We start from the raw sequence: 42,578 nt of genomic DNA on the forward strand, positions 1-42,578 counted from the left end.
ATCCAATCTTACTTAAGCCGACCAACGATGTTGGATCTCAGGTAATTGTAAATGGTGAAGTTTTGGGAAATATGAGTGCCCGTGATTATTTTAAATACAAAAAAGAATTGATTCCAGATGTGATGAAGGCTTTTCATAAACTGGAAGAAAATTATGACATCATTGTAATTGAAGGTGCGGGAAGTCCGGCGGAGATTAATTTGAAAGAAAATGATATTGTCAATATGGGGCTTGCAAAGATGGTAGATGCTCCGGTTCTCCTTGTCGGAGATATTGACCGGGGAGGAGTATTTGCACAGCTTCTTGGCACATTGCTTCTATTAGAGGAGGATGAAAAAGAACGTGTAAAAGGGCTGATCATCAATAAATTTCGCGGGGATAAGACTATTCTGGATCCCGGAATCGAGATGCTGGAGGAAAAAGGGAATGTTCCGGTTATAGGAGTAACGCCGTATCTTCATGTGGAGATTGAAGATGAGGACAGTCTGACAGAGCGTTTCACTTCAAAGAAAAGTGGCGGGCTTCTGGATATCGCAGTCATACGTACGCCAAGAATTTCTAATTTTACGGATTTTATGGCAGTGGAAAATATTCCGGAAGTATCCCTTCGCTATGTGAAAAATGTGTCTGAATTCGGAACCCCGGATATGATTATTCTTCCGGGAACTAAAAATACAATGGGCGATTTAAAATGGATCCGTGAAAGTGGCTTGGAAGCATGTATTTTAAAAGCATCAGCGAGCGGAACTCCGGTTTGGGGAATCTGTGGTGGATACCAGATGTTGGGAGAAGTTTTATGTGACCTGGATCAGGTTGAGGACGGCGGAACGATGCAGGGCATGGGACTGCTGCCTTCGGAGACTGTATTTACCGGACGGAAAACACGGACAAGAGTAAATGGAACATTTGCACATGTAGAAGGAATCTTTTCGGAGCTTTCTAATGTAGCATTTGAAGGATATGAAATTCATATGGGTGAGACAACATACGTGGAAGAAGTTATTTCCAAGGAGCATATGAGCCGGATTCAGGATACAGTTAGCGGTAAGATCAGTGAGGATGGTATCTCAGATGGAAATGTATATGGTACTTATATCCATGGCATTTTTGATATGGAAGGTGTTACCGATGTAATTGTTAAAGCACTGGCAAAGAAAAAAGGGATTACACTGGAAAAAGCATCCGGTATGGATCTGAAGTCATTTAAGGAAGAACAATATGATAAACTTGCTGATGGTATTCGTTCACATCTGGACATGGAGCGGATTTATGAGATTATGAAGGAAAATGTGGAGGAAAAGTAATGGCGATCGAATTGGAAAAAGTACTTCCTTCTGAGATTGAGAAGAGGAGTTTTGAGATTATAACCGAAGAACTTACACAGAGTGGGATTGTATTGGATCCGGAAAAAGCACCGGTTATCAAGCGCTGTATCCATACTAGTGCAGATTTTGATTATGCGCAGAACCTTGTATTTTCGGAAAATGCAATTGCACGTGCAAAAGAAGCAATCCGTAATGGAGCATCCATTGTAACAGATACCCAGATGGGACGTTCCGGAATTAATAAAAAAAGACTGGCTCAGTACGGGGGACAGGTGTACTGCTTTATGTCTGATGAAGATGTGGCAGAAAAAGCAAAGCGCGACGGTACAACTCGTGCGGTAGCAAGCATGGAAAAAGCTTGTGAATTAGACGAAAAATTAATTTTTGCAATCGGAAATGCACCGACAGCACTCATTCATCTGTATGAGCTGATACGTGCCGGAAAAATCCGACCAGAGCTGGTAATCGGAGTGCCGGTAGGATTTGTTAATGTCATTCAGTCAAAAGAATTGATTTTGGAATTGCCGGATACACCTTATATCGTAGCGCGGGGAAGAAAAGGTGGAAGTAATATTGCAGCATGTATCTGCAATGCATTGTTGTACAGTTTGTAAAATACTGTCATAATTGCACCGAAAGTCTCTATTTTGTAGAACTAAATTCTGAATTAGGATTTGTTGCAAAGTTTAAAATAGATTTTTAATTAGTATTGGAAGAAAGTATAAAATTAGTATAGTGTGCAAGGAGTGTGTGATATGGAAATTAAATCAGCGGCTTTGATTGGTGTTGGTGCGGTAGGCTCATATTTTGCGTATGGGCTTCCAGCTAAGTTAGGAGACCGCTTTTGTGTAATTGCTTCTGGAAAGCGGAAAGAACGTCTGGAAAAAGAAGGAATCTATATTAACGGTGCGAGATGTCCACTGAATCTGAAAACAGCGCAGGAAGCGGGAAAAGTAGATCTGGTATTGGTTGCGACGAAGCAGACTGCACTTCCTGAGATTATGGATGATATCTGCGCACTTGTGGGTGAGAATACGATTGTCTTAAGTCTTTTAAATGGCGTGACCAGCGAGGAGATTATTGGAAATGAAATTGGTATGGAGCATATGTTATATTCTCTGATGAGGATTGATGCTGTCCGTGACGGCAATCATATGGAACTCCATTTTGACCGGATTGCCGGAGTATTCTTTGGAGAGAAGGATCATACGGAGCCGACAGAACGTGTACAGGCAGTGTTAGATCTTTTTGAAGGAACTTCAGTGAGAGCCAATTTTGTGTCGGATATTATGACAGATCTGTGGCTGAAATATGTGAGTAACGTTTCCCAGAATCTTCCACAGGCGATTCTTGGCGTAGGTTTTGGCGCATATAAAGATAGCGAACACGTGCGGGCTGTTGCAACTGGACTATGGCAGGAAGTGGTTCAGGTGGCAGCAAAAAAAGGTGTGCGGCTTCCAGAACGTTTACTTCTCTTTCACGGAACCGTGAAAGAGGCGAGGTTCTCAACTTTGCAGGATCTGGATGCAGGAAGACACACAGAGATTGATATTTTCGCAGGTGAGATGATGCGTATGGGAAAAGAGTATGAAATTCCTGTTCCATATTGTGAATATACTTATCATATGATCAAAGCCTTAGAAGAAAAAAATGACGGGAAATTTAACTATTAAAATTTGCTACTGATAAAACGAAAAAACAACCGTTTAAGCATAATAAACCACACTTGAAACAGAATCTATTGACTTGTTCTGTGAAAAATATAGAATATAGTCAAACATATGGCACGGCCGTCCCATTGAATAAAGTCACATTTTAATAATTAACAGAGAAAAAGGTATATTCAGTGCAGATGAAATCTAAGAAGCACCGGATAATCTAAGAATGAGAAAGTGGGTTTCACAAATGGAAAATAAAAAGCGTTTTTCAATATCTCTGACAACTCAGATACTGATTGCTACAGCAGGTGGTATCGTGTTTGGAGCACTGGTCGGCGAGTGGGCTTCTAACCTGAAATTTATCGGAGATATCTTTATCAGACTGATCCAGATGTCAGTGGTATTGCTTGTTATGTCTGCTGTTGCTTCCGCAGTTGGTGGCGGCGATGGACAAGATGTTGGTAAGATGGGATTCCATACATTCAAATGGATCATTATCTTCACAGTTATTTCCGCTGGTTTAGGCGTAGCATTGTCTATGTTGTTACAGCCAGGTATCGGAGTTGAGATTGCAAGTGCAGCAGATGTAGCAAATTCATCTGTTGAGACAGGATCTATTCAGGATACGATTCTTGGATTTGTTCCAACAAACATCATTAATTCCATGGCTGAAGGTTCCATGGTTCCATGTATCGTATTCTCTCTTTTCTTTGGAGTTGCTATGGGCGCTTACGCAAAAGAGAGTGGTAACCGTAACATTATCGAGTGGGTACAGGGAATTAACGGTGTTATTACAAACATCATCAAAATTGTTATGAACGTTGCTCCAATTGGTATCTTCTGTCTGTTAGCTAACGTTGCCGGAACTACAGGATTTAAGGTAATCATTCCGATGCTCAAGTTCTTACTTGTACTTCTGATTGGTGATGCTATTCAGTTCCTGTTATTTGGACCATTTACAGCAGCAGTAACAAAGGTAAATATTTTCAAGATGCCTAAGAAGTTTGCTAAAATGTCTATGATGGCAGTTACAACAACTTCCGGAGCTATCTGCCTTCCAACTAAGATGGAAGATGAAGTTACAAAATTCGGTATCAGCCGTAAAGTCGCTGATTTCACAGGACCGATTACAATGTCCATGAACAGTTGTGGTGCAGCTCAGTGTTATGTAGCAGCAATCTTCTTCATGGCTCAGTCCACGGGAATTCAGATGACACCATATCAGATGGGAATGGCAATCCTTCTTTCCTGCCTGATGTGTCTTGGTACGATTTCTGTACCAGGCGGATCCGTTATCGTATATACATTCCTTGCAACATCACTTGGTCTGCCACTTGAAAGTATTGCAGTACTGATTGGTATTGACTGGTTCGCCGGAATGTTCCGTACACTGATGAACGTAGACATAGACGTTATGATCGGTCTGCTTGTAGCAAGCAAGCTTGGTGAGCTTGACCGTGATGTATACGATGAAAAGAAGACTGTTACTTATTAAGAGGCAGTCGTATAATTAGCCGTTTCGCTAAAAACATCATTCATAAATAACAAAGACCTCCGGCATACTTCGATATGTCGGGGGTTTTTGTTTCTAAAGTTTCATGATATAATTTGTGAAAAGTATTGTAAAGGACAGATAGGAGGAAGGATACGTGTCAATCAAAGATATCGTATATGCATTGATTGTAAATATCGCATTGCTTGCGATTATAGCGAATCTTTTATCCAGGATCCAGACAGTGCAAAAATTGATTCTGCAGGAAAAAAGAGGGTTGAAAGGAGATCTGATATTATCAATGATTTTCGCAGGCCTGATTATTTTATCGACCTGCATCGGAGTGAAGATTACATCTTACAGTTTGAATACAAGAGTCATTGGTGCAATGTCTGCAGGACTTCTTGGAGGACCGTTAGTGGGATTATATTCTTCAGCCATAGGAGCAATATATGTACTTATCTTCTCGACACCGAGAGCATTTGCAAGAGGGTCTGCTTTTGCTACAATTTTGTTCGGACTTTTGGGAGCAGGATTCTACCCTTATTTTCAAAGAGGCAAGTGGAAATATACGGATTTGTTCCTGCTGGCATGTTTTGCAGAAATCTGTGACATGGCATCTCTGCTTCGCATGACAGTATCACTGGAAGTAGCAGTAGATACAATTGTAGATGCTGCACTTCCAATGATTATTATGAATGCGATCGGGATGATTGTATTTATTTCCAATTTTAACGGGGTATTTATTTTTCAGGATCTGGAAAGCTCCAGACAGATTCAGAAGATGTCTGTACTTTCCCAAAAATGTCTTCCGCTTTTGCAAGATGGCGGGTTGAATAAAGCAGAAAATATGAAGATACTATCCGATATCATCTTGAAGGAGACACAGTGGTCCGGCATTTTGTTTACAGATCGGGAAAAGGTTATACAGTGGCAGTGCAAAGCGAAAGATGAACAGGCAATTTTCTATCAGGCAAAGTATGGAGATCCAATTCCGGAAATCTGCAGACAGGCAATGGAAGAAGGAAAACTTGTCAAATACGAAGCACAGACTGGAGAGAAAAAATGGATCCATACAGCACAGGATTACTCAATCAGTTCGGTGCCATTTCGGGTGAAGAATCAGTCAGTCGGAAGTCTGACGGTATGGATGAAACGTCAGTGGATGGACAGACAAAGTGAAATAGAGTTGTTACAGCATCTGATGACGCTTGGATCTTCGCAGCTTGCGGTATTAGAACTGGAACAGCAGAAGAATTTGCTTGCACAAGCCGAATTTAAGGCATTGCAGTTTCAGGTGAATCCACATTTTTTATTTAATGCATTGAATACCATATCGTGGGTATGCAGGGAAAATCCGGAGGAAGCGAGGAAACTTCTGCTTACACTGGCAGATTATTTTCGTTATAATTTAAATTATGATGCATATATGGTTCCGCTAAGAGAAGAATTGGAACATGTCAAAGATTATCTTCAGATTGAGAAGGCAAGATTTGAGGAGAAGATGCAGGTGACTTATGAGGTGCCAGAGAAAATGGAAATTCTGGTTCCAACGTTGATTTTACAGCCGCTTGTAGAAAATGCAGTGCGATATGGAATTGACCGGACCGGATGCCGTTATGTCTATATTGGAATTACTGAGGAAGCAGATGCATACCGGGTAGAAATTTCAGATCATGGGAAAGATTTCCAGAAGAAGTACTGGAAAAAATAGCAAAAGATGAACCGGTAGGAAGCAGCATCGGGATTCAGAATGTACATAAGCGTATGAAGAGTGTATATGGAGAGGAATGTGGACTTCAGATTCAGAGTACGCCTAAGGGAAGTACTGTGAAGTTATACTTTTATAAAGGGGTGAAGGAAGCATGAGAATAGCGATCGTAGATGATGAAAGACCGGCAAGAAGTGAACTGAGGCATCAGATTCAGGAATTACTGAAAGAGGCAGAAATAGTAGAAGGAGACAGCGGTGCAGCAGCATTACAGCTTGCAGGAGACGGAAAGTATGAACTGTTCTTTCTCGATATTAACCTGGGAGATATATCAGGCACTGTACTTGTAAATGCAATTCACAATATGCAGCCACAGGCAAAAATCATATTTGTGACAGCTTATTCCGAATATGCAGTTGAGGCATTTGAATTGGGGGTAGAGGATTATGTGATGAAGCCCTTTGACCAGAAGCGGATTCAAAAAGTGCTGGATAGATGTAAAGTTGGCAGGAAAGAAGAAAATGCACAGCATGCAGATTCACAAAGCCAGGAAAAACAGGCGACGATCCGCCGCCTGGCAATTAACAGTGACGGAAGAACTATTATTGAAAATGTGGAAGATATTGTTTACATTGAGACATATAACCGAGGCTGTAAGATTTACACAACAGAAGGGGAATACTGCGAAAACAAATCTATCGGGGAATATGAAAAGAAGCTGGATCCAGAACAGTTTTTCAGGATTCACAAAAGCATTATTATAAATCTTGATAAAGTACGGGAAGTATTCCCATGGGGAAGTAACAGCTTCAGTTTGCGCATGCGGGGATATGAAGATCAGATCCTGCCAATTGCCAGAGATAAGACCAGGATATTAAAACAGCATTTAATGGGTCTGTAGATCAGCTGAATTAATTTGACACGTAGTGAAATGCAAAAGCACTACGTGTCAAATTGCGTTTTACGATGCCGCTTTTATTGGCATCCGTCCAGAATCTCGAAAAATTCAGGGTAAGATACATCAACGCACTGGCTGTCGTGTATGATGGTATCTCCATCGGCGCTAAGTGCTGCAATTGCAAAGGCCATGGCAATCCGGTGATCCAGATAACTGTTGATCTTTGCACCGTGAAGAGCATGTCCACCTTGAATGATCATTCCATCGTCAGTCGGGGTTATGTCAGCGCCCATGGATCTTAAAGCCTCTGTTGTCGTGTCGATTCGATTTGTTTCTTTCACTTTTAATTCGGCCGCATCTTTGATGATAGTGGTACCTTCGGCGCAGGCTGCCATGACGGCAATCATTGGAATTTCGTCAATGAGCGTCGGAATCAATGCACCTTCTATCGTTGTGCCATGCAGTTTACTTGTACGGACAAGAATATCCGCGCGAGGCTCACCTCCCTCAAGTGATTCGTTGACCAGAGTAATGTCAGCGCTCATATTTCTGCACACTTCCAAAAAGCCTGCGCGGGTTTTGTTAATTCCTACATTTTTTACAAGCAGCTCAGAATCCAAAGTTAAAAGTCCGGCTGCAATAAAGTAAGCAGCGGAGGAGATGTCTCCCGGTACGCAGATAGACTGACCGTATAGTTCCTGACATGGTTTTACATGTGCTGTGGCAGTACCGTCAGGGTTGACTGTGGAAGTGATATCAGCACCAAAGCTTTTCAGCATCAGTTCTGTGTGATTTCTGGACAAAGCCGGTTCTGTAACAGAAGTTTCGCCATCTGCATAAAGTCCTGCAAGAAGTATGGCAGATTTGACCTGTGCGGAAGCTACCGGTGAAGTGTAATCGATTCCATGCAGCATGCCTGGCTCGATTTTTAACGGAGCACACAGATCACCGTTTACACTTGTGATATGTGCCCCCATCTGAGTGAGAGGTGTAATAACACGACCCATCGGCCGGGAGTTCAAAGATGCATCACCGGACATCACACTTGTAAAGTCCTGGGCAGACAAAATACCAGACATCAGGCGAGTTGTTGTGCCGCTGTTTCCTACATTTAAAATATCTTTTGGTGCGGCCAGACCGTGCATGCCTTTTCCGTGAACAATTATTTTCTCTGGAGTACGGTCAATTTGAATCCCCATAGACTGGAAACAGCCGATAGTAGACAGGCAGTCAGCACCTTCTAAAAAGTTAGTGATTTCTGTTGTGCCAAGTGCAAGTGCACCTAACATAATGGAACGGTGAGAGATGGACTTGTCTCCCGGAATCATAATTTCGCCATGCAATCCTTTGCATGGGCAGATAATTCTATCGCTCATATACAATATACCTGAATTTCTGCAGTAACTCTGCGGCCTTCTTAGAGGAAGACTCATCGTAGAATTCTATACGCAGAACCCCTTCTTCAAATTCTCTGTTGTGCACAATTCCTATATTCTTGATACTGAGACCATTCGAAGCGAGAATTGTTGCAATGGCTGCGATTCCACCAGCTTCATCAATAATATCACAGTATACTTCAAATGCCTTTTTAATCGGACCAGACGATGCTCCCGGAAGTGAATTCCGGTATATTCTGGAGGAATCAAACCAGTCATAGATTGCCTGCCCATCTCCGGAATCAATCATGCTCTTTACTTCTTCCAGATATTTAATATAAGAAGCAAGAATCTGTGAAATGTTGTCTTTATTCTTTAGACAAATGTGTTGCCACATGGTCGGTGAGGAGGAGGCAATACGCGTGATATCTTTAAATCCTCCGGCAGCCAGACGTTTCATCAACTCGTTTTTTGTATCGCTGTCCTTTACGTAATTGACCAGCGTTGCAGCAATGATATGCGGCAGATGACTGATAGTGCCTGTAATATAGTCATGTTCTTTGTAGTCCAGAATAATTGGAAGTGCATGGATTGTAGAGACAAGCTGCTCATATTTATCTATTTTTTCCTGAGATACTTCTTTTGAAGGAGTCAGAACAAAATAAGCATTTTCCAGAATCATTGCTTTGGAATTGGCATAACCGCTTTTTTCAGAGCCAGCCATCGGGTGTCCTCCGATGAAATATTTCTCAATGCCAAGCTTAATAACTTCCTCATGGATATTAGTTTTTACACTGCCTACATCGGTCAGAATACAAGCGTCGTTCAGATATTCTGTCAACTGCTTCAGATATGCTACATTAAAAGCAACCGGCGCGCATAAAAATATGTAGGAACAGTTGCGAAAATTATCATCAATAGTAGTTGCCGCAACATCAATGACGGATTCCTGGGTAGCGAGTGCCAGAGCTTCTTTATTTTTATCAAAGGCTACGATTTCGTAATCCGGAAAGTAGGTTCGAATTGCTTTTGCAAGAGAACCGCCGATGAGTCCGAGACCGATAAAGCCGACCTTTTCTTTCATAGTAAAACCTCCTGATGTTTCATAAGACAAAAAATATGTCTGTCAATTATTGTAACTTGCTTACTTATGATTTGTCAATGCTTTGTTGCTTTAAAGCAACAAAGCGAAAACTGAATTTTAAGGCAAAAATGTTTGTACATCGCAAAAGTTAGAAAATTAATCAATATTTCATATAATATTTGCACAAAATAGTTGTAATAATTCGATTTGTTTAGTACAATATACACATGGGATATCAGGAAGAAGTATTATAAAGAATTCTTGAGAATTACTACATAATATAAGGAGGCAACCAATATGAAAGTTTACAGAACGGACGAGATCAGAAATGTTGTCCTGTTAGGGCACGGGGGCAGTGGTAAGACAAGTCTTGTTGAGGCCATGGCGTATGTATCAGGCGCAACGAATCGTATGGGAAAAGTAGCGGACAAGAATACGATCAGTGATTTTGATAAGGAAGAACAGAAACGTGGATTTTCTCTTAGCACTACCCTGACACCAATCGAATGGGAAAAGGCAAAGATCAATGTGTTAGATACTCCGGGATATTTTGATTTTGTAGGAGAAGTGGAAGAGGCAGTCAGTGCAGCAGATGCGGCAGTTATTGTCGTATCCGGTAAAGCAGGTGTAGAGGTCGGAACAGAAAAAGCCTGGGCACTTTGTGACAAGTACAATCTTCCGAGAATGGTATATGTAACAGAGATGGATGTGGATGATGCCAGCTTCAGACAGGTCGTTCAGGATCTGACAGATAAGTTTGGTAAAGTCATTGCACCACATTTCCAGCCAATCCGTGAGAATGAGAAACTGGTCGGATATGTCAATGTCATCAAGAATGCAGGACGCCGTTATACAGGTCTTGGACAGAGAGAGGAATGTGAGATTCCAGATTACTGTAAACCGAACCTGGAGATGTACCGTGAGAAGCTTCTGGAAGCAGTCGCAGAGATTAGTGACGAATATATGGAGCGCTATTTTGCAGGAGACGAGTTCTCAGTAGAAGAAATCCGTTCTGCCATGAGAACAGAGGTTATGGAAGGAAGTATTGTCCCAGTGGCTATGGGATCTAATATCCAGGCACAGGGTGTCGCCAATCTTCTGTCCGATATTGTAAGATTCTTCCCAAGTCCGGACTGGAGAGAATGTGCAGGTATCAATCGCAAGACAAATGAGATTTATGAAGCAAATTATGATTTTGCAAGAGCCAAATCAGCTTATGTATTTAAGACAATGGTTGATCCGTTTATTGGAAAATATTCATTTATTAAAGTTTGCTCCGGTGTATTAAAAGGTGACGATACACTTTATAATGCAGACACAGATACAGATGAGAAGCTTGGTAAGATTTACACGATGTTCGGTAACAAACCAGTGGAAGTCAGTGAGCTGTTTGCAGGAGATATCGGTGCTATCGCAAAACTGACCGCAACAAGAACAGGGGATACATTGTCCACAAAGACAACACCGGTTCTTTATGGTAAGACAGAATATTCAAAACCTTATACATATATGAAATATGTAACAAAGAATAAAGGCGATGAAGATAAAGTATCTCAGGCACTTCAGAAAATGATGGCAGAAGATGTAACACTTAAGGTAGTCAATGACAGCGAGAATCGTCAGGCACTTCTTTATGGTATTGGAGATCAGCATCTGGAGATTGCAGTCAGCAAGTTATTAGACCGTTACAAATGCGAAGTAACACTGGAGACTCCGAAGGTTGCATTCCGTGAGACAATCCGCAAACAGTCTGATGTAGACAGCAAATATAAAAAACAATCCGGTGGACATGGACAGTACGGACATGTGAAGATGCGCTTTGCTCCGTCAGGAGACCTGGAAATACCTTATGAATTTGATGAAGAAGTTGTAGGAGGAGCAGTTCCGAAGAATTATTTCCCGGCAGTAGAAAAAGGACTTCAGGAATCTGTAGTGAAAGGTCCTCTTGCAGGATACCCGGTTGTTGGTGTCAAAGCTACACTGTACGATGGATCTTACCACCCGGTAGACTCTTCTGAGATGGCATTTAAGACTGCTACGATCCAGGCATTTAAGAAAGGATTTATGGAGGCATCTCCAGTACTTCTTGAGCCAATCGTATCTGTGAAAGTAACAGTTCCGGATGAGTACACCGGAGATGTAATGGGAGATCTTAACAAGAGACGTGGCCGTGTGCTTGGTATGACGCCGGTTGGCGCGGGAAATCAGATCGTAGAAGCAGATGTCCCGATGACAGGATTATTCGGATACTGCACGACATTACGCTCTATGACAGGTGGACGAGGAACTTATGAATATACATTTGCACGTTATGAACAGGCACCTTCAGAAGTACAAGAAGCAGAAATCGCAAAAAGGGCCGCTGAAGAATAGAAAGATAAGAAAAAGTTAATTAAAGTTTTAACAGGAGAAAAGCCCGTTTAGGGCTTTTTTTCTGTGATTAAAAGTGCTATAATCTCTATACCTATATGCAGTTTTATAAATAGTAATTTTCAGGCATTCAGTGAAAATATAAAGAAGAATATAACGAGGGATAAGAAATGAAAATAGTGATTATCGGCGATGGAAAGGTAGGTCATAAGCTGACAACACAGTTGTCAGAAGAAGATTATGACATTACCCTGATTGACCAAAATGCCGGGAAGCTGAAAGCAGCTTTGAACAATCTGGACATTTTCTGTATTAATGGAAATGGTGCGGATGCAGAAGTTTTAAAACAGGCGGATGTGCCGCATGCAGACATTGTGATTGCATGTACATCTACAGATGAGATGAATATGATCAGTTGTCTTCTGGCAAAGCGACTTGGTGCCAAGCATACCATCGCAAGGGTGAGAAATCCTCTTTATTATCGCCAGATGGAATTGTTGAAGGAAGACCTGCATCTTAGTATGGCGGTCAATCCAGAGCTGGCAGCAGCTAATGAGATATCAAGAATGTTGCTTTTCCCAGAGGCGAATAAAGTCGAATCATTCATGAAAGGAAGAGTGGAACTGGTAGAGTTCCCGATTTCTGAGACAAGCCCGATCGTGGGATTATCACTGGCAGAGATTAACAAGAAATATGAATTCCAGATTCTTGTATGCGCCATCAAGCGTGGTGAGCAGGTCTATATTCCGGATGGTAATTTTGTAATTGAAAAGGGAGACCGTATGCATGTGGTCGCATCACATCAGAATCTGAAATCGTTCTTCCGTGCACTTGGACATAAGGAAGAGAAAGTGAAGAAGGTTATGATCTGTGGTGGCGGTCATGTATGTTTTTATCTTGCAGTTCAGTTGCAACAGGCTGGCATGCAGGTGAAGATCATCGAGCAGAATCAGGCAAGATGTGAGGAATTGTGTGAATTACTTCCGAAGGCAACGATTATTCATGGAGATGCGACGGATCAGGAGCTTTTGATTGAAGAAGGCCTTGAGAATGCCAATGCCATTGTTGCCCTGACCGGCATGGATGAAGAGAATATTATGATGGCACTTTTTGCAAAGACAAGAGGGATCAAGAAAATTGTTGCGAAGGTCAATGCAGATACAAGAGCACAGATGGTAGAGAGTCTTGGAATTGAGAGTACGGTTTCTGCCAAGAGCGCGACAGCAGATGCAATCCTTGCTTACGTTAAGGCAAGAATGAATTCTTACAGCAGTGCCAATATTGAGACGATGTACCGACTGCTGAATGGCAAGATTGTAGCACAGGAATACATCATTAACAAAGAATGTGATTTCACAAATACTCCGTTAAAAGATCTGCCTACTAAGCCGAATAACCTGATTGCATGTATCGGACGCCACAGAAGAATTATCATTCCGAATGGTGACGATCATCTGGAAGTCGGTGATAGTGTCATTGTGATCGCGAAAGAGCACACGATCAATGATTTCAAAGATATACTTGCGTAGGGAGTCATAAGATATGAATGGGAAAATGGTACGTTATATCCTTGGCAGAATGTTGGGGGTAGAAGCATTGCTCTTGCTTCTTCCGGCATTTGTAGGAATATTATATGGGGAAGAAAAAGAAGCCCTGACATTTGTGATACCGGCAGTGATTCTGACATGCATTTTTGTAGTAGCCGGAAGAAAGAGACCGGAGGGACAGGTGATTTATGGAAAGGAAGGTATGGTTGTTGTTGCCAGTGCCTGGATCACATGGTCCTTATTTGGAGCACTTCCATTTACATTGTCCGGAAGTATTCCGAATTTTGTAGATGCATTTTTTGAGACTGTATCTGGATTTACAACAACTGGATCGTCCATCTTAAGAGATGTAGAAGCATTACCACAGTGTATGCTGTTCTGGCGAAGTTTCACTCACTGGATTGGAGGTATGGGAGTGCTTGTCTTTGTTCTGATGCTGACGAATCTGGACAAGAAGAATTCCATGTATCTGATGCGTGCAGAAGTTCCGGGACCGGAGAAAGATAAGCTTGTTCCAAAGACCAAAACGACAGCAAGAATTCTGTATGGAATTTATTTTGGACTGACACTGATCCTGGTCATTCTTCTTATGTTTGGAGGAATGAATCTGTTCGACAGTCTGATTCATGCGTTTGGCTCTGCAGGAACCGGAGGATTTTCTAATTATGCAGATAGTGTAGGATATTTTAACAGTGCATATATTGACTACGTTATTTCAATTTTTATGATTCTGTTTGGAATCAACTTTAACCTGTATTATTTTATGCTCCTGGGAGACTTTAAAGCATTCTGGAAAAATGAAGAACTTCGAGTGTATCTTGGAATTATTGCGACAGCAACAATTCTGATCACTTTGAATACAAATCAGATGTATGGCAGTATCATGAAAGCATTCCGGTACGCCTTGTTCCAGGTATCAACGATCATTACGACAACGGGTTATGCGACGACAGATTTCAATCTTTGGCCGACATTCTCCCAGTGTATTGTAGTGCTGCTGATGATCATTGGAGCCTGTGCATCTTCCACCGGAGGCGGTATTAAAGTGTCACGTCTCATGATTGTATTCAAAGGAGTAAAACGAGAAATCAAGCAGCTTGTGCATCCGAAATCTGTGAATCTGATCCGGATCAATAGAAAGAAGATTAGCGATGAGACTTTACGAGGGGTCTATGTATATCTGATGGCATATGCACTGCTGGCAATTGTATCTGTGTTGATCATTTCTTTGGATAATCAGGACTTTACTACGACATTTACATCTGTAATGGCAACACTTAATAATATTGGACCGGGACTTTCGGCAGTCGGACCGACCGGAAATTTTGCAGATTTTTCAATCTTGTCAAAGATTGTATTCTGTATAGATATGCTTGCAGGACGTCTGGAAATCTTCCCGTTCCTTACTTTCCTTACTATGTTTGCATGGAAGAGAAAGTTTTAAAAGGAGAAAGTTATGAAAACAAAGACAAAAGGTTTAATAGCCCTGATTGTAGTATTCGTTGCAGCAATTTATTATTATGTGACTATACCGGCAATCAACATTCACTCTACAGATACGTGGGGAGCAGTATTATTTCTAATCGTAATAGCTTTAATTGTGAAACTCTTTTTTTATGGATTCAGAAATCCTGCGAAAATTCGTATCAGCGATTTGAAAGAGAGCAAAATACTCCGGGCAGGCGTGATACTTTTGCTTGTGCTTGGTGCAGTTTATTTGATTGGAAGTATTTTATCTTCCCCGATTGTTAATGCGAAGAAATATCAGAAGCTGATGAAGGTAGAGCAGGGAAATTTTACAGAAGATGTAGAAGAACTTTCCTTTGATAAGATTCCGCTTTTGGACAGAGATACTGCCGCACTTTTGGGAGACCGTAAGATGGGAAGTATGGTAGATATGGTTTCGCAGTTTGAGGCAGACGACATTTATTCCCAGATTAATTATAAGGATAATCCGGTGCGTGTAACGCCGCTTCGCTATGCCAGCGTTATTAAGTGGTTTACGAACCGCTCAGAAGGAATACCGGCATATATTCGTATTAATATGGCAAATCAGAATACGGAGCTTGTAAAGCTGGATAAAGGCATGAAATATGTGAACAGTGAGTACTTTAACCGGAATATTTACCGGCATCTGCGATTTGCACATCCGACATACATTTACGGGGATTTGAGCTTTGAAATCGATGATGATGGTGTGCCATACTGGATCGCACCGGTGAAAAAATATAACATTGGTCTGTTTGGCGGTGAGACGATCGGTAAGGTTGTGATCTGTAATGCTATTACTGGTGAAACAACGACTTATAAGACAACGGATGTTCCGGAATGGGTAGACAGAGTCTATTCTGCGGATCTTCTTGTCAATTTGTTTGATTATTATGGAACATTGAAACATGGATTTTTTAACAGTGTGCTGAGTCAGAAAGACTGCTTGAAGACAACAGATGGTTACAATTATCTTGCACTGGACGATGACGTATGGATGTACACAGGCGTGACTTCGGTTAACGGGGATCAGTCTAATGTTGGATTTGTATTATCCAATCAGAGAACAATGGAAACAAAGTATTATGAATGTGAGGGAGCAACAGAAGCTTCCGCTATGTCTTCAGCAGAAGGACAGGTGCAGAATCTGAAGTATACCGCAACATTTCCACTGCTTCTTAATATATCCGGAGAACCGACGTATTTTATCGCATTAAAGGATGATGCAGGACTGGTTAAGAAATATGCCATGGTAAATGTGCAGAAATATCAGATCGTTGCTATCGGAGACAGTGTGAGTCAGTGTGAGGACAATTATCTGGATCTGCTCTTAAGCAATGGTGTGAAAGAAGAAGCGAAGGACGACAGAGAAATCAAGACAATCACCGGAGAGATTACCAAGATTGCCCAGGCGGTCATTGATGGAACTTCTCATTATTACCTGATGATTGATGGTTCCGCGGATATTTTTGATGTGTCTGTAGTTGATTACATTGATGTAGTCCGGTGTGAAGCAGGGCAGACTGTGACGATGGAATATAAGAAAGGTGAGAAGACAGATACAGTTGTAAGCCTTAAAATTAAGTAACATTTGTGAATAAAATGAAAATGAAAAATACAGCGGAAGGATTAGAGCCCTTCGCTGTATTTTTCTATCTTTTGTCTGACGCGTTCTGCCTCATCACCTTCAAGAGGTGTCGGACAGTAATCGTTTTTATTACTGGAAGAAGACAGAGAACAAGGAATGATGTTAATGTTATCGTCATCTGCAACTTTACCGTCTGCGTCGATGGTAAAAGTCTGTTGGAAGATCATCGTATCCTTATCAGAAGGATTTTTATTTCCTCCAAAACAGAAGTTTCCAAGACTGTAGGCGATATATTTTCCATTATACTTTTCAATGCCTTCCAGTACATGTGGGTGATGACCAATGACAAGGTCGGCTCCTTCATCGATGGCCAGATGTGCAAGTTTTTTCTGGGTAGCATTTGGGGTGTATTCTTTTTCAATTCCCCAGTGGAAATTGACGATAATAATCTGTGCTCCTGCATTTTTTAATGCCTGGATATTTTCTTTGACTTGCGTTGCTTTCTGCTCATGCTCGGCAAGTTCATAGATGCCGGTAAGTCCAACTTTGATACCTTTTACATCAACCACAACGACATTTTCATAGCCAAATGTAGCAATGCCTGCATTTGACAGATTTTCGATGGTATCTTCCTGGCTTTTTGTGCCGTAGTCTTTGCTGTGGTTGTTTGCAATATTGGCGGCTTCCACGGAACTTCCGGTCAAAATGTCGGTGTATTTGGCAGGTCCTTTAAATGCAAAGGTTTTATCAGCCCGGCTCGTCTCTTCGGTTAGTGTTCCTTCAAAGTTCACAACAGACAAATCATCAGCTTCTAAGATAGAACGAACATTTTTTAAGAAATAGTCTGCGCCATATTCGTTGTAGTAAGCATTAAAGCTGGTGGACTGATCAAAACCTTCATCAGTTCCAAGTGTGCAGTCCCCCATAGAACTTATAGTGATGGTGGTAGGTCCCTTTGAGGAGCTGCCTTTCTTTTTCTTGCCAGAGTTATTGTCTGTGTTAATGACAAGTTCTTGCGTTTTTACAGCAGAAGTGTCAATTTTTTCTTTGGAAGAGGAAGTGTCCTTGCTTTTGGCTGTCTGCTTCTGGGAAGTCTTAGCGACTTCTTTCGTGTCAGTATGTTTATGCAACAGATGACTGATGCCATATATTGTGCCAAATAGAATCAGACAGACTGTACATAACATGCCTCCGAGCAGCATGGCGCGTTTCCTTTTTCTGCGTCTGAGGCGTCTGCGCCTGGCTTCCATCTGGCGTCTTTTTGATGCTTTGATTCCTGAATTGTTATCGCTCATAGTATTTTGTTACCTTCTCATTCGTTGTAGAAAATATGCATAAAAACGGACAGCCTATTTTAAGATAGACTGTCCGCTTGTTTCATTATTTGATCCATTTAATTTAAAAGAGTGCAGCCATCCAAATTAATGTCCTTTAATTCTGCTTTTTCTGCGCTGATACTTACATAAAACTTGATACCGCATTCCTCGGAGAGTTTTTTCAGACGGTCAATAAATCCTGGAATATTCTCAATGGAAATATCTGCGTGTTTTAAAATACCATCGATAAAGATGCACTCAATATCGTGGTTGGAGCTATACATTCCATATAAGAAACCAATGTACTCATCGGTATTCGTAATAGATGGAAAATCATCCATACAAATTGTACGGATATCAAATGCAACACTTGCGGTATCGCGATGCGTCTTTTTGATAAAAACGACATTACCTTTACATTCTTTCGCCTGCTTATTTGCCTGCTCGATCATTTGTTGTGTTTTTCCGCTGCCTTTAGGGCCAGTTAATAAATTTACCATGGCAAACTCTCCTTTATGTATAATATTATACCGGGCATATCCGGTATCGAATAGTTGATGTTTATATTATACACTAAAGTGCAGACAGTAACAACCTGAAAAAAGAAGTTTTTAGACGATTTCGCGAGAATTTTAGAATAATCTTAGAATAAGCGTAAAAGTTAAAGATGGCATTGGAAAAATGCAAACCGGTCTTCACACTTGTAAAAAATAAAAATCAATACAAACCACAGAAATGTGGGATTTTTCATGTCATAATTTAATTATTTTTAGGTTGTGATTATAATAGCAGATAGAAAATGAAATAGATAAATATCAATAATCTTGATAAATAAAAGAAAATCTATTGGAAACGTTAATAAAGTATAGAAAAATTCAATAAAACTATGAAAACTATCAATTCGACATTTGAGACGAGGAGATTTAAAATATATATTAGCTGGGAGTCAATCCCCCAGCTGATATAGCCTCCGGCAGGGCGCACATTGTCCGGTGGACAATGGTTTTGCGCCGACCGAAACGGAGTGTAGACTTGCAGAGGTGCGCAGCAAGAATGCCGAGGCATTCTTGAAATTAAAAAGACATTTTTTAGAAAGACATGGGGAAAAGAGGAAAAAGAGAATAATGAGATTGGATTACATAAGAAGTTTTATTAATGTTGTCAACTGTAAAAGCTTTTCTGTTGCTGCAAAAAAAGCATTCGTCTCACAGCCGACAATCAGTACTCATATCAAGCAATTGGAAGTGGAATTGGGAGTCCAGCTTTTGGTTAGATCAACAAAAGATGTGATATTGTCAGAAGAGGGAGTTCTGTTTTATCCATATGCAGTCAGGCTTCTGGAGACGGAAAATGAGGCACTGGCACATTTGAATAAGACGGAAGCAAAAGTAAAAGGAACTGTAACGATTGCTGCTTCATCAGTTCCGGGGAATTATATTCTTCCGAGGATTTTGAAACAGACCAGACTTAAATATCCTGAGATCGATTATCGTATGTTGGAAGGAGACAGCAGTCAGGTAATCCAGTCGGTCTTAAGATTTGAAGCAGATCTTGGAATAGGGAGTATCCGTACCAATCATGAGAAATGTATGTGTATGCCGCTTCTAAAAGATCAGATTGTACTTGCGACACCGAATACAGAAGAATATCGGAGTCTGAATGGGGTATTTCCGCTTGATAAGCTGAAGAAAGAGACATTTGTTATACGGGAATCAGGCAGTGGAACAAAGATTGCATATGAAAGCATTGAGAAAGCGCTGGATCTGCATGCAAAGCCGTTGAAGATTGCCATGCAGGCAGAATCTTCCGATCTGGTCCGGAGAAGTGTAGAAGAAGGAATGGGAGTTGCATTTGTAAGTAGTCTGGCAATTCAGGATTCTTTGGCATTGGGGAAATTATTGAAGTTTGAATTCCCGAATGTAAATACAGAGAGACAGATTTATCTTTTGTATCATAAAGACCGGATTATGACGCTTCCTATTACTAGTGCGATTAAGTCTATCAGACAGCAATGTCAGAAGATTTCAGGTTAATACTTGAACAGTATTATTTCCTATAGAAATCCTGCTCCCCCTGCAGGGTTTGCCATAATTAAGAATGTGCAAAAAAGAAAGAAGCGTGTTTCAGTTAATAGAAATACGCTTCTTTCTTCCTATAACAAGTGTAAAAAACATTCAAGAATTCATGTTGGAACTTATACGTTAGATGTACAGGTGGAAAATCAGAATCCAAATTACAGATATAATTTGGATCCAGGAAACAATAGAAAACATTGAAAACTTCGGATTGAGTCTTGACTTATATTATCATTCTCCTTATAATAATGAAGAATATGAAAGAGACATGGAAGAGGAGTATTAAGAGCCTATCGTTTTCAGAGAGTTGCCGGCAGGTGCAAGGCAATGACGTAATCTCCCAACTCGCCTCGGAGTTCTTCTGCTGAACAGGTCAGACATTTATCGTAAGGGCAACATAGGCAGGAGCGGGACTTCCCGTTACAGAAGCAATGAGTGCATATGAGAATTCATATGAAGAAGAGTGGTACCACGGAATCAAGCCTTTTCGTCTCTTTGGAGATGAGAAGGCTTTCATTTTATTTTAGATGCAGTATTGCAGAAAGAGAGGAAATCAATATGTCTAAGATACCTTACAATCATAAGGCGATCGAGAAAAAGTGGCGTGACAAATGGGAAGAGAATCCGGTCAATGTCCAGTTTGATGAGAATGGAAAGAAAAAAGAAAAATATTACTGCCTGGATATGTTTCCATATCCTTCAGGTAACGGACTTCATGTAGGTCATTGGAGAGGATATGTAATCTCTGATGTATGGAGCAGATATAAATTACAGCAGGGCTATTATATCATTCATCCAATGGGCTGGGACGCATTCGGACTTCCGGCAGAGAACTACGCAATTAAGATGGGAGTTCACCCGGAGATTTCAACAGCAGCTAATATTAAAAATATTAAGCGTCAGATCAATGAAATCGCAGCTCTTTATGACTGGGATCGTGAGGTCAACACAACAGACCCGAACTTCTACAAGTGGACACAGTGGATTTTTGTAAAGATGTTCAAAGAAGGACTTGCTTATGAGAAAGAGTTCCCAATCAACTGGTGCCCATCATGTAAGACAGGTCTTGCCAATGAAGAGGTCGTAGGCGGAAAATGTGAGCGTTGTGGAGCTGAAGTTACAAAGAAGAATCTTCGTCAGTGGATGCTTCGTATCACAAAATATGCAGACAGACTTCTAAATGATCTGGACAAGCTTGACTGGCCTGAGAAAGTTAAGAAGATGCAGGCTGACTGGATTGGAAAATCATACGGTGCAGAGGTAGATTTTCCAGTAGAAGGAAGAGATGAGAAAATCACAGTTTATACAACAAGACCAGATACACTTCACGGAGCAACATTTATGGTACTGGCTCCGGAGCATGAACTTGCTAAGAGCCTTGCAACAGACGAGACAAGAGATGCAGTAGAAAAATACATTTACGATGCATCTATGAAATCTAATGTTGACCGTATGCAGGATAAAGAAAAGACAGGCGTATTTACAGGAACATATGCGATCAACCCGTTAAATGGAGCAAAAGTTCCAATTTGGTTATCTGATTATGTACTGGCTGATTACGGTACAGGAGCTATTATGTGTGTACCTGCTCATGACGATCGTGACTTCGAGTTTGCAACAAAATTCAATATCCCAATCATTCAGGTTATTGCAAAAGATGGTAAAGAGATTGAGAATATGACAGAGGCTTATACTGAAGCTGTCGGAACAATGATCAATTCCGGTGAGTGGAATGGTATGGAGTCTGCCGTACTGAAAAAAGAGGCACCACATATTATCGAGGAGAGAGGAATCGGACGCGCAACCGTAAACTACAAGCTGCGTGACTGGGTATTCTCACGTCAGAGATACTGGGGAGAGCCAATTCCGATCGTTCATTGTCCGAAGTGTGGAAATGTTCCGGTACCGGAAGAAGAATTGCCACTTCGTCTGCCAGAGGTAGAATCCTATGAGCCGACAGGAACTGGTGAATCACCGCTTGCTGCAATCGATGAGTGGGTAAACTGCAAGTGTCCACAGTGTGGCGCTGACGCTAAGAGAGAGACAAATACAATGCCACAGTGGGCAGGATCATCATGGTATTTCCTTCGTTATGTGGATAACCATAATGATAAAGAACTGGTTTCCAGAGAGAAAGCAGACGAGATGCTTCCGGTAGATATGTACATCGGTGGAGTAGAGCATGCAGTTCTTCACCTTCTGTATTCCAGATTCTATACAAAATTCCTGAACGATATCGGAGTTGTTGATTTTGATGAGCCATTCCATAAGCTGTTCAATCAGGGAATGATCACAGGAAAGAACGGAATCAAGATGAGTAAATCTAAGGGAAATGTTGTATCACCGGATGATCTTGTAAGAGATTATGGATGTGATTCCCTGAGAATGTATGAGCTTTTCGTAGGACCACCGGAGTTAGACGCAGAGTGGGATGACCGTGGAATCGACGGAGTAAACCGTTTCCTGAAACGTCTGTGGAATCTTGTTATGGACAGCAAAGATTCAGATGTAAAAGCTTCGAAAGAGATGATCAAAGAGCGTCATAAACTTGTCTATGATGTAACAACACGTCTGGAGAGCTTCAGCTTGAATACAGTCATCTCTGCATTCATGGAACACAATAATAAGCTCATCGAGATTGCTAAGAAAGAAGGCGGAATTGACAAAGAGACACTGTCAACAGCTGCAGTACTGCTTTCCCCATTTGCACCTCATGTAGCAGAGGAACTCTGGGAGCAGTTAGGACACGAAGGCAGCGTATTCAAAGCCGGATGGCCGACATATGATGAGAATGAGATGAAAGATGACGAAATCCAGGTACCTGTACAGATCAACGGTAAGACAAAAGCTGTCATCTCAGTACCAACAGACATTTCCAAAGACGATGCAATTGCAGCAGGAAAAGAAGCAATCGCAGATAAACTGACAGGAAATATCGTAAAAGAAATCTACGTTCCGAAGAAGATTATCAATATTGTAATGAAATAAGTTAAGTAATGATTAGTTAGAAATAGCATCTTAAGCTTTGCAGGAGCTTAAGGTGCTATTTTCTATATGTACAATTCAGAATTGCGATGAGTAAACTGCAAGCTGTTAATATAATCATAAATTCTTCATATGTACTGATATCTCCTGATAGACAATAAAAACTTAATACAGTATATATGGATTGTAAATCATATAGGAAAATGATAAAATTATTTATTATGAAGTAAACATTAGATAAAGGAAAGAGTTATGGTTTTTTTTCAAAGCCGGAAATTATAATTTTAAAGGAGTCAAACAGTGCAGAGGAGCATTTGGCAAAACTGGAAGAGTTACTTCCAAGAGCGACTGGGAAAGTAAAAGAGAATATTCAGAAAGAAATAATTCTCACAAAAGCAGGAATTGATGGAGAGAAGAAAGTTCTTTATGAATTAAAAAATAGTAATATGGATTTGGTGAAAAAATGTTGGAGAGAGATACGGGCGAAAGAAAAGATTACGCTGCCAGATGGTTCGATACGTTGTATATGACAAAGCAACTGGGTGAACCAACAAGGAATAAAAAACCAATCCGGTCATTCGAAGAAGTAAGAAAATATATGAACGGAATTAAAAAGAAAGCGGAAGGTGAAAAATATGGAATTGATGGAATTATTAAAGCTAAGAAGAACTTACCGGAGATTTAAGCAGGAGCCAATATCAGATGAGATCATTGATGAAATGCTGACTGCAGCCCGCTATGCGTCAAGTGCGGCAAATTTACAGCCATTAAGCTATGTTGTTGTGAAGTCGCAGGAGAAGGTAAAAGAAGTATTCGGACATACGAGATGGGCAGGTTATCTTCCGAAAGAGGAAGGGCAGCCGAAAGCCGGGGAAGAACCGGTCTTATTCATAGGAATTATAGAAAATGAAAATATCAATCGGGGGCAGTATTGTGATACAGATGCCGGACTGGCAATCAGCAATATGACATTGGCTGCATGGAGCCATGGAGTGGGAAGCTGTATTATTGGTGCGTGCGATAAAGCAGAACTTTCTAAGATGTTTGGCCTTAAAGAAGAACAGAAACTTCATACAGTTGTAGCATTTGGTTATCCGAGTCATACAAGCAAAATGGAAGACGCAAAAGACGGAAATATCAAATATTATCTTGATGAGAATAAAGATTATGTAGTACCGAAGCGAAAACTGGAAGATATCGTGAAATATTTGTAGGAGCTGACGCAGAATAGATACAAAATATCAGGATTTGGAGGAGCTATATTTTGATTCTTTATTTTTCAGGAACAGGAAACAGTAAATATATTGCAAAACGGATTGCCGAGGCAATACGGGAAAATACAGTAGATTTAAACATGAAAATAAAAGAAAATGATACATCGCCATTGCAGACTGGCAGAGATGTGATTATTGTGACACCGACTTATGCCTGGCGCATTCCAAAGATTGTATCAGAGTGGATTGATAAAACGGAATTCATTGATGGAAAACGTATCTGGTTTGTTATGAATTGTGGCAGTGAGATAGGAAATGCAGCAAAATACAATCGGAAGCTTTCAGAACAAAAGAAACTTCAATATATGGGAACAGCACGGATTCTCATGCCCGAGAATTATATTGCCATGTTTGATGCACCAAAAGCAGAAGAAGCACGGAAAATTGTAGCAAAAGCCAAACCTGATATTGAAAAAGTCATTGCATATATCAGAAATGGAAAAGAATTTTGCTTGCCACGTAATAATCTATATGACCGTTTTATGAGTGGACCGGTAAATCCTATTTTCTATAAATTTTTTGTGAAAGCCAACGCATTTCAGGCAAATGATTCTTGTATCGGTTGCGGACAATGCGTAAAAAAGTGTCCGCTTAATAATATTCACCTGGAACAGGAGAGACCTGTCTGGAGTAAAAATTGTACGCATTGCATGGCATGCATCTGTTATTGTCCGACTGAGGCGATTGAATACGGAAAGAAGAGCGTCGGAAAACCAAGATATCATTTTGAAGCTTTGTAAGAAAAATTAAAAAGTACTATTAATTAAAATGCAATTATTGAAAAGAGGGAGGAAGAGATATTATGAAAATCGTGATTATTAATGGAAGTGCCAGAAAAGGAAATACATTGACAGCAATCAATGCATTTATAAAAGGAGCGGCTGAAAAGAATGAAATCGAGGTGATTGCTCCGGATAAGTTACATATCAGCCCATGTAAAGGCTGTGGTGCCTGTCAATGTCATAAAGGCTGTGTGGATCAGGACGATACGAATCCAACGATTGATAAACTGGTGGAAGCAGATATGATTCTTTTTGCAACACCTGTATACTGGTGGGGAATGACAGCGCAGTTGAAACAGGTCATCGATAAATGCTATTGCCGCGGACTGCAGTTGAAAGAGAAAAAGATTGGGTTGATTGTAGTAGGCGGCTCACCGTTAGATAATATACAATACGAATTGATTTGTAAGCAGTTTGATTGCATGGCAAGTTATTTGTCATGGGATATGCTGTTCCAGAAATGTTATTATGCAAATGCAAGAGATGAACTTGCAAAAGATGTAGATGCAATTCAGAAGCTGGAGAATCTGGGAAAAAATGTATAATACAAAGAAAAGTATAGCATACTACCATCTTCCGGGGCTGTTCGAATTTTATGAATTGTACCGTGAATTTTTGCCTTTATTTCGCAAACATCGAGAATATTTTTATGACTGGTGTGAGATTGGCTCAATTTACGGAGCCCCGGCGGACTGTATCTGGGGTGGCGGCCGTGCCGGATTTGGAGAGCAGGAGCCGGAAGAGGTTCTGGAATTGATGCAGGAATATGGGATTTCATCCCGTCTGACATTTAGCAATTCATTACTTAGAGAGGAACATTTGTCAGATAAAAGGTGTAATGAACTTTGTGCATTATTTGAAAAGAATGTGGAAAATAAAGAGACTAAAGTAAAGAAAAACGGGGTAATTGTTTATTCAGATTTGTTGCTGGAATATTTGAAAAAGAATTATCCTGGGCTGTATTTTGTCTCGTCAACAACGAAAGTGTTGACAGATTTTGAACAGTTCTTGAATGAAGTGAATAGAAAAGATTTTCAGTATGTTGTACCGGATTTTAGGTTGAATAAATCTTTCGACAAGTTAAATACGTTGTCCCAGATGCAAAAAGATAAAGTGGAATTTTTGTGTAATGAATGCTGCTGGTTTGGCTGTAAGGACAGGAAACGCTGTTACGAAGCAGTCAGCCGCAAGAATCTGGGAGAGAACAGTTTGGAGCATCACTGTACTGCGCCGGATATAAATCATGGTTACCGTTTTTCAAAGGCAATGACTAATCCGGGGTTTATAGGAATTGATGCTATTCAAAATATCTATCTGCCAATGGGATTTTCGAATTTCAAAATCGAAGGTCGGAGCCTTGGAAGTGCTTTGATTTTGGAATTTTTGCTTTATTACATGACAAAGCCGGAGTACCAATTACATATCAGGGAAGAAATATATCTGGATAATATGCTGGATTTATTTTAGGAGAAGAAAAATGGAATCATTTGGAAAAGTTAAAGAAGAATCAAATGATGAAGGAAATGTATACTGGATTGCAGAGAACTTTGAAGAATTTTGGAAGATGTTGAAAAACTATCGAAATTAAAAGAAAAGGGAAACTAGATAAGATGCATGTAGAGATGGAAAATGTCATAAAAAAACTGGAACAGTACATTAAGGATGATGAAGTAACATATGAGTTCGATGATGCAATAGAAGAATTAGGAAAAATAGACCTTGGCTTATCGTCAGTAGAATCATTGTTAGGCTTCATGGAAAAACACTCATTTACAGACTTTGGTATGCCGGGAGAGATTACACATTATATGGAGCGGTTTTATCGGCACGGATATGAAGAACTGCTAATGAAATCCATAGAACGACGTCCGACAATACATACGCTTTTTATGATGAATCGTTTGATTAATGGAGGCGGAGATAGAGAATTCTATATGGCTCTATTGAAGAAAGTAACAGAACGAACAGACATAGAGAAGGAAATCCGAGACGTTGCACAGGAATATATAGATTTTCAGAATGAAGAAGAGTAGAAAGTTGTGTTAAGCCGGTGAAAATTGAGGCGTTATTTTCTGAATTCGAGAAAGAAGGATATGACAGCAGGCAGACATATTTGCCGGAATAAGGGGAGGATGAGTAATGTCAACAAATGTCAGGATTAAGCAGAAAGCACTTTTTAAAAAGAAATTAGAAATGAAGGATATTGTAGCCCTTACGGGTCTGGCTTACGGTGTCAGTGATGATAATTACCGCTTGATCAGAAATGAAATGGCAGAGAATACACTGATTTATGATGAAAACAGGCTTGCAAGAGGAATTGATCTATGGCTGGACGGAACAGATATTTTACTTTCTTTAAGCCTTCCTACGACCAGGAGTGAAATTCGGTTATTTTATCATGTGATTACGACGATCTGTAATGAAGTAGGCACTAAGAAATATATACGGGAAGAAGATACAGTATCGTTGAAGGACAATGAGAGGTTCGTACAGTATGATGAAGAAGCAAGTATCGGTGCATTGGAAGATTTACAGGAAAAAATCGGAAATGATGAGTATCGGAGATTTGAAATATTTGGTGTGTTCAATCCCATTTCCATTAGTTTAAAAGAAATTCAGCAGATTGGAAATAACCTGGATAGTTTTGAAAAATTTTTGTATGAGATTCAGTCGTTGGACGTATATTATGCGACTTCGAATGTATATCAGACTTCCGAAGAAAAATTAATCGGTATCTATGCAATCGTGGCAGATGTGCCGAGCGTCGTTCCGACGGAACCGTATGTTATAATGAATCAGATTGAGGGTGTGGAAGCGTGGTATGTGATGCTGAAAAAAGGTGAGGCAATCGAATATGAAGATTTTATAAATAATCTGGATATTAAGGATTATTACGATGCCAATCATGTGATTACCGTGCTGAGCGAAGCAAAGATTGATGAATTATTAAAAAAATATAAGGTGGAATTATAAACGGAGAAATATTTATGGATAGACAGGATGAAACATTGCAAGGAAATGAAAAGATAGAGGTGGCAATACAGGCTTTGCAAAAGGAAGCGACTCAGGAGCAGCTTGCACATACGCTGACTGTGATTCGAAGACGTATGAAGGACTCAGGGCAGGTAATCGTAGCGGTTGAGCCATCTATTGGAACTACGCAAATGAATCTGAAGATGATTCAGACTTCCGACGGTGCAAACTGGTGGTATGCATTTACGAGTTTTAATGAAGAAATGAAAGGTGCAGACAGTGTAAAATCGACATTTCTTGTAGATATAGATAAACTATTTGATGCAGCGCTTACTGTACCGGAGATTAAAGGGGTGATTTTGAATCCATGGAATAGGACGCTTATGTTGGATAAGGGACTGATTCGAATTATCAAACCGGAGTAAAGGAAAAATTCTTAAAAAAATAAACGTTCAAAAGAAGAAGGATTCGTTTTATAACAGTGTGAAGAAAATCCGTATGACAGAACAGGGGAGAAGTGTATGAAGCTGAGAAATGTGTTGATTGTTGTAAAGAATATCGAAAAATCTAAAAAATTTTATCATGATTTATTTGGTCTGGATACGATACTGGACAATGATGGAAACGTGATTCTGACAGAAGGGCTCGTCCTTCAGGACGAAAAAATCTGGAAAAGCTTTTTGGAAAAAGAAGTCATTCCAGAAAATAATGCCTGTGAACTTTATTTTGAAGAATCAGATATAGAAGCATTTGTAGAAAAGTTGGAAAAGTTATATCCGGACATCAAATATGTAAACCAACTGATGACTTATAGTTGGGGACAGAAGGTTGTGCGTTTTTATGATCTGGACGGAAATCTGATTGAAGTAAGGACTTTAGTACAAAAGAATTCTGAAAATAGCAAAGATGAAAATAAATAGATAAAAAATATAAATAAATTAATCAAATATATTGACAAAATAACTCGCGTATGCTAATATTAAACCATCAAATAACAGATATGAAATATAAGACAAACGCGAGTTGTAAATATTCATAAAGTTATTTGAAGTGTATCGGGAAAGAAAAAGCAGATAAGTTTAGTACCGATACTCCCCCTAGATTATGAAAGGAAGGTACGGACCACCGAACACAGAAGATTAAAGAATGAAAAAGAGAAAGGAACAATTGAAGATGATTGAACCAACACAGTAGGGGCGGATATCAATAAAATAGTTGGTATCCGCTTTTACTATGTCTATTTCACATAAATAAAAAGGAGCAACCTGCAATTTTGACAGTTTTGCTCCTATACTTTTTATAAGTTTAAGCGATATACTTTAACTGGACGACCTTTTGAAGCAGTGGAACGGGTATGTGCAATCGTGGCAGCGCCGCCATTTTCGAGATTGCGCAGGATACGGTTGGCATTACGGACAGTAACACCAAGGTGATTTGCCAGTTCATTTGTAGTTATTTCATAAGATCCATTCATTTTAACAATTGATATCAGCTTCTGGATTGTAAGTGTAGATAACTTACATTTCTCGGCAATCTGAAAGATATCGTCTGGAAGATTCTGCTGGAAACTCGGAAGCTGGGAAGAACCAAGCGGTCCGATAATCTGGTTTGACTCATTCATGACGAAGCTTCCGGTTGAACTCCAGGATTCACGTAATGCATTTTCAGCATGCTTCTTTGCTTCAGTAATACTATTTCCAATACCATACCCAATTGCTGTTGAAATGCCATAGTCATTTTTTAATGCAGAATCCAGATATTCTACTTCAAAATTTTTTGTCAGCATAGCTGCGACACGATGAGTAGTATAAATATAATAAATTTCAGATTCAGCCTGAAATACTGCATCGATCAGAAGGGCTTTTGCAACTTTCTGGACGGCATCCTGAACACTGTCATCAGATTTTTCACCGGAAGTTTTATTGCGGTCAGCAATTGCAATTGCAACCGGAAGATTTTCTCTGTATTTTTCCAGTTTAATCTGTGCAAGAAGTTCTTTAATCTGGGACTCCAGCTGATTTTTTACCGGATATAGGAAGTAGTTCGGAACGCCTTTCTCGTCCAAAAGCGGCATGGTGCTGCTGTAAGCGCACAATACCATATCAATCTTGCCGGCTTCCCAAAGTTCGATTGTCCGAAGTGCAATGTTCATCTCCACCATTGAAAAATCACCTATTGTACTTTGGCTAGCCCATTTATCCATTGTTAAAGCAAGATTATTAAGATCCATTTCATGAATCAGATAATCGGCAGTGGCTTCAACCGGGTGCTCAGGATCTTTTACGATTGGAAGCATAAAGTCGAAAATACATCTTGTCGGATCCAGGTCTCTCCGCTCAAGAAAAAGCTTGACCAGGGCATGGTAAAAAGAAATCAGGTCAGCATGAAAGGAGATGACTGGTTTCTGGAATTCCCCAATATGATGTTCGATTGCTGCCATGGCAGTCGTTCCGCTTATCATAAATCCATCAGCAGTTTTTTCATATTTTCTATAAATATCTGTAATGTGATCAAAATTCGTATAATCTGCAATGGTCACAGTACAGTCTTCTTTAAAATCTTCAAATGCCTTTTCAACAAAAGGATGAAGGTATTTACTTGTGATAATCACGATTTTTTGTTTCATAGTACTCGCCTCCCTTGTATATTCTAATTGAAATGTGCGCATAATTCAAGTGACTAAATGAAATATTGCACAGTTTTTTTGACTTAAATATGGGATAATTGCACAAAATGTCAATCACTGATTAAAATTATCAAATATAGTGTAAAAATGATTGACGATTTTATCAAGCATTGCTATAATTATGCCATAAATATTCCATAAGTATTCTGTAAATATTCTTGAAGTATTCCAGAAATGTGCTGGATATGTTCCATAAATAACATTTACAGAAATTAAGATTGGTTTGAAGGGAAAAGGTGACTGTTGTGAATAGAATAAATGGGAGTAATTTCACACAGCTGAATCAGGTTACAAAGGGGTAAGAACGTGTAAGGCATGAGTCTGCCCCTTGTTTTGCGTAAATGTATATTTACGTGTCCATATAAAAAGGAGGAACCAATATGAACTATTATGAAAGAGCTCAGGAGCTCAACGAAGAAACGATTGCAAATCGTCGCTACTTCCACACAAATGCAGAGGTTGGTCTTGATATGCCAAAAGCAAAGGCATATGTTATGAAAAAGCTTACTGAGTATGGGCTGGAACCTAAGGAGTGTGGTTATGGAGTTACCGCGACATTAGGTCACGGCGGAAAATGTATTATGCTTCGTGCAGACATGGATGCTCTTCCGATGCCGGAAGAAAGTGGAGAACCATTTGCATGTCCAACAGGAAAAGAAGCTCACGCATGTGGACATGACTTCCATGCAGCTATGCTTCTTACAGCAGCTAAGATGCTTAAAGAGAATGAGTCTGAACTGGAAGGAACAGTTAAATTTATGTTCCAGCCGGCTGAGGAGAACTTCCTGGGAAGCAAGAATATGATTGAAAATGGTATTTTAGAGAATCCGAAGGTAGATGCAGCCCTTGCTTATCATGTGGCAGCAGGAAAAATGCCGGTAGGAATCTATATGTATAATGACAACGGAACTATGATGTATTCTGTAGATGGATTCCAGATCGATATCAAAGGAAAAGGTTCTCACGGAGCTTATCCACAGAATTCTATCGATCCGATCAACATTGGAGTTCATGTATATCTTGCATTAGAAGCTATCATGGCAAGAGAGGTTGATCCTACCAAAGCATGCGTTATGACAGTAGGTCAGTTCCAGGGTGGAACAGCTGAGAATATTATTCCGGATGTTGCAACACTGAAAGGAACAATCAGAAGTAATGATAAGCAGGCAAGAGAGCTTATGGTCCGCAGAATGAAAGAGGTTGCAACAAAGACAGCAGAAAGTTATGGTGGAACTGCTGAGATTACAATGCTTTCAGAAGTACCGCCACTTATCTGTGATCCAAAACTTACAGATGAATTTGTAGGATATATGAAGGAAATGAATATTCCGGGAATGATGCCTTATCCAGGAATTTCTGCAAGTGCTTCAGAGGATTTTGCATCAATCGCAGAAAAGGTTCCATCAACATTTATGTATCTGTCAGCAGGATATCCGGATGAGAGAGGTCAGTACGGAGCTCATAATCCAAAGGTTCAGTTTAATGAGGGTGTATGCCCGATCGGACCAAGCTGTCTGGCATACTGCGCAACTCAGTGGTTAAAAAATAACAAATAAATTAATCTAAAGAAAAATGAGAGAAAAGGAGTAATTATCATGGCAAACGAACAACAACAAACACAGCCACAGGTAGCAATTCCGCTTCCGAAGGGCAAAAAGAATGCAGTTCAGATTGGATGTATCTGTATGATGCTTTCCGTAGCAATGTATGGACTTGTATTCGCAACTCTGACATCTCCAATCCTGGAGAGCGTTAACGCAATGGGATATGTATCCCTGTTCTCTATTTTTGCCGGAATGGGAGTATCCATTATGACTCCTATCGGTGGAAAACTTGGAGATTTAATTGGACGTAGAAATATTGTAGTGATTCCTGGAATCATCTGCGCAGTATGCGGTATTGCATTTGCATTTGTACGTTCCTTAGTACCACTTATGATTCTTCGTCTTTTAATCGGATTTGCACAGGGTGCATTTACAGCAGCTCCATACATCATTGCTGGTCTGATCAATGAGAGAAAAGATGTTCCAAAGGCAATGGGTATGCTGGCAACAGCAATCGCTGTGGAGGATTCGGTGGAAGTATTATTGCAGGTATCCTGACAGATATGGGACTTTTAAAAGTTGCAATCCTTATGCCGGCAGTACCACTTATTCTTGGAGTAGTATTGATTGGTATGAATATGCCAAATGTTAAGAGAGAAGGAAAAGTTGCAATTGACATTCCTGGTATCATCGCACTTGTAGTAGCACTTGCAGGTATCCTTCTTGCCCTGAACTTCGGTTCATCTATGGGATGGGGAAATCCGGCAATTATCGCAGGTTTCGTAATCGGTATCGTAGCATTAGTTGTACTTGTAAAAATTGAAGGAAAATCAGCAGAGCCGCTGATTCCTCTGAAACTGTTCAAAAACTCACAGTATACAGTACTTCTGATCGTTGGATTTATCTGCTACTTCTATCAGAGTGCTATGAACGTATACGCACCAATCGGAGCTATGAGAGTTATGGGAGCTTCCACAAGTGCAGCAGGAGCTCTTCAGATGCCACGTACAATCATCACAATCTTCCTGCCAACAATGGCAGGTGTATGGGTTGGTAAGAAAGCATCTAATGCTTGGAAAGCTATGGTAGTTGGAACATTATTCGTAGCAGTGCCAATGGCAGTTATGGGATTCACAACACCAAGTACATCAATCATCATTTACTTCGTAGCACTGACAATCACAGGTATTGCTGAGAGTTACCGTTCCGTAGCTATCACACCAAGTGCACAGGCAACATTACAGCCGGCTGATATGGGTGTAGGTACATCACTTGTAAACTTCGTAAACTCACTTGCAAACACAATTGCAGCAGCAGTATTCGGAGCTGCTTACAACTTAAGTACAGCAGCAGATCCTACAAATGTTGCATATATTCAGAATGGTGTGAATTCAGTATTCCGTCTTGCAGCAATCGTAGCAGTAATCGGTCTTGTACTTGTAATCTTCGTAGTAAGACCTAAGATGACAGCAAAAAAAGCTGAGTAAAAATCATAAAATAGAATCGTAAGATTTTAGAATTAAAACAAATAAAGACACAAAAAATACGGCGGGGTGATCCTGCCGTATTTTCTTTGTTGCCAAGCATACGACAAAAAGGTCCGGTGGACCTTTTTTAGTATAATAGGAAATCGTATTTCCTATTATGCTAAAAAGCCTCCGGCAGGATGGCATGAAGTATCATTATGGTTACCGGATGTGGAAAGTCTAATATTATGAAACTGGAAGATACTTTTGATATGTGTTACTATGATTATATTAAAATTGGGATTCAGATTCTTGAATTATACACAAAAATAATTGAAAGGTATGATTTTATGAGACGAAAAGACAGAGAGATTACAGATAAACAGGATATATTAGAAGTTATGAAAAAATGTGATGTGTGCAGGATAGCACTTCACAACGGAGATTATCCATACATCGTTCCGCTAAATTTTGGACTTCAGGTAGAAAATGATATGCCGGTACTTTATTTTCACGGGGTACTGGAAGGAAAAAAATACGAGTTAATAGAAAAAGACAACCGGGCATCTTTCGAAATGGACTGTGGACATCAGTTGATTTTGGATAAAGCTCAGGGAAACTGCGCCATGGAGTATGAAAGTGTAATTGGTCAGGGATATATCGAGATGCTTAACGAAGAAGAAAAGTACGAGGCATTAAGGATATTAATGAAGCAGTACCGGAGAGAAGATTTTCCGTTCAATGAAAAAGTGATTCCAATGACAGCGGTATTCCGCCTCAGGGTAGAATCCATGACCGGAAAAAGAAGGACGAAGAAGAGCAATAAATTGAAAATATATGCCATGAATGCTATCGATAATGCCTATGCACCATATTCTGATTTTAAAGTCGGAGCATGCGTCGAATTAACTGACGGGCAATATATAACCGGTTCCAATGTCGAAAATGCATCATATGGACTTTCAAATTGCGCAGAACGAAGCGCCATATTTGCAGCATATTCCAGAGGCTATCGGAAAGAAGATATCAAGGCCATGGCAATTACTACCCATGCAGAAAAACTCACCATGCCTTGCGGAGCCTGCCGCCAGGTACTAAGTGAACTTCTCCTGCCAGACACACCAATCCTCATCGCCAATGACAAAGAAGAAAAAATCCTCACCATGCGTGAACTCTTGCCATACAGCTTCGGTGAAGATGACCTGAAGAAATAATTAGCAATGTAAAGTGATTTTTATAATTTTGCAGGTGGGTGGCAGCGAAGTTGTATTTTTGGAACTGGCAGTAGCAACAATCGGCAAGTATGGTATATAATATATAAGGATAGAGAGGTGAAACCTAAAAAATGAAATTTGCAACGATTCATCATGTGGCAATCATAGTTTCTGATTATGAGAAATCGAAAGACTTTTATGTGAACAAGCTGGGATTTGCGGTTGTGCGAGAGAACTTTCGTATAGAACGGAATGACTGGAAACTGGATTTGCGTGTTGGTGAGGGTGCTGATGCGATTGAACTGGAGATCTTCGCAGAGCCGAACCCTCCTAAGCGCGTGAATCGACCGGAAGCTTGCGGTCTGCGGCATTTGGCATTCCGGGTGGATGATGTGGAAGCTACTGTAGCAGAACTGGAACAGATGGGGATAGGATGCGAACCGATTCGATTGGACAGCTACACCAAAAAGAAGATGACATTTTTCTTTGATCCAGATGGTTTGCCGTTGGAGCTGCATGAATAAAAAACAACACCCTCATAGCCAAGAGGATTTGTAAATTTTCTTGGCTATGAGGGTGTTTCATTGAACCGTTTCTGACATTGAACCTAGCAGCCGGCAATTTATTGCATAAAATTACATTTACTCATATCTCTCATCAATCACACGTTTCGTCTTCTTCTCACTTCTCGGAAGCAGTCCGATCTCAACGACTTTTACAAGTGGTGTGAATCCGATGCGGCTCTTAACTACGGAAGCAATTCGTTTGCTCAGATCCTGGAAGTCTACTGTTCCATTTGTCTCAACATAGATACGCATGGTATCTTTTCCGTCCAGATGTGAGATACGAATCTGATATTCGCTGGAAACTTCAGAGAATTCTTTCAGAATCTCCTCAATCTGACTTGGGAATACATTGACACCTTTAATCTTCATCATGTCATCAGTACGTCCCATGATTGTATCAAGACGTGGGAATTTGCTTCCACAAGGGCATTCTCCCGGAATGATACGTGACAGGTCATGAGTACGGTAACGGATCAGAGGTGCACCTTCTTTTACAAGAGTCGTGATGACGATTTCGCCAAGTTCTCCGTCCGGCAGGACTTTTCCAGTTACCGGATCAATGATTTCAATGTAAATGTAATCGTCCCAGTAATGCATACCACAGTCGTGTGAGCAGCTGATTCCGATTCCTGGACCGTAAATCTCAGTCAGACCGTAGATATCGTAGATTTCAATTCCAAGCTCTCTCTTGATGCGGTTTCTCATTTTTTCGCCCCAACGCTCGGAGCCAATGATTCCCTTTTTTAAGTGAATCTTATCTTTAATTCCACGTTTCTCGATTTCCTCTGCCAGAAGAAGTGCGTAGGAAGAAGTGGAGCCAAGAACAGTTGTCTTCATATCCATCATCATCTGAAGCTGTTTGTCGGTGTTTCCGGGTCCCATAGGAACGACCATAGCGCCCAGTTTTTCAGCGCCGGCCTGAAAACCGATTCCGGCAGTCCACAGTCCATATCCCGGTGTGATCTGAATACGATCCATGTTCGTCATGCCTGCCATTTCGTAGCAGCGCTTGAACATGATTGCCCAGTCATCCACATCTTTTGCTGTATATGGAATAATGACCGGAAGCCCGGTTGTTCCGGAAGAAGAGTGGATTCGAACAATTTTTTCTTCAGGAGCAGTCATAAGTCCAAGTGGGTAAGCGTTTCTTAAATCATTCTTTTCAGAAAATGGAAGATTTTCGAAATCTTCTGCGGACTGAATGCTGGATACGCCAGCTTCTTTTAATTTTTTTCCATAGAAATTATTGGCATTTAATAAAGCCTGAATCTGCTGGTTAACTTGTGCAATTTGATTTGATGAAATCTGCATAGTGATAAATCCTTTCTATGTTATATAATTTATGCGTAACGTAGTGCTTTTAAATTCATTTCATGGAATTTCTCCGGCAAGGTCTTTTTCATTACTTCTTCTATTTCCTCAAGGGAAAAATCTAAAACTCCGGTGCGGATAGCTGCACCTAAAAGTACCATGTTCAATACTTTCTGAGAACCGATTTCCCGACAGATAGTATCTGCATCAATAAGGGTTAGATTTTCCACATGTTCCTTCAGGTAATCGATCATAGGAGGCGCGTCGTAGGAAGAGCCGCTTAGTGTTGCGGTAACTGGTTTGATTGCGTGGTTACTGACGACAACCTGCCCATGTTCTTTCAGGTAAGGCAGCATTCGTACCGTCTCTCCAGGTTCAAAGCCAATGATAAGATCGGCAGTTCCGGTTTTAATCATCGGGGAATATAGATTTTTTCCCATACGCAAATGACTGAAAACGCTGCCGCCACGCTGTGCCATACCGATGGTTTCAGCACTCATGACAGGAATGTCTTTACTCATAGCTGCTGCTGCAAGGAGCTTGGAAGCAAGAACGGTTCCCTGACCGCCGACACCACACAGAACAATATTTTTGTTTGTTGCTATATTGAAAGTGTTTATAACATTTGATGTAGTTGTATTATTTACGATATTATTCATGATCGTCACCTCCTGCAATTGCACAGACCGGGCACACCTGGCTGCAAAGCCGGCAGCCGGTACACATAGAAGCGTCAATGCAGATTTTTTCATCATTCATCACAATCGCCGGACAACCCAGATCACGGATACATTTTTTACAGCCGATACAGGAACCCTGATCGACATGAAGCGGAGCTTTTGGCTTGGTAACGGCAATACAAGGAGCTTTGAAAATGATTGCTCTTACGCCGGATTTTTCTGCCATGCGTTTAACACAAGAAACAGAAGCTTCCAGTTCCAGAGGATTGATGGTCTCGATCTCGGTGACACCAATTCCTCGCAGTACCTGTTCAATATTGATTTTCTGGACAATTTCTCCCATGACGGTCCGTCCGGTGCCAGGGTGTGGCTGGTGGCCGGTCATGGCAGTTGTAGAGTTGTCGAGAACAACGAGTACCATATTTGCCTGATTGTAGACTGCATTTACTACGCCGGTGATCGCGGAGGCGAAAAATGTAGAATCGCCCACGAATGCAAAGCAGGTGGTATCGGGTTCTACTTTTTCTACGCCCTGTGCAATATTGAGTCCGGCGCCCATGCACAGACAAGTATCGACCATGTCAAGAGGCATGGCATTCCCAAGTGTATAACAGCCGATGTCACCGCAGAAAATCGTTTTCTTACCTTTCATGGCAGTTTTGACTGCGTAGAAAGAAGCCCGGTGCGGACAGCCGGCACACAGAACCGGAGGACGTACAGGCAGAGCCGGAGGCTCTGGAAGTTCCTGTGCTTTTGACGTGTCTAATCCAAGAAATGTATGGATATAATTAGAAACGCTGTCTCGTGTATTTTCTCCGGCACAGGCAGTATCACCGCTCAGCTTGCCAATGATCTTCGTATTTAAATGATATTTCCCGCAAATATAAATTAATTCACGTTCGATGACTGGATCTAATTCTTCCAGACAGAGCACTTCGTCCAGTCCGGTTAAGAACTCGACTGCCAGTTTCTCAGGAAACGGGTGCGGTGTAGAGACTTTCAGATGGCGTACCATACCAGTCTCTTTTAATGTCTCCATAGCGTATGTATAGCTGATTCCTCCGGAAGCAATCCCTTTTTTTGAGTCGGCATATTTGTCACAAGCCGGAATCAGTTTGTTCTTTTCATAAGAAGAAAAAACATCGGAAAGCTCTTTGTTCCGGGCTTCAATTTTCTGATGATTCATAAAAGACAGTTTCGGGAAAATGACCCAGCGCTTGGAATCCTTGATAAAGCCTTCCGGTTTGTTGTGGTAGTATTCGGATTTATCCTTGATATCGATGGTTGCATAGCCATGACAGACTCTTGTGGTCGGACGGAGGAATACCGGTGTTTTATATTTTTCGGAGTATTCAAATGCTTCCTGAATCATCTCATAAGCTTCCTGGGCGGAAGAAGGGTCGAAACAAGGGAGCTTGGAAAATCTGGAAAAATGTCTTGTATCCTGATCGGTCTGGGAAGAAATCGGTCCCGGATCATCGGCAACGAGAATGACCATGCCACCTTTGACTCCAACATATTCCAAACTCATAAGTGGATCAGATGCAACATTTAAACCGACCTGCTTCATAGTGACGAGAGAACGCGCTCCGGCGTAAGCAGCGCCGGCAGCCAGTTCCATAGCGGCTTTTTCATTGACAGACCATTCTACATAGACATCATCCGGGCGGTATTTTGCGACTGTCTCAAGAACCTCGGTAGAAGGTGTTCCAGGGTAACCTGCGACCACATTTACACCGGCAGCTACAGCGCCGAGCGCGATGGCGGCATTACCCATTAAGAATTCTTTATGCATAAATTCACCTCATATTATTTTTATAGGTATGATAGCAATGAGATTATGAAAACAGACGAACCTCATAGCAATCGAAATATATAAAAACAGTATAGTACGTTAAAGCGAGAAATTCAATTGTAGAATCTTTAGAAAATCTTTCGAATTTCTGCATGCTGTTTTTTAATATTCATTTTTATGATATTTAAAACAAGAGAAATTATATATCAGCTGGAAGATGACTCACACCTCTATAGGTGGTGAGAAACAAGCTGGTATCAGTGGTGGGAGTCATCTTCCAGCTGATATAGCCTCCGGCAGGATTGCAGAGGTGCGCAGTAGAAGTATGTCATGCAATTGCATGACGCGCACCTCGCAGCAAGAATGCCGAGGCATTCTTGAAATCTTGAAGAAAAGTGAAAAAGGAGGAGTCGGATATGATATACTTGGAAAAGCAATTAAGGTGTTGGAAAGTGAGAGGAATATAAAAATATGGAAATGAATCATGTGTTGATCGTTGAAGACGATAAGGAAATCCGGGAGGGTGTTGAGATATATTTGAAAAGCCAGGGATATGTAGTATTCCAGGCGGCAGACGGAGTTGAGGGACTGGAAGTAATTGAGAAGGAAGAAATACATCTGGCAATTGTGGATGTGATGATGCCAAGAATGGACGGGATCCAGATGACGGTAAAGCTTCGGGAAAAATACGATTTTCCGGTGATTTTTCTGTCTGCAAAATCAGAAGAAGTGGATAAGATCATGGGGCTTAATATGGGAGCTGATGATTATGTAACAAAACCATTTACTCCATTGGAGCTGCTTGCAAGAGTAAATTCACAGCTTCGCAGATACCGGAGATTTATGGAAAAATTAGGAGACAAAGAAAAGACGCAGAACATTCACGTGATCGGAGGTCTTGAACTAGATGAAGAACGAGTGGAAGTTCGTGTGGATGGGGAGCTTGTAAAAGTAACTCCGATGGAATATAAAATTTTATTATTGTTAATGAAGAATCCTGGAAGGGTGTTCTCTGCAGACGAGATTTATGAACGTGTGTGGAATGAACGTGCAGTCAACACAGACACGATCATGGTGCATGTGCGAAATATTCGTGAGAAAATTGAGATTAACCCGAAGGAACCAAAATATTTGAAGGTGGTGTGGGGAGTTGGATACAAAATTGAAAAACAGGCATAAATTAGCTATATTTTTTATCATGATTACAATATTGATTCCATCATTGGCAATGATGACCGGGTATTTTGGCTGGTATCAGATGAAAACTGAGACGAAGACAAAAGCATTTAAAAATGCAGAGAAATCGTCAGATTTTCTGGGACATTTTCTGGAGAGTACGTATCTGCTCTATAATACAGAAAGTGGAAGAAAGTACGCAGATGATGTTGAAAAATCTCTGTATGATTCCTACAATGCAGAAATGTCAGAGTATTCACATTTTAATTCTTATCTGGACTATCGGGTGCTTGATGAAAATGGCGGTGATGTTGAAAAAAGTACGGTCAGTTCAGGAAAGAATCTGACAGAAAGCAATCTAAAAAATTATGCCATTGGAATGATTATTTCGTATGATGCAAATGGGAAACCAAGTGTCAACATTAAGAAAAGTGATTATGCAAAAGAACAAACAGTAACCATGAGAAAGCTTATCGGGAATTATTTTCAGGACAGCTGGCTGTCTTATTGTGAAGTGACGATTTATCCTGATACGGATGAGGATTATGAGGAAGCATCCTTGCAGACACCGAAGAACCGAACATACTTGTTTGCAATGTCAACGGAGAATCTGAAGGAGTATATCAATGATTATAAAATCGGAAATCCGGATTCGTATTACGCACCAGATGAAATGAATAATACAATTTTGTTGTGGATGCTGGCTGTAGCAGCTGCGGCATGGCTATATCCTTGCTTCAAGACTTTTCAGACGGGAAATGAAAAAATCTTCCATTCTCCGTTGGAGGTGACTGTGATTGCAGCTTTTGTGATGATTGAAGTCTTGATGAATCAAAGCGGAGCATTGTTAAGCCGGACGAAAGGGTATCCGGATTTCTTAGACTGGATGGTGTGGCTCGGAACATTTGCAGCCACATACTGGATCGCAGCGAGCCTTAGAAGAGTCATACCGCTGGGAATAAAAGGATACTTGAAACAGCAGACCATGGTCGGACGCCATTGGAAGAAAATCAAAACGATAGGGAGCAACGGAGAAGATACTGCAAAATCTCTTGGAAAAAGATTTAAAGCATTTGTTGCAAAAGTATGGAAATCGCTGCAGGAAGTAGATTTGACGGATAAGAGCAACAAAATTTTACTCAGAATCGTTATTTGCAACTTTGCTGTATTATTTTTAGTATGTCTTTTCTGGGACTATCGCATGCAGGCACTTGTCATATATTCCATTATATTATTCTTCATTTTGCGGAAATATTACAAAGACATAAAGCGAAAATACGCCAGACTTTTAGAAGCAACCGGAGAATTGGCAAAAGGCAACATGAATGTGGAAATCAAGGAAAATCTTGGCATGTTCAATCCATTTAAACCAGAGATTGAAAAGATTCAGGAAGGCTACAAAAAAGCAGTGGAAGAGGAAATAAAAAGCCAGCGTATGAAGACAGAACTCATTACAAATGTGTCCCACGATCTGAAAACGCCACTGACAGCAATCATTACTTATGTTAATCTTCTGAAAGATGAAAAAGACGAAGAGAAAAAGAAAGAGTATGTCGATGTGCTGGAACGAAAATCCATGCGCCTGAAGGTATTGATTGAAGATTTGTTCGATATCAGTAAGGCAAGCAGCAAAAATGTAACATTGAATCTGACAGATGTTGATGTTGTGAACCTGTTTAAACAGGTGAAACTGGAACTGGATGAAAAGATTGAAAAAACAGATCTGGAATTCAAATGTAATTATCCGGAAGAAAAGATGACAGCTGTTCTGGATGGACAAAAGACATACCGGATCTTTGAAAACCTAATCGTGAACGTTACCAAATACGCAATGCCACATACAAGGGTATTTGTGGATATTTTCAGAGAAGAAAATGAAATCGTAGTACAGATGAAAAATGTTTCGAAAGATGAATTGACATTCAATCCACAGGAGATTACCGAGCGTTTTGTACGCGGTGATGAATCCAGAAATTCCGAGGGCTCCGGTCTGGGACTTGCAATCGTAAGAAGCTTTACAGAACTGCAAGGTGGATATTTTCATGTTGAGACAGAGGCAGATCTGTTTAAGGCAGAGATACGGTGGCCGTGGAAAAATAAATAAGACAATTAATACAATTTCAATTGGGGACGGGGTTTTTTGAAAAACAATGTCATTAAGTTAAGGATTTTAGTAGTGTGAAAAGTAGTTTTTTACT

General features: G+C 40.5%; 35 protein-coding genes, 1 pseudogene and 1 other annotated feature (1 of these 37 only partly in view). Of the genes and pseudogenes, 28 read left to right on the forward strand and 8 right to left on the reverse strand.

Annotated elements, in window-relative coordinates:
* From LI149_RS05270 to LI149_RS05295, 6 genes are all read left to right on the forward strand, one after another.
* Positions 1-1,304 carry the 3' portion of a cobyric acid synthase gene (locus LI149_RS05270; protein WP_173785964.1) on the forward strand. Its footprint begins 223 nt before the window's first position, so the window shows 1,304 of its 1,527 coding nt (coding positions 224-1,527); its start codon lies off the left edge, out of view; the stop codon is at positions 1,302-1,304.
* Positions 1,304-1,939 (forward strand): precorrin-8X methylmutase, encoded by a 636-nt coding sequence (locus LI149_RS05275; RefSeq protein ID WP_173785965.1) that lies wholly within the window; start codon positions 1,304-1,306, stop codon positions 1,937-1,939. Before LI149_RS05270 ends, LI149_RS05275 begins: the two co-directional genes overlap by 1 nt.
* Positions 1,940-2,080: 141 nt before the next feature.
* A complete protein-coding gene (locus LI149_RS05280) occupies positions 2,081-2,998 on the forward strand; it encodes a ketopantoate reductase family protein (RefSeq protein ID WP_022279853.1) in 918 nt (305 codons plus the stop codon).
* A 232-nt stretch (positions 2,999-3,230) separates the two neighbouring features.
* Positions 3,231-4,478 (forward strand): dicarboxylate/amino acid:cation symporter, encoded by a 1,248-nt coding sequence (locus tag LI149_RS05285; protein ID WP_173785966.1) that lies wholly within the window; start codon positions 3,231-3,233, stop codon positions 4,476-4,478.
* 154 nt (positions 4,479-4,632) lie between these two features.
* On the forward strand, positions 4,633-6,189 hold the full coding sequence (locus LI149_RS05290) for a histidine kinase (RefSeq protein ID WP_227143054.1): 1,557 nt from the start codon (positions 4,633-4,635) through the stop codon (positions 6,187-6,189).
* A 151-nt stretch (positions 6,190-6,340) separates the two neighbouring features.
* Complete coding sequence (locus LI149_RS05295; protein WP_227143055.1) at positions 6,341-7,087, forward strand: LytTR family DNA-binding domain-containing protein; 747 nt, start codon at positions 6,341-6,343, stop codon at positions 7,085-7,087.
* 74 nt (positions 7,088-7,161) lie between these two features.
* On the opposite strand, the gene aroA is transcribed toward LI149_RS05295, so the two are convergent.
* Positions 7,162-8,460, reverse strand: a complete 1,299-nt coding sequence (aroA, locus tag LI149_RS05300) for a 3-phosphoshikimate 1-carboxyvinyltransferase (protein WP_227143056.1) — start codon at positions 8,458-8,460, stop codon at positions 7,162-7,164.
* Entirely contained in the window at positions 8,450-9,544 is a 1,095-nt protein-coding gene (locus LI149_RS05305; RefSeq protein ID WP_173785969.1) for a prephenate dehydrogenase, read from the reverse strand. The genes aroA and LI149_RS05305 overlap by 11 nt, the downstream gene beginning before the upstream one ends.
* A gap of 297 nt (positions 9,545-9,841) precedes the next feature.
* Here LI149_RS05305 and LI149_RS05310 point away from each other — a divergent pair, with 297 nt between their 5' ends.
* From LI149_RS05310 to LI149_RS05325, 4 genes are all read left to right on the forward strand, one after another.
* The gene (locus tag LI149_RS05310) at positions 9,842-11,917 is read left to right on the forward strand and encodes a translation factor GTPase family protein (RefSeq protein WP_117613097.1); all 2,076 of its coding nucleotides are present in this window, start codon (positions 9,842-9,844) and stop codon (positions 11,915-11,917) included.
* Positions 11,918-12,084: 167 nt separating this feature from the next.
* Positions 12,085-13,443, forward strand: a complete 1,359-nt coding sequence (trkA, locus tag LI149_RS05315; protein WP_117494045.1) for a Trk system potassium transporter TrkA — start codon at positions 12,085-12,087, stop codon at positions 13,441-13,443.
* Between the two features lie 13 nt (positions 13,444-13,456).
* Positions 13,457-14,905: a TrkH family potassium uptake protein gene (locus tag LI149_RS05320; protein WP_227143057.1), complete on the forward strand. Its 1,449-nt coding sequence runs from the start codon at positions 13,457-13,459 to the stop codon at positions 14,903-14,905.
* A 12-nt stretch (positions 14,906-14,917) separates the two neighbouring features.
* On the forward strand, positions 14,918-16,537 hold the full coding sequence (locus LI149_RS05325) for a CvpA family protein (protein ID WP_227143058.1): 1,620 nt from the start codon (positions 14,918-14,920) through the stop codon (positions 16,535-16,537).
* Positions 16,538-16,578: 41 nt separating this feature from the next.
* Here the strand turns inward: LI149_RS05325 and LI149_RS05330 are convergent, their stop codons facing one another.
* A complete protein-coding gene (locus tag LI149_RS05330; RefSeq protein WP_173785973.1) occupies positions 16,579-17,832 on the reverse strand; it encodes a CapA family protein in 1,254 nt (417 codons plus the stop codon).
* Between the two features lie 98 nt (positions 17,833-17,930).
* Positions 17,931-18,353 (reverse strand): hypothetical protein, encoded by a 423-nt coding sequence (locus tag LI149_RS05335; protein WP_227078627.1) that lies wholly within the window; start codon positions 18,351-18,353, stop codon positions 17,931-17,933.
* A 624-nt stretch (positions 18,354-18,977) separates the two neighbouring features.
* On the opposite strand from LI149_RS05335, the gene LI149_RS05340 reads away from it, so the two are divergent.
* From LI149_RS05340 to LI149_RS05395, 12 genes are all read left to right on the forward strand, one after another.
* A complete protein-coding gene (locus LI149_RS05340) occupies positions 18,978-19,886 on the forward strand; it encodes a selenium metabolism-associated LysR family transcriptional regulator (RefSeq protein ID WP_227143059.1) in 909 nt (302 codons plus the stop codon).
* A 302-nt stretch (positions 19,887-20,188) separates the two neighbouring features.
* Positions 20,189-20,426, forward strand: a binding site (T-box leader).
* Between the two features lie 60 nt (positions 20,427-20,486).
* Positions 20,487-22,916, forward strand: a complete 2,430-nt coding sequence (gene leuS / locus LI149_RS05345) for a leucine--tRNA ligase (protein ID WP_255642163.1) — start codon at positions 20,487-20,489, stop codon at positions 22,914-22,916.
* A gap of 311 nt (positions 22,917-23,227) precedes the next feature.
* Positions 23,228-23,443 carry a hypothetical protein gene (locus LI149_RS05350; protein WP_227086804.1) on the forward strand — a complete coding sequence of 72 codons (216 nt, stop codon included), beginning with the start codon at positions 23,228-23,230 and terminating at the stop codon, positions 23,441-23,443.
* Positions 23,440-23,598: a hypothetical protein gene (locus tag LI149_RS05355; protein ID WP_227143060.1), complete on the forward strand. Its 159-nt coding sequence runs from the start codon at positions 23,440-23,442 to the stop codon at positions 23,596-23,598. Before LI149_RS05350 ends, LI149_RS05355 begins: the two co-directional genes overlap by 4 nt.
* Positions 23,558-24,127 carry a nitroreductase family protein gene (locus LI149_RS05360; RefSeq protein WP_227143061.1) on the forward strand — a complete coding sequence of 190 codons (570 nt, stop codon included), beginning with the start codon at positions 23,558-23,560 and terminating at the stop codon, positions 24,125-24,127. The genes LI149_RS05355 and LI149_RS05360 overlap by 41 nt, the downstream gene beginning before the upstream one ends.
* A gap of 50 nt (positions 24,128-24,177) precedes the next feature.
* Positions 24,178-24,927 (forward strand): EFR1 family ferrodoxin, encoded by a 750-nt coding sequence (locus LI149_RS05365; RefSeq protein ID WP_227086807.1) that lies wholly within the window; start codon positions 24,178-24,180, stop codon positions 24,925-24,927.
* Positions 24,928-24,989: 62 nt separating this feature from the next.
* Positions 24,990-25,514 (forward strand): flavodoxin family protein, encoded by a 525-nt coding sequence (locus LI149_RS05370; RefSeq protein ID WP_227079206.1) that lies wholly within the window; start codon positions 24,990-24,992, stop codon positions 25,512-25,514.
* Entirely contained in the window at positions 25,507-26,436 is a 930-nt protein-coding gene (locus LI149_RS05375; RefSeq protein WP_227086808.1) for a hypothetical protein, read from the forward strand. Before LI149_RS05370 ends, LI149_RS05375 begins: the two co-directional genes overlap by 8 nt.
* A 143-nt stretch (positions 26,437-26,579) precedes the next feature.
* On the forward strand, positions 26,580-27,002 hold the full coding sequence (locus LI149_RS05380; protein WP_227086809.1) for a hypothetical protein: 423 nt from the start codon (positions 26,580-26,582) through the stop codon (positions 27,000-27,002).
* 106 nt (positions 27,003-27,108) lie between these two features.
* Positions 27,109-27,942 carry a DUF4299 family protein gene (locus LI149_RS05385; RefSeq protein ID WP_227086810.1) on the forward strand — a complete coding sequence of 278 codons (834 nt, stop codon included), beginning with the start codon at positions 27,109-27,111 and terminating at the stop codon, positions 27,940-27,942.
* Between the two features lie 14 nt (positions 27,943-27,956).
* A complete protein-coding gene (locus LI149_RS05390; RefSeq protein ID WP_029731333.1) occupies positions 27,957-28,367 on the forward strand; it encodes an SseB family protein in 411 nt (136 codons plus the stop codon).
* A gap of 96 nt (positions 28,368-28,463) precedes the next feature.
* Complete coding sequence (locus LI149_RS05395) at positions 28,464-28,862, forward strand: VOC family protein (protein WP_227086811.1); 399 nt, start codon at positions 28,464-28,466, stop codon at positions 28,860-28,862.
* Between the two features lie 377 nt (positions 28,863-29,239).
* On the opposite strand, the gene LI149_RS05400 is transcribed toward LI149_RS05395, so the two are convergent.
* The gene (locus LI149_RS05400) at positions 29,240-30,568 is read right to left on the reverse strand and encodes a hypothetical protein (protein WP_227143062.1); all 1,329 of its coding nucleotides are present in this window, start codon (positions 30,566-30,568) and stop codon (positions 29,240-29,242) included.
* Between the two features lie 440 nt (positions 30,569-31,008).
* Between LI149_RS05400 and LI149_RS05405 the strand changes: the two genes are divergently transcribed.
* The 4 genes and pseudogenes from LI149_RS05405 to LI149_RS05420 all read left to right on the forward strand — a co-directional run bounded on the left by LI149_RS05405 (position 31,009) and on the right by LI149_RS05420 (position 35,376).
* Positions 31,009-32,184: a M20 family metallopeptidase gene (locus LI149_RS05405; protein ID WP_005334012.1), complete on the forward strand. Its 1,176-nt coding sequence runs from the start codon at positions 31,009-31,011 to the stop codon at positions 32,182-32,184.
* Between the two features lie 39 nt (positions 32,185-32,223).
* A pseudogene (locus LI149_RS15695) lies at positions 32,224-33,659 on the forward strand (MFS transporter).
* Positions 33,660-33,856: 197 nt separating this feature from the next.
* Complete coding sequence (gene cdd, locus LI149_RS05415; protein ID WP_319637994.1) at positions 33,857-34,852, forward strand: cytidine deaminase; 996 nt, start codon at positions 33,857-33,859, stop codon at positions 34,850-34,852.
* Positions 34,853-34,983: 131 nt separating this feature from the next.
* Positions 34,984-35,376: a VOC family protein gene (locus LI149_RS05420; protein WP_173785989.1), complete on the forward strand. Its 393-nt coding sequence runs from the start codon at positions 34,984-34,986 to the stop codon at positions 35,374-35,376.
* A gap of 117 nt (positions 35,377-35,493) precedes the next feature.
* Here LI149_RS05420 and LI149_RS05425 read toward each other — a convergent pair whose 3' ends face one another.
* The 3 genes from LI149_RS05425 to iorA are packed head-to-tail and all read right to left on the reverse strand — an operon-like array spanning position 35,494 to position 39,204.
* On the reverse strand, positions 35,494-36,729 hold the full coding sequence (locus LI149_RS05425) for a phenylacetate--CoA ligase family protein (protein WP_005334005.1): 1,236 nt from the start codon (positions 36,727-36,729) through the stop codon (positions 35,494-35,496).
* A 29-nt stretch (positions 36,730-36,758) separates the two neighbouring features.
* A complete protein-coding gene (locus tag LI149_RS05430; protein ID WP_201836436.1) occupies positions 36,759-37,388 on the reverse strand; it encodes an indolepyruvate oxidoreductase subunit beta in 630 nt (209 codons plus the stop codon).
* Positions 37,381-39,204: an indolepyruvate ferredoxin oxidoreductase subunit alpha gene (gene iorA, locus LI149_RS05435; protein ID WP_227143063.1), complete on the reverse strand. Its 1,824-nt coding sequence runs from the start codon at positions 39,202-39,204 to the stop codon at positions 37,381-37,383. The genes LI149_RS05430 and iorA overlap by 8 nt, the downstream gene beginning before the upstream one ends.
* A 471-nt stretch (positions 39,205-39,675) precedes the next feature.
* Here iorA and LI149_RS05440 point away from each other — a divergent pair, with 471 nt between their 5' ends.
* Together LI149_RS05440 and LI149_RS05445 are read left to right on the forward strand one after the other, a co-directional pair.
* Entirely contained in the window at positions 39,676-40,383 is a 708-nt protein-coding gene (locus LI149_RS05440) for a response regulator transcription factor (protein ID WP_005333997.1), read from the forward strand.
* A 19-nt stretch (positions 40,384-40,402) separates the two neighbouring features.
* Positions 40,403-42,484: a sensor histidine kinase KdpD gene (locus LI149_RS05445; RefSeq protein ID WP_227079100.1), complete on the forward strand. Its 2,082-nt coding sequence runs from the start codon at positions 40,403-40,405 to the stop codon at positions 42,482-42,484.
* Positions 42,485-42,578 lie beyond the last annotated feature (94 nt).

The organism is Dorea sp. 210702-DFI.3.17 (assembly GCF_020560825.1).
GTDB classification, from domain to species: domain Bacteria; phylum Bacillota; class Clostridia; order Lachnospirales; family Lachnospiraceae; genus Dorea; species Dorea formicigenerans.

Coding starts and splice junctions, on each gene's coding strand:
- cdd (WP_319637994.1), top strand. CDS start 33,857: ATGGTTACCGGATGTGGAAAGTCTAATATTATGAAACTGGAAGATACT.
- LI149_RS05445 (WP_227079100.1), top strand. CDS start 40,403: ATGATTACAATATTGATTCCATCATTGGCAATGATGACCGGGTATTTT.
- LI149_RS05325 (WP_227143058.1), top strand. CDS start 14,918: ATGAAAACAAAGACAAAAGGTTTAATAGCCCTGATTGTAGTATTCGTT.
- LI149_RS05320 (WP_227143057.1), top strand. CDS start 13,457: ATGAATGGGAAAATGGTACGTTATATCCTTGGCAGAATGTTGGGGGTA.
- LI149_RS05335 (WP_227078627.1), bottom strand. CDS start 18,353: ATGGTAAATTTATTAACTGGCCCTAAAGGCAGCGGAAAAACACAACAA.
- LI149_RS05285 (WP_173785966.1), top strand. CDS start 3,231: ATGGAAAATAAAAAGCGTTTTTCAATATCTCTGACAACTCAGATACTG.
- iorA (WP_227143063.1), bottom strand. CDS start 39,204: ATGCATAAAGAATTCTTAATGGGTAATGCCGCCATCGCGCTCGGCGCT.
- LI149_RS05385 (WP_227086810.1), top strand. CDS start 27,109: ATGTCAACAAATGTCAGGATTAAGCAGAAAGCACTTTTTAAAAAGAAA.
- LI149_RS05390 (WP_029731333.1), top strand. CDS start 27,957: ATGGATAGACAGGATGAAACATTGCAAGGAAATGAAAAGATAGAGGTG.
- LI149_RS05425 (WP_005334005.1), bottom strand. CDS start 36,729: ATGCAGATTTCATCAAATCAAATTGCACAAGTTAACCAGCAGATTCAG.
- LI149_RS05310 (WP_117613097.1), top strand. CDS start 9,842: ATGAAAGTTTACAGAACGGACGAGATCAGAAATGTTGTCCTGTTAGGG.
- trkA (WP_117494045.1), top strand. CDS start 12,085: ATGAAAATAGTGATTATCGGCGATGGAAAGGTAGGTCATAAGCTGACA.
- leuS (WP_255642163.1), top strand. CDS start 20,487: ATGTCTAAGATACCTTACAATCATAAGGCGATCGAGAAAAAGTGGCGT.
- LI149_RS05405 (WP_005334012.1), top strand. CDS start 31,009: ATGAACTATTATGAAAGAGCTCAGGAGCTCAACGAAGAAACGATTGCA.
- LI149_RS05400 (WP_227143062.1), bottom strand. CDS start 30,568: ATGAAACAAAAAATCGTGATTATCACAAGTAAATACCTTCATCCTTTT.
- LI149_RS05360 (WP_227143061.1), top strand. CDS start 23,558: ATGGAATTATTAAAGCTAAGAAGAACTTACCGGAGATTTAAGCAGGAG.
- LI149_RS05380 (WP_227086809.1), top strand. CDS start 26,580: ATGCATGTAGAGATGGAAAATGTCATAAAAAAACTGGAACAGTACATT.
- LI149_RS05370 (WP_227079206.1), top strand. CDS start 24,990: ATGAAAATCGTGATTATTAATGGAAGTGCCAGAAAAGGAAATACATTG.
- LI149_RS05295 (WP_227143055.1), top strand. CDS start 6,341: ATGAGAATAGCGATCGTAGATGATGAAAGACCGGCAAGAAGTGAACTG.
- LI149_RS05430 (WP_201836436.1), bottom strand. CDS start 37,388: ATGAATAATATCGTAAATAATACAACTACATCAAATGTTATAAACACT.
- LI149_RS05355 (WP_227143060.1), top strand. CDS start 23,440: ATGACAAAGCAACTGGGTGAACCAACAAGGAATAAAAAACCAATCCGG.
- LI149_RS05440 (WP_005333997.1), top strand. CDS start 39,676: ATGGAAATGAATCATGTGTTGATCGTTGAAGACGATAAGGAAATCCGG.
- LI149_RS05330 (WP_173785973.1), bottom strand. CDS start 17,832: ATGAGCGATAACAATTCAGGAATCAAAGCATCAAAAAGACGCCAGATG.
- LI149_RS05420 (WP_173785989.1), top strand. CDS start 34,984: ATGAAATTTGCAACGATTCATCATGTGGCAATCATAGTTTCTGATTAT.
- LI149_RS05280 (WP_022279853.1), top strand. CDS start 2,081: ATGGAAATTAAATCAGCGGCTTTGATTGGTGTTGGTGCGGTAGGCTCA.
- LI149_RS05375 (WP_227086808.1), top strand. CDS start 25,507: ATGTATAATACAAAGAAAAGTATAGCATACTACCATCTTCCGGGGCTG.
- LI149_RS05305 (WP_173785969.1), bottom strand. CDS start 9,544: ATGAAAGAAAAGGTCGGCTTTATCGGTCTCGGACTCATCGGCGGTTCT.
- LI149_RS05340 (WP_227143059.1), top strand. CDS start 18,978: ATGAGATTGGATTACATAAGAAGTTTTATTAATGTTGTCAACTGTAAA.
- LI149_RS05275 (WP_173785965.1), top strand. CDS start 1,304: ATGGCGATCGAATTGGAAAAAGTACTTCCTTCTGAGATTGAGAAGAGG.
- aroA (WP_227143056.1), bottom strand. CDS start 8,460: ATGAGCGATAGAATTATCTGCCCATGCAAAGGATTGCATGGCGAAATT.
- LI149_RS05395 (WP_227086811.1), top strand. CDS start 28,464: ATGAAGCTGAGAAATGTGTTGATTGTTGTAAAGAATATCGAAAAATCT.